General features: G+C 36.1%; 62 protein-coding genes and 1 tRNA gene (2 of these 63 cut by a window edge). 31 read left to right on the plus strand and 32 right to left on the minus strand.

Features of this window, described 5'->3' with window-relative positions:
• On the plus strand, positions 1 to 926 hold the 3' portion of the coding sequence (locus CES88_RS14670; protein ID WP_290736006.1) for a hypothetical protein. Its footprint begins 103 nt before the window's first position; 926 of the gene's 1029 nt are visible here — the last part of the coding sequence; its start codon lies off the left edge, out of view; it ends in the stop codon at positions 924 to 926.
• Positions 927 to 984: 58 nt separating this feature from the next.
• Positions 985 to 1665 (plus strand): hypothetical protein, encoded by a 681-nt coding sequence (locus tag CES88_RS14675; protein ID WP_290736009.1) that lies wholly within the window; start codon positions 985 to 987, stop codon positions 1663 to 1665.
• A 40-nt stretch (positions 1666 to 1705) separates the two neighbouring features.
• On the opposite strand, the gene CES88_RS14680 is transcribed toward CES88_RS14675, so the two are convergent.
• Positions 1706 to 3490, minus strand: coding sequence for a M28 family peptidase (locus CES88_RS14680; protein WP_290736012.1), 1785 nt, complete (start codon positions 3488 to 3490; stop codon positions 1706 to 1708).
• A gap of 80 nt (positions 3491 to 3570) precedes the next feature.
• Here CES88_RS14680 and CES88_RS14685 point away from each other — a divergent pair, with 80 nt between their 5' ends.
• Positions 3571 to 4041 (plus strand): hypothetical protein, encoded by a 471-nt coding sequence (locus tag CES88_RS14685; RefSeq protein WP_290736015.1) that lies wholly within the window; start codon positions 3571 to 3573, stop codon positions 4039 to 4041.
• Positions 4042 to 4045: 4 nt separating this feature from the next.
• Here CES88_RS14685 and CES88_RS14690 read toward each other — a convergent pair whose 3' ends face one another.
• Positions 4046 to 4870, minus strand: coding sequence for a hypothetical protein (locus CES88_RS14690; RefSeq protein ID WP_290736018.1), 825 nt, complete (start codon positions 4868 to 4870; stop codon positions 4046 to 4048).
• 111 nt (positions 4871 to 4981) lie between these two features.
• On the opposite strand from CES88_RS14690, the gene CES88_RS14695 reads away from it, so the two are divergent.
• Positions 4982 to 5809 (plus strand): ChaN family lipoprotein, encoded by an 828-nt coding sequence (locus CES88_RS14695; protein ID WP_290736020.1) that lies wholly within the window; start codon positions 4982 to 4984, stop codon positions 5807 to 5809.
• Between the two features lie 4 nt (positions 5810 to 5813).
• Here the strand turns inward: CES88_RS14695 and CES88_RS14700 are convergent, their stop codons facing one another.
• On the minus strand, positions 5814 to 6239 hold the full coding sequence (locus CES88_RS14700; protein ID WP_290736023.1) for a hotdog fold thioesterase: 426 nt from the start codon (positions 6237 to 6239) through the stop codon (positions 5814 to 5816).
• Positions 6240 to 6518: 279 nt separating this feature from the next.
• On the opposite strand from CES88_RS14700, the gene lpxC reads away from it, so the two are divergent.
• Together lpxC and CES88_RS14710 are read left to right on the plus strand one after the other, a co-directional pair.
• Entirely contained in the window at positions 6519 to 7439 is a 921-nt protein-coding gene (gene lpxC / locus CES88_RS14705) for a UDP-3-O-acyl-N-acetylglucosamine deacetylase (RefSeq protein WP_290736026.1), read from the plus strand.
• A gap of 208 nt (positions 7440 to 7647) precedes the next feature.
• Complete coding sequence (locus CES88_RS14710; RefSeq protein ID WP_290736029.1) at positions 7648 to 8274, plus strand: hypothetical protein; 627 nt, start codon at positions 7648 to 7650, stop codon at positions 8272 to 8274.
• Here CES88_RS14710 and ruvB read toward each other — a convergent pair.
• The 4 genes from ruvB to CES88_RS14730 are packed head-to-tail and all read right to left on the minus strand — an operon-like array spanning position 8263 to position 10665.
• Complete coding sequence (ruvB, locus tag CES88_RS14715; protein WP_290736031.1) at positions 8263 to 9252, minus strand: Holliday junction branch migration DNA helicase RuvB; 990 nt, start codon at positions 9250 to 9252, stop codon at positions 8263 to 8265. The two genes, CES88_RS14710 and ruvB, sit on opposite strands and share 12 nt — an antisense overlap.
• A gap of 2 nt (positions 9253 to 9254) precedes the next feature.
• Complete coding sequence (gene ruvA / locus CES88_RS14720) at positions 9255 to 9905, minus strand: Holliday junction branch migration protein RuvA (RefSeq protein WP_290736034.1); 651 nt, start codon at positions 9903 to 9905, stop codon at positions 9255 to 9257.
• A gap of 3 nt (positions 9906 to 9908) precedes the next feature.
• Positions 9909 to 10451 (minus strand): crossover junction endodeoxyribonuclease RuvC, encoded by a 543-nt coding sequence (ruvC, locus tag CES88_RS14725; RefSeq protein ID WP_290736038.1) that lies wholly within the window; start codon positions 10449 to 10451, stop codon positions 9909 to 9911.
• 40 nt (positions 10452 to 10491) lie between these two features.
• The gene (locus tag CES88_RS14730) at positions 10492 to 10665 is read right to left on the minus strand and encodes a hypothetical protein (protein ID WP_290736040.1); all 174 of its coding nucleotides are present in this window, start codon (positions 10663 to 10665) and stop codon (positions 10492 to 10494) included.
• Positions 10666 to 10778: 113 nt separating this feature from the next.
• Here CES88_RS14730 and CES88_RS14735 point away from each other — a divergent pair, with 113 nt between their 5' ends.
• The 4 genes from CES88_RS14735 (at position 10779) to CES88_RS14750 (ending at position 13739) form a co-directional block, all read left to right on the plus strand.
• The gene (locus tag CES88_RS14735) at positions 10779 to 11651 is read left to right on the plus strand and encodes a bifunctional 5,10-methylenetetrahydrofolate dehydrogenase/5,10-methenyltetrahydrofolate cyclohydrolase (protein WP_290736043.1); all 873 of its coding nucleotides are present in this window, start codon (positions 10779 to 10781) and stop codon (positions 11649 to 11651) included.
• Between the two features lie 44 nt (positions 11652 to 11695).
• Positions 11696 to 12775 carry a glycine cleavage system aminomethyltransferase GcvT gene (gene gcvT, locus CES88_RS14740; protein WP_290736046.1) on the plus strand — a complete coding sequence of 360 codons (1080 nt, stop codon included), beginning with the start codon at positions 11696 to 11698 and terminating at the stop codon, positions 12773 to 12775.
• Positions 12775 to 13161: a glycine cleavage system protein GcvH gene (gene gcvH, locus CES88_RS14745; protein ID WP_290736049.1), complete on the plus strand. Its 387-nt coding sequence runs from the start codon at positions 12775 to 12777 to the stop codon at positions 13159 to 13161. The genes gcvT and gcvH overlap by 1 nt, the downstream gene beginning before the upstream one ends.
• Positions 13162 to 13430: 269 nt before the next feature.
• Positions 13431 to 13739 carry a hypothetical protein gene (locus CES88_RS14750; RefSeq protein WP_290736051.1) on the plus strand — a complete coding sequence of 103 codons (309 nt, stop codon included), beginning with the start codon at positions 13431 to 13433 and terminating at the stop codon, positions 13737 to 13739.
• Here the strand turns inward: CES88_RS14750 and CES88_RS14755 are convergent, their stop codons facing one another.
• The 4 genes from CES88_RS14755 to xseB all read right to left on the minus strand — a co-directional run bounded on the left by CES88_RS14755 (position 13740) and on the right by xseB (position 18653).
• Positions 13740 to 14696: an energy transducer TonB gene (locus CES88_RS14755; protein WP_290736052.1), complete on the minus strand. Its 957-nt coding sequence runs from the start codon at positions 14694 to 14696 to the stop codon at positions 13740 to 13742.
• A 63-nt stretch (positions 14697 to 14759) separates the two neighbouring features.
• Positions 14760 to 17489 (minus strand): PBP1A family penicillin-binding protein, encoded by a 2730-nt coding sequence (locus CES88_RS14760; protein ID WP_290736055.1) that lies wholly within the window; start codon positions 17487 to 17489, stop codon positions 14760 to 14762.
• A gap of 7 nt (positions 17490 to 17496) precedes the next feature.
• Positions 17497 to 18441 (minus strand): hypothetical protein, encoded by a 945-nt coding sequence (locus CES88_RS14765; RefSeq protein ID WP_290736058.1) that lies wholly within the window; start codon positions 18439 to 18441, stop codon positions 17497 to 17499.
• Positions 18438 to 18653: an exodeoxyribonuclease VII small subunit gene (gene xseB / locus CES88_RS14770; RefSeq protein WP_290736061.1), complete on the minus strand. Its 216-nt coding sequence runs from the start codon at positions 18651 to 18653 to the stop codon at positions 18438 to 18440. The genes CES88_RS14765 and xseB overlap by 4 nt, the downstream gene beginning before the upstream one ends.
• A gap of 254 nt (positions 18654 to 18907) precedes the next feature.
• On the opposite strand from xseB, the gene flgF reads away from it, so the two are divergent.
• From flgF to CES88_RS14830, 12 genes are all read left to right on the plus strand, one after another.
• The gene (gene flgF / locus CES88_RS14775; protein WP_290736063.1) at positions 18908 to 19741 is read left to right on the plus strand and encodes a flagellar basal-body rod protein FlgF; all 834 of its coding nucleotides are present in this window, start codon (positions 18908 to 18910) and stop codon (positions 19739 to 19741) included.
• Positions 19742 to 19761: 20 nt separating this feature from the next.
• Positions 19762 to 20601 (plus strand): flagellar basal-body rod protein FlgG, encoded by an 840-nt coding sequence (gene flgG, locus CES88_RS14780; RefSeq protein WP_290736066.1) that lies wholly within the window; start codon positions 19762 to 19764, stop codon positions 20599 to 20601.
• 3 nt (positions 20602 to 20604) lie between these two features.
• Positions 20605 to 21498, plus strand: coding sequence for a flagella basal body P-ring formation protein FlgA (locus tag CES88_RS14785; protein WP_290736069.1), 894 nt, complete (start codon positions 20605 to 20607; stop codon positions 21496 to 21498).
• Complete coding sequence (locus CES88_RS14790) at positions 21495 to 22262, plus strand: flagellar basal body L-ring protein FlgH (RefSeq protein ID WP_290736071.1); 768 nt, start codon at positions 21495 to 21497, stop codon at positions 22260 to 22262. The genes CES88_RS14785 and CES88_RS14790 overlap by 4 nt, the downstream gene beginning before the upstream one ends.
• A 3-nt stretch (positions 22263 to 22265) precedes the next feature.
• Positions 22266 to 23267 carry a flagellar basal body P-ring protein FlgI gene (locus tag CES88_RS14795; RefSeq protein WP_290736074.1) on the plus strand — a complete coding sequence of 334 codons (1002 nt, stop codon included), beginning with the start codon at positions 22266 to 22268 and terminating at the stop codon, positions 23265 to 23267.
• 88 nt (positions 23268 to 23355) lie between these two features.
• The gene (locus tag CES88_RS14800) at positions 23356 to 23826 is read left to right on the plus strand and encodes a hypothetical protein (RefSeq protein WP_290736078.1); all 471 of its coding nucleotides are present in this window, start codon (positions 23356 to 23358) and stop codon (positions 23824 to 23826) included.
• Positions 23819 to 24145 (plus strand): flagellar biosynthesis anti-sigma factor FlgM, encoded by a 327-nt coding sequence (flgM, locus tag CES88_RS14805; RefSeq protein WP_290736081.1) that lies wholly within the window; start codon positions 23819 to 23821, stop codon positions 24143 to 24145. The genes CES88_RS14800 and flgM overlap by 8 nt, the downstream gene beginning before the upstream one ends.
• Before the next feature lie 3 nt (positions 24146 to 24148).
• The gene (flgN, locus tag CES88_RS14810; protein ID WP_290736084.1) at positions 24149 to 24646 is read left to right on the plus strand and encodes a flagellar export chaperone FlgN; all 498 of its coding nucleotides are present in this window, start codon (positions 24149 to 24151) and stop codon (positions 24644 to 24646) included.
• A gap of 8 nt (positions 24647 to 24654) precedes the next feature.
• The gene (gene flgK / locus CES88_RS14815; protein ID WP_290736087.1) at positions 24655 to 26124 is read left to right on the plus strand and encodes a flagellar hook-associated protein FlgK; all 1470 of its coding nucleotides are present in this window, start codon (positions 24655 to 24657) and stop codon (positions 26122 to 26124) included.
• A 4-nt stretch (positions 26125 to 26128) separates the two neighbouring features.
• Positions 26129 to 27127, plus strand: coding sequence for a flagellar hook-associated protein FlgL (flgL, locus tag CES88_RS14820; RefSeq protein ID WP_290736090.1), 999 nt, complete (start codon positions 26129 to 26131; stop codon positions 27125 to 27127).
• Between the two features lie 161 nt (positions 27128 to 27288).
• On the plus strand, positions 27289 to 27516 hold the full coding sequence (csrA, locus tag CES88_RS14825; protein ID WP_290736093.1) for a carbon storage regulator CsrA: 228 nt from the start codon (positions 27289 to 27291) through the stop codon (positions 27514 to 27516).
• 86 nt (positions 27517 to 27602) lie between these two features.
• Positions 27603 to 28166 (plus strand): flagellar assembly protein FliW, encoded by a 564-nt coding sequence (locus tag CES88_RS14830; RefSeq protein ID WP_290736096.1) that lies wholly within the window; start codon positions 27603 to 27605, stop codon positions 28164 to 28166.
• 51 nt (positions 28167 to 28217) lie between these two features.
• Here CES88_RS14830 and CES88_RS14835 read toward each other — a convergent pair whose 3' ends face one another.
• From CES88_RS14835 to CES88_RS14855, 5 genes are all read right to left on the minus strand, one after another.
• Positions 28218 to 28949, minus strand: a complete 732-nt coding sequence (locus tag CES88_RS14835) for a tetratricopeptide repeat protein (RefSeq protein WP_290736099.1) — start codon at positions 28947 to 28949, stop codon at positions 28218 to 28220.
• A gap of 10 nt (positions 28950 to 28959) precedes the next feature.
• Positions 28960 to 29697, minus strand: coding sequence for an outer membrane protein assembly factor BamD (bamD, locus tag CES88_RS14840; protein ID WP_290736104.1), 738 nt, complete (start codon positions 29695 to 29697; stop codon positions 28960 to 28962).
• Between the two features lie 65 nt (positions 29698 to 29762).
• On the minus strand, positions 29763 to 30809 hold the full coding sequence (locus CES88_RS14845) for an AI-2E family transporter (RefSeq protein WP_290736107.1): 1047 nt from the start codon (positions 30807 to 30809) through the stop codon (positions 29763 to 29765).
• The gene (locus tag CES88_RS14850; protein ID WP_290736111.1) at positions 30793 to 31425 is read right to left on the minus strand and encodes a cyclic nucleotide-binding domain-containing protein; all 633 of its coding nucleotides are present in this window, start codon (positions 31423 to 31425) and stop codon (positions 30793 to 30795) included. Before CES88_RS14850 ends, CES88_RS14845 begins: the two co-directional genes overlap by 17 nt.
• Before the next feature lie 9 nt (positions 31426 to 31434).
• The gene (locus tag CES88_RS14855) at positions 31435 to 32100 is read right to left on the minus strand and encodes an SH3 domain-containing protein (protein ID WP_290736113.1); all 666 of its coding nucleotides are present in this window, start codon (positions 32098 to 32100) and stop codon (positions 31435 to 31437) included.
• Between the two features lie 74 nt (positions 32101 to 32174).
• On the opposite strand from CES88_RS14855, the gene CES88_RS14860 reads away from it, so the two are divergent.
• From CES88_RS14860 to CES88_RS14870, 3 genes are read left to right on the plus strand one after another with little or no spacing between them, the layout of a single operon-like run.
• Complete coding sequence (locus CES88_RS14860; protein ID WP_290736116.1) at positions 32175 to 33539, plus strand: aminotransferase class III-fold pyridoxal phosphate-dependent enzyme; 1365 nt, start codon at positions 32175 to 32177, stop codon at positions 33537 to 33539.
• An 8-nt stretch (positions 33540 to 33547) separates the two neighbouring features.
• Entirely contained in the window at positions 33548 to 34567 is a 1020-nt protein-coding gene (locus tag CES88_RS14865; RefSeq protein WP_290736118.1) for an arginine N-succinyltransferase, read from the plus strand.
• A gap of 8 nt (positions 34568 to 34575) precedes the next feature.
• Positions 34576 to 36096 (plus strand): aldehyde dehydrogenase family protein, encoded by a 1521-nt coding sequence (locus CES88_RS14870; RefSeq protein WP_290736121.1) that lies wholly within the window; start codon positions 34576 to 34578, stop codon positions 36094 to 36096.
• A 47-nt stretch (positions 36097 to 36143) separates the two neighbouring features.
• On the opposite strand, the gene CES88_RS14875 is transcribed toward CES88_RS14870, so the two are convergent.
• On the minus strand, positions 36144 to 36656 hold the full coding sequence (locus CES88_RS14875) for a hypothetical protein (protein WP_290736123.1): 513 nt from the start codon (positions 36654 to 36656) through the stop codon (positions 36144 to 36146).
• 193 nt (positions 36657 to 36849) lie between these two features.
• Between CES88_RS14875 and CES88_RS14880 the strand changes: the two genes are divergently transcribed.
• Positions 36850 to 36924: transfer RNA gene (locus tag CES88_RS14880), tRNA-Asn, on the plus strand.
• Between the two features lie 74 nt (positions 36925 to 36998).
• Positions 36999 to 38426, plus strand: a complete 1428-nt coding sequence (locus CES88_RS14885) for an HEXXH motif-containing putative peptide modification protein (RefSeq protein WP_290736126.1) — start codon at positions 36999 to 37001, stop codon at positions 38424 to 38426.
• Here CES88_RS14885 and CES88_RS14890 read toward each other — a convergent pair.
• Together CES88_RS14890 and CES88_RS14895 are read right to left on the minus strand one after the other, a co-directional pair.
• Entirely contained in the window at positions 38421 to 39935 is a 1515-nt protein-coding gene (locus CES88_RS14890; RefSeq protein WP_290736129.1) for a tetratricopeptide repeat protein, read from the minus strand. The genes CES88_RS14885 and CES88_RS14890 overlap by 6 nt on opposite strands.
• 10 nt (positions 39936 to 39945) lie before the next feature.
• Positions 39946 to 40287 carry an iron-sulfur cluster assembly accessory protein gene (locus tag CES88_RS14895; protein ID WP_290736132.1) on the minus strand — a complete coding sequence of 114 codons (342 nt, stop codon included), beginning with the start codon at positions 40285 to 40287 and terminating at the stop codon, positions 39946 to 39948.
• A 138-nt stretch (positions 40288 to 40425) separates the two neighbouring features.
• On the opposite strand from CES88_RS14895, the gene CES88_RS14900 reads away from it, so the two are divergent.
• Positions 40426 to 41181 carry an FHA domain-containing protein gene (locus tag CES88_RS14900; protein WP_290736134.1) on the plus strand — a complete coding sequence of 252 codons (756 nt, stop codon included), beginning with the start codon at positions 40426 to 40428 and terminating at the stop codon, positions 41179 to 41181.
• On the opposite strand, the gene CES88_RS14905 is transcribed toward CES88_RS14900, so the two are convergent.
• Both CES88_RS14905 and icmF read right to left on the minus strand, forming a co-directional pair.
• Complete coding sequence (locus CES88_RS14905) at positions 41171 to 41767, minus strand: cob(I)yrinic acid a,c-diamide adenosyltransferase (protein WP_290736137.1); 597 nt, start codon at positions 41765 to 41767, stop codon at positions 41171 to 41173. The genes CES88_RS14900 and CES88_RS14905 overlap by 11 nt on opposite strands.
• Positions 41767 to 44922 carry a fused isobutyryl-CoA mutase/GTPase IcmF gene (gene icmF, locus CES88_RS14910; RefSeq protein ID WP_290736140.1) on the minus strand — a complete coding sequence of 1052 codons (3156 nt, stop codon included), beginning with the start codon at positions 44920 to 44922 and terminating at the stop codon, positions 41767 to 41769. The genes CES88_RS14905 and icmF overlap by 1 nt, the downstream gene beginning before the upstream one ends.
• Before the next feature lie 157 nt (positions 44923 to 45079).
• Here icmF and CES88_RS14915 point away from each other — a divergent pair, with 157 nt between their 5' ends.
• A complete protein-coding gene (locus CES88_RS14915) occupies positions 45080 to 45511 on the plus strand; it encodes a 4Fe-4S dicluster domain-containing protein (RefSeq protein WP_290736143.1) in 432 nt (143 codons plus the stop codon).
• 19 nt (positions 45512 to 45530) lie between these two features.
• Here CES88_RS14915 and lspA read toward each other — a convergent pair whose 3' ends face one another.
• The 4 genes from lspA to CES88_RS14935 are packed head-to-tail and all read right to left on the minus strand — an operon-like array spanning position 45531 to position 50238.
• On the minus strand, positions 45531 to 46028 hold the full coding sequence (gene lspA, locus CES88_RS14920) for a signal peptidase II (RefSeq protein ID WP_290736147.1): 498 nt from the start codon (positions 46026 to 46028) through the stop codon (positions 45531 to 45533).
• Positions 46029 to 46038: 10 nt separating this feature from the next.
• Positions 46039 to 47538, minus strand: a complete 1500-nt coding sequence (locus CES88_RS14925; protein ID WP_290736151.1) for a sigma-54 dependent transcriptional regulator — start codon at positions 47536 to 47538, stop codon at positions 46039 to 46041.
• 15 nt (positions 47539 to 47553) lie between these two features.
• Positions 47554 to 49446 (minus strand): CHASE2 and HATPase_c domain-containing protein, encoded by a 1893-nt coding sequence (locus CES88_RS14930; RefSeq protein WP_290736154.1) that lies wholly within the window; start codon positions 49444 to 49446, stop codon positions 47554 to 47556.
• Between the two features lie 24 nt (positions 49447 to 49470).
• Positions 49471 to 50238 carry a hypothetical protein gene (locus CES88_RS14935; protein ID WP_290736157.1) on the minus strand — a complete coding sequence of 256 codons (768 nt, stop codon included), beginning with the start codon at positions 50236 to 50238 and terminating at the stop codon, positions 49471 to 49473.
• 234 nt (positions 50239 to 50472) lie between these two features.
• Here CES88_RS14935 and CES88_RS14940 point away from each other — a divergent pair, with 234 nt between their 5' ends.
• Entirely contained in the window at positions 50473 to 51309 is an 837-nt protein-coding gene (locus CES88_RS14940; protein WP_290736160.1) for a TIM barrel protein, read from the plus strand.
• Between the two features lie 30 nt (positions 51310 to 51339).
• Here CES88_RS14940 and CES88_RS14945 read toward each other — a convergent pair whose 3' ends face one another.
• The 3 genes from CES88_RS14945 to CES88_RS14955 all read right to left on the minus strand — a co-directional run bounded on the left by CES88_RS14945 (position 51340) and on the right by CES88_RS14955 (position 53088).
• Positions 51340 to 51846 (minus strand): hypothetical protein, encoded by a 507-nt coding sequence (locus CES88_RS14945; protein WP_290736163.1) that lies wholly within the window; start codon positions 51844 to 51846, stop codon positions 51340 to 51342.
• A 73-nt stretch (positions 51847 to 51919) separates the two neighbouring features.
• Positions 51920 to 52363 (minus strand): hypothetical protein, encoded by a 444-nt coding sequence (locus tag CES88_RS14950; protein WP_290736166.1) that lies wholly within the window; start codon positions 52361 to 52363, stop codon positions 51920 to 51922.
• Positions 52364 to 52374: 11 nt separating this feature from the next.
• Positions 52375 to 53088, minus strand: a complete 714-nt coding sequence (locus CES88_RS14955; protein WP_290736168.1) for a hypothetical protein — start codon at positions 53086 to 53088, stop codon at positions 52375 to 52377.
• A gap of 62 nt (positions 53089 to 53150) precedes the next feature.
• On the opposite strand from CES88_RS14955, the gene CES88_RS16670 reads away from it, so the two are divergent.
• Positions 53151 to 53342: a 4Fe-4S dicluster-binding protein gene (locus CES88_RS16670; RefSeq protein ID WP_365993244.1), complete on the plus strand. Its 192-nt coding sequence runs from the start codon at positions 53151 to 53153 to the stop codon at positions 53340 to 53342.
• On the opposite strand, the gene CES88_RS14960 is transcribed toward CES88_RS16670, so the two are convergent.
• The 4 genes from CES88_RS14960 to CES88_RS14975 form a co-directional block, all read right to left on the minus strand.
• Positions 53339 to 54247 carry a sugar phosphate nucleotidyltransferase gene (locus CES88_RS14960; protein WP_290736171.1) on the minus strand — a complete coding sequence of 303 codons (909 nt, stop codon included), beginning with the start codon at positions 54245 to 54247 and terminating at the stop codon, positions 53339 to 53341. The genes CES88_RS16670 and CES88_RS14960 overlap by 4 nt on opposite strands.
• The gene (locus tag CES88_RS14965) at positions 54237 to 55253 is read right to left on the minus strand and encodes a phosphotransferase (protein ID WP_290736174.1); all 1017 of its coding nucleotides are present in this window, start codon (positions 55251 to 55253) and stop codon (positions 54237 to 54239) included. The genes CES88_RS14960 and CES88_RS14965 overlap by 11 nt, the downstream gene beginning before the upstream one ends.
• The gene (locus CES88_RS14970; protein ID WP_290736177.1) at positions 55250 to 56020 is read right to left on the minus strand and encodes a hypothetical protein; all 771 of its coding nucleotides are present in this window, start codon (positions 56018 to 56020) and stop codon (positions 55250 to 55252) included. Before CES88_RS14970 ends, CES88_RS14965 begins: the two co-directional genes overlap by 4 nt.
• Positions 56021 to 56117: 97 nt before the next feature.
• On the minus strand, positions 56118 to 56647 hold the 3' portion of the coding sequence (locus CES88_RS14975) for a LysM peptidoglycan-binding domain-containing protein (RefSeq protein WP_290736180.1). The gene runs 124 nt beyond the window's last position; the window shows 530 of its 654 coding nt (coding positions 125-654); the start codon falls outside the window, past its right edge — the gene reads right to left on this strand; its stop codon occupies positions 56118 to 56120.

Here is a 56647-nt window from a genome sequence, read left to right on the forward strand (position 1 = left end):
AAGAAGAGAACCCGAAAAAAAGAGGAGAAAAAAAGCGACCTTCTGCTATCAGAGAAAGTAATCTCGCAAAAAAAACGAAGACGAAAGAATCGCTTCTATCAAAGGAAGAGGAAGAACCAATCCCCCCAACAAATGAGGAAGTCCTAGAGCACTTACAGAATATCTTTAGTAATACATATGAGAACGTAACCAAGAAAGAGTCTCTCCTAAAAGCTGAAGTTGAGAGATCTACCCAAACAGGGAATAAGAAAATAACAACTTATAATAATAAGTATGAAAACTCTAAACAACCCGTAGATATTCTTTGGGTCATTGATGACTCGGGATCTATGAAAGATAAAATCAAAGAAGTATCAGAAAAAATTGACCTATTTCTGAATCAGTTTATAGAAAAGAACGTCTCTTTTAAAATTGCTGTCGTCAATACCTCAAGAGAGCTTCTGCATGATGGCTCTATTTTAAATTCAATTAACTATAGAGATGATAGAGGAAGCTTTAACCAAACCATTTCAGAAGCCTTTAATCTCTCTGTATCTGGAAATGGAGAGGAACAAGGGTTTTGGAGTATTTCAGACTTCCTTGATTCAAGCGGAGAAAAATTCTTTCGAGAAAATTCGAAATTCATTATTATTGTTATTTCAGATGAAGACGACGGGAGCTTTGTCTATGATGATGGAAGAGAAAGACTTATGAAAACTCAATCTTTACTTGATAAAATCCAGCAATATAAAACCCTAGAAAATACTGAACTCTACTCTATTGTCTCTTTTCCTCCACATGTCGCGAAGATTGCAGGAATTCGCTACGCAGAGATGTCTTATTTAACAAAGGGATTAACGGCTGATATTAAAAGTGATTTTCATCAAACACTCTTAAACATTGGAGGACGTATTACTACATCTAAAAAAGAAGAGACTTCACCTTAAATAATTATTTACACCAAAATTCTCACTTGCTAGCATCGGTGGCTCAAAGGGGAAATATATGAAAAACACATTACTTGCTTCAATACTTTTAATTCTCGCTTCATGCGGGTCCTCTGATGGAACTCCAGGAAGCTCAGGTATTGCTAATCCAGCACTTACAAAAGAAGGAAATTTAAAGTCTCACCTAATTAGTGGTTATAAGCTTGGCCTTGAGCAAACGACTTTTGAAACTGGTATAATTACAAATAGAAATACAAACCAACAGGTTTGTGACTACCAGATGAAGACAACAAGTACTCTTATTGCCATCTCTGGTGATAGGTACTCATTTCATGTCTTAGAGGAAGGTAATCCAAACTGCACAGCCAGTCTTACAGAGTCTATTGAAATCTATGCAAAAGACTTCTACGGATCTATTATAGATACACTTCTTAAGAATATTCTTGATCAAGGCGCAACTTATGACTGGAATCCTTCGTCAAAAGAATTCTCTATGAGTAAGGATGGACTAAGAGAAGCTTTCAACCTTCAAACTGTTACAACTCATGAAATGCTATATAATACTTTATCCGAAGAAGGATCATATGAAACTGATGAATATGAAGTTTCTTATACTGTTTCTGATTTTCAAACACGAGTAATAGCAGGGCCGTTTGATGTAGAAGGACTTAAAGATTCTCTTGGATACTGTTTATTTAAATCACAAGAAGATCTTGAGTGTTTTTCACCTAAGAATTAAAAATGAAGGAGGTACTCTTATGAGTTACCTCCATTTACTTTTAGTGAGAGCTTTTTGTAAGTGTTACAACCTTCTTCATCAGTTTTCCACTTCTCTTCCAACCAAGCTCAACCTTATCTCCTGCTCTATAATACTTAAGAGCAAAAGCAAGATCATAAATTGTCTTCACTTCTATATCACCAATTTGAACGAGAATATCTCCTGCAATAATTCCGGCCTTAAGAGCAGGGGAATTATCACTTGCTCGAACACATTTAACTCCTACTACATCATCGCTTTGTCCAAACTCAGGAACACAACCAAGGTGAGCTCCATAACCTCTCGGTCTTCCAGCATCTGATCCGTCTGAGTAATCTGGATTAAATACCGGAGCATTTACTCTTTCCATTCCTGCAATAAGTGAGAGAGCGTAAGTCTCAATCCCTCTCATGGCATCGTAATCTATTTTTTCAGCAGTATCGTGGCTTGTGTGATAATCCTCATGAGCACCTGTTGTAAAGAAGAGCGCTGGAATTTTCTTTACTGTAAAAGAAGCGTGGTCGCTACTCCCAACAGCTTCATTTTTTACGATGAACTTCAAATTACTTTCAAGAGGATTTAAAAGTGGTTTCCAATCCAGTGATGTCGCAGCTCCCATAACTGAAACTGATTCATTATATCTTCCAACCATATCAAAATTAAGCATGGCCTTTATTTCTCCGTATTGCTCACCATGACGGGCCCACATATCCACAAAGTGTGCAGAACCAAGTAGTCCCATTTCCTCTGCATTAAAGAGAACAAAGATATAAGTTCTAAGATGAGGCTTCTTACTTAGCTCTTTTGCTAATTTTAGAACCATCGCTGTACCAGAAGCATTATCATCTGCTCCATTATGAATTTCCCCGTGTCCATGTGGGTCCATGGAAGATTCCCCACCATGACCTAAGTGATCAAAGTGACCACCAACCACAACAACTTCTTTCTTTAAAATTGGGTCAGATCCCTCTAGAACTCCTACAACATTTGAAACTCGGCCTGTTTTCTTTTTAAGGTTAACTGCCATGGAGAAATTTCCACCAAGGTCAAAAGAATTTGGTCTTCCCGTATCTCTTATGACTTCTTGAAGTTTCTTCACATCAGTTTTCTTATGAATTAGAACTTTATTAAACCACTTATTAGTTGCATAACCCGCTAGTGCAGAGAATCTATTTCCACCACCTTCAGTTGGATTAAAGTATGGAGCTTTCTCTTCTGGATAATTTTCAAGAGAGAGAGGGTCATTTAAAACAATAACTCCTGCTGCTCCGTGGATAATCGCATTCTTTAATTTGTAGAATATAGATCTATAATTTATATAGTCTGGGTGTCTAAAGGGAGAATTCATATTTCCAATGGCAGGATCCCCTGTCATCACGACAACAATTTTTCCCTTAACATTTAATCCTTGATAGTCATCGTACTTTAACTTCGTATCGCTCTTAGGAATGGTAATTCCATAGCCAACAAAAACAATACCTGTATTTTCAACTTTTCCACTTAGTGAAGATGAAATAGGTTCAAAGAGTTCTTCCTTAAAAGTAGCGGAGCCAAATGAGTTCTCTCCGCTTTTTACCATTTCAGTGAATATCGTAAATTCTTGCTGGTAACTTTCAGCGAGGGGCTTAAGCCCAAGAGACTTAAGTTGATTAATTGAATAATTCGTTGCCGTGACATTCCCAGGAGTTCCAGGCTTTCTTCCTTCAAGCTTATCGCTTGCGAGAAAGTGAACAGCTTCTTCAAAGAAAGCTGCATTAGAATGTATACTGATAAAAATAGACACTAGTGCTATTAAAATTCTATTCATATTAAAATCCTCTATATTATGCTAATATTTACTTCTATAATTAACTCAACTAGAAATCAAATGTCCTGTAAAGTATTACTATGTTAAGAGAAGAACTCTATCACCCAATGTTTAGCCACTTTCCAATCGTTATGTTTGCACTGGCGCTTATTACAAAACTCTTAAGCCTTATCTTAATAAAGCTAGAAAAAGAGTCAGGTGAAAAATTTCTCTTTATTTCAAAGCTTTTAATTTATGTCACTCCATTTACTTTTCTCATTACTATGTACCTAGGAGACTTTGCGCTCGACCAAATAAAGAATGAATTTTGTGACTTACACACTGTCTATAAACACGAAGAAGTGGCCTATTACGCTCTCTATAGCTTCCTCATTGTCTTAGCTTTTGAGGCCATTAGTGAACTAAAGTCGAAATTCAAAACACTCTTTCAAATTGGTACACTTATCTTTTTGATTCTTGGAAATTTCTATTTATTTAAAACGGCCCACTCTGGAGCGAGCCTCGTTTATGACTTAGGAGCTGCCGTCAAAGTCGCTCCTAAGTGCAAATAATTTCTTAATCGATATCTGTCTCAACAACGCCTTTTTCATAATTAAATTCACTTCCCTGCATTGAATGTGGAATACAGTAAATTGCAATAAGAATTGATGCCGCAACAATTATTGGCCACCTTCTCTTACTTTTAAGAGTTAGAAGAACTGCCGTTAACCATGCAAGAACTCCAATTAGAAGTTTATTATCTGTTAAGTCCCAATCATATGGAAAACCTGCCCAATAAACTCCAAAGGCAAATTTTTGAACGATTGGTCCTAAACACATTCCGCCAATCATTAAAGAGCCAAGAGTAACCCTCGCAATTTTAACAGCACTCTCTGTTTTAAATATTGCTTCAAAGAAGGCCATTGCAGAGAGAAGCATTGAAAAGAACATAAAGAAAACATGAGGCGCTAAAATATAGGTAGGCACATCACCTTTATAACGAATATAAATTGGATCTTCTTTACTGTGGAACTCTTGGGACTTATCTCCAAAATTCAATTTTAAAAAATAAGTGAGTTTTCCAGCAGGGGGCTGATTTGGAAGGGTCATCGCAAAACGGTTCCCCTTTTCTTCTAAGTTCACAACAGTCCACTCATCATTTGTTGGATATCTCTTATACGTGAGCTCAACTCCTGTTAAGTCTTTGATTTTTGGGATTTCAACAGGCGCCCCTGTATTACCTCCATGACTTCTTGGAAGCTTTACTCTAACTGTTGCATCTTTATCTAGCCCTATATAAATTTTCTCTGGGTAAGTCGGCCCAGTTGCTCTTTGGTAAATAACGGCCGCCATCGTGATAATAATCGCCAATGGAATGGAAACTTTGTAATTATTCTTCATCTTAACTTCTCACCTGTACTTTCTCTTTGTATATTGATATCAGTTTGGCATATCAAACACTAAATGGAAACGAGTCTTACTTATTTAAAGACAATATATATTAGGAAATTTATGAAGAAAATCATTCTCTGCCTACTTTTCTCTTTAAGCTCACTGGCCAATATTGTTTCTATTTATAAGACTGAGACAAAGTCTTTTATTTCTTACGAAAATTTTATAAATGAATTGAATGATAGTGGATATATTGTTCTTGGAGAATTCCATAACTTTGAAAATATTCAAACGGCCCAAGCAAGAATTATCAAAGACAAAACACTTAGCTCAAACTCAACTGAAAGTGTTCAGATCATGTGGGAATTCATTAATCACACTGATCAAGAAAGCATCAACACTAAGTTCAATGCTTTCGTAAATGGAAGAACAAACTCAGTAAGTTTTGTTAGTGAAATTGCTGGAAAACAAAATATTAGTTACGCCCCAATTATGGAAGTTGCCAAAGAGTTTAATAGTGCCCCAATCGCTCTCAATCTTCCTAGAGAATTAAAAAAGAAAGTCATGGAAGGTGGAATTTTGGCCATTGATCCAAAATATATTCCCGCACATCACTATGTCGGCGGCGATCAATATAGAGAGAGATTTTCAAATGCTATGGGTGGGCACATGCCTCCACAATCATTTGAAAAGTATTTTCTTGCTCAATGCTTAACTGATTCTGTTATGTCAGATATTGCCAATAAGAATGAGTTAAATCTAAATTTCATCATTGCAGGATCCTTCCATACAGACTTCTTTGATGGAACAGTTTCTAGATTAAAAGAAATTAATTCAAGCAAGGTTACAACTTTAAAAATTACGAATAATGAACTTTTTGATTCTGAATTTATAACTGGCAGCGAAGATTTCGGAAGCTACGCTGATTACATCGTAATTACTGAATAAAAAATTATCTCTTATTAATGATCGCCATTGTTAGTCTTGATACACAAACAAGTCCACCATCTTCATTAAAGATTTTAATTTCCCATACGTGAGAGCTCTTTCCGATATGGACCGATTCGCAAAACCCCGTGACTAACCCCTGTCTTGCGCTCTTAATATGATTTGCATTTATACTCTGCCCAACTGCTGCGAACTTAGTGCTATCAATCACAAGGTTTGAAGCAATACTTCCTAGGCTTTCAGCTAGTACGCAAGACGCTCCACCATGTAGTAATCCAAAAGGTTGCTTAGTTCTCTCATCAACAGGCATTGTTCCTTCAAGGCCATTTGTATTTAACTTTGTAACTTGTATATCTAAGAGTCCTGTCATGCTCTTTTGACCCATCTCATTTATTGAATTTAGATCATAATCTTGAAACCAAATACTCATAATCACCCCATTTTATTGGCAACAATATTAGTTATTTACGAACATTGCCTTATGATTTGTCTTATAAATATACAATAACTGGAAACATTACAATTTGGCTAAATTACTATTCAAAAAAGGAGTACAATCTGTTAGTAATCCAATTGTTAGAAATTGGATCAAAAGGCAATTTTTTCTTCTCATAAGAAATCTTTAGAGTTGTCAGGTATCATAAGTATTTGAGTTGCCATAACTTACGCACACGGTTAAGATGATAACTCGATGAAATTTGGAAGGTAAATGATTTATCAACGCACTATTGCTAAAAAAGTTGAAGTTACTGGTATAGGAATCCACTCAGGTAAGAAGGTTACAATGAACCTTTATCCTGCAGAGGCTGATTACGGTATTCAATTCAAGAGAGTAGACTTAAACGACGCGCCTGTTCTTAAGGCCGAAGCGATGTCTGTGGGTGCGACTGAAAATAACACGACTATTGGTGGCGGTGTAAATGCTGTTCACACTGTAGAACACCTTCTCTCAGTTCTTTACGGACTGGGGATCAATAATGTCTTCATTGAAATTGATGGCCCAGAGGTTCCAATTATGGACGGCTCAGGGGCTTCATTTGTTTTCCTACTTAAAGAAACAGGAATTCAAACACTAAATAAATCTAAGAAATTTCTAGTTGTTCTAGAGCCAGTAACGGTTGAAGTTGACGATAAGTGGGCGCGCATTGAACCTGCATCAAAGCTCATTATTGACTCAACGATTGTATTCACTCACCCAATGATTAAAACTCAGCAAAAGAGTTTTGAGTTCTCTTGTGAGAATTATATTAAAGAAATTGGAAGAGCGAGAACATTTGGACTTCTTCGCGATGTTGATATGCTTAAAAGAAAGGGCCTTATTAAAGGTGGATCTCTCGACAATGCTATCGTTCTTGATGAGTTCAAAGTTGTTAATAACGAAGGTTTAAGATTTGTAGACGAATTTGTTCGTCACAAAATTCTTGATACAATTGGTGACATTAGTCTCCTTGGTTATGAAGTCGCTGGAAAAATTACAACTTTTAAATCCGGTCACAACTTACATAATCTACTATGTAGGAAACTTCTTGAAACTCCTTCTGCCTATGAAATAGTTTCTGCGAACTCACTTCAAAGAGAAGCTGTGGAGGCTTTTGATCTTCCTCAGAATATCTTTCCAACATTCGCATAATCAGTAAGTTAGCACAGTATAATATATGTAATAGATTCCAGACTGCTTGAATAAGTATTTATTTATGATAATAAACTTGAAGCAACACTCAATGGGTTTAAGGCCTGTGAAGATCTCTTCAAATCTAACTCTTACTTTTTTACATAATTAGCCATTTCTTTATTTAAAAATGATAGTATTCAATAAATCTATTTTATCAAGGATCACTATGAAAACTATTATTGCGAGTTTACTAATTCTATCGTCTCTCTCAGCTCTATCATCTGAAAAGATTACACCTGTTAAAGTTTTTGATGGGACAAATGCAACATGTAAGTCAAGCCAGGATCATTACACTTATAAATTACAAGCACACCTTGTTCAATCTGTTGAGACAACTATTTCAAATGAAACCCTAAATCTTGATATAAAAACAGTGATGCTTTCATGTGACAAAAATGATAATGGATATGCTTTTAGTGAAAAGAATATTTTTACAGACTTCACTTACAATGCCTTCAAAGGTGTTACTTCTGATAATCAACCAATTTTTGAAGCCATCAAAGTTTCTACAAACTTTGCAGATCTCGTTATTTTTAAAGATGGAAATTACACAAAGATTGCCTCTATCAAAGCTACTAATACTGATTCAGTGACAACAAATTTCTCAGAAACAGTTGCTCTAGAAGATGTCTTATCTACAGAAGAGTTATTAAAGTACAATGAAGGTGAGACTATTTCGAAGTCTCTAGACTTCTTCTTGCTTAGAAATATTAATGTTGAAGGTTCTCAAATATCAGAAAGATTTTCTCAATCTTATGGTGCTTTCAGATTAAAGCTAAAACTAGCGAAGTAAATGTTTCTTCGCTTTTTCTGAAATCTCACGCCCTCTTGGGGTTCTGATTAGGAACCCCTCTTTTAGAAGAAAAGGCTCATAGACATCTTCAATAGTCGTTCTGTCTTCAGATAACGTAGCACAAAGAGCTTCGATACCAACAGGACCTCCACCATAATAATCGTGAATAACCTCTAAAACTTTTCGATCCATTCGGTCTAGACCAAATTCATCGATTTCCATAAGATCTAGAGCTTTTGCAACAGCACTTTCGCAGATCGATTCCTTCTTTTCAATGATTGCGAAATCGCGAACCCTTCTTAGAATTCTATTAGCAATTCTTGGAGTACCTCTGGAGCATCTTGCGATGTGATTCTTTGCTTCCCCCTCCAGACCTATTGTTAATTTCTTTGAGTTATTTTCTACAATCGTTGCAAGTTCTTCGTGCTCATAGAAATCAAAGTGTAAGTGGGCCATAAAACGATCCCGAAGTGGACTTGAAAGCAATCCCGATCTTGTTGTCGCACCAATTAAAGTAAAGGGAGAGATGGCAATTTCCATGGTTCTGGCAGAAGCTCCCTCACCTATCAATATATCTAAGCGATAGTCTTCCATCGCAGAGTAGAGAATCTCCTCAACAGCTATATTCATTCGATGAATTTCATCAATAAAGAGAACATCCCCTTCTTCTAAATTTGTAAGTATCGCTGCAAGGTCACCTTTTTTTTCAATTGCTGGTCCAGAAATGACATGAAGATGTGAGCCAAGAGAGTTTGCAATAATCATTGCGAGAGATGTTTTACCAAGGCCAGGAGGTCCCGAAAGGAGAACATGATCCATTGCTTGTTTTCTTATTTTTGCAGACTCAACCATCACTTCAATATTTTGAACAACTTTGCGTTGACCAATATATTCAGAAAAGTTCTCAGGTCTTAGAAAGACCTCTCTTCTCTTTTCTTCAGTGTTAGAATTGGATTCAAAAACTCTCTCTTCAGTCATAATTACACTTCTTTTAAGACAAGATGAACTAATTGTTCAGGTTTTGTAATTTCATTGGTGGCCAAAATTTTCTGGGCCAAAGGGATTATTTTTTCTTCTTTAAAACCAAGTTCTTTACAGGCCATTATTGCATCTTTAATGATTAAGTCTTGGTTATTAACAGTAGTATTATCTTCGGCCTCTTCGATCAATCCTTCAACTGAAACCGGAACGACTCCAGGCATTTCCTGAATTCCCATAGACTTATTTGAATACATCTTAATTCTAGAAATCTTTCCTTGAAGATCGAGAACCATTTGAGCTGCGGCTTTACCGCCAATCCCTGGAGCCTTTGTTAAAGTCTTCTTATCATCAAAGAGAATGGAGTTTATAATTTGATCAACTCCAACTGCACCAACAAGGCTAAAAGCAGACTTTGGTCCAACACCTTTTACACTAGTAAGTAATTCAAACATTTTCTTTTCGCGAATTGTTTTAAAACCATAGAGTTCTTCACTCGCTTCTCGAATCACATGGGATATAAAAATAGATGTGTGCCTTCCCTCAGGAAGAACTTGCGTAATGTAAACTTGATAGCCTATTCCAGAATTTGTAAGAACGACAGCTTCAACACCATCACTAAAAATTACTTCACCTTGTAAGTGTCCTATCATGACTTATACCCTATCTTTAAAAACGCTTTTTAAGCTTCTAGATTTTGATTTAATACTCTTATTTTGAACTGAAACTTTTCCTGTATTAAGCGAATGGCATAGTGCAATTGCAAGAGCATCTGACTCATCACTTGAGCTAAACTCAATACTTCCAAAAATCATTCTTAGAGATTTCTCTATCGCGGCCTTATCCGAGTGCCCATAGCCACTAACTGCAGACTTAATTAAGTTGGGAGAATACTCAAAAACTTTTCCTTGATGAGTTTGTAAAACAGCAGCAAGCATCGCCCCCCTTGCCTGGGCAAGCTTAGCCAACGATGTAACACTCTTAACATAAATGAGAGATTCAACAGAAACTTCATCGGGAGCATATTCATTCATTAACTCTTCGAGAGAGTTGTAAATAACCGCTAAGCGGTCCATGAAGTTATCAATTTTGTCATACCTTAATGTTCCAGAGGCTAGATAAGTTATCTTTCTGCCATTCTTTTCAATTAAGGCCCATCCCGCTTTTCTTGAGCCTGGATCTATTCCCAGAATTTTCATTCTTTAATAGTACATGGGTCTTTAAAAGATCGTCTAGAAGCTATCCCTGTCCTTTGCTCTTTAACATACTTCCGAAATAGAATGCTGCCGAGCCACCAACTAATTGAATAAGCTCGATTTGTCCGTAGTCACCTTTATTTAATCCTGCAAAAAGACATAGACCCACCGAAGCAAAACCAATTAACTGCAGGCCTAAACCCAAATAAAATAGCACGAGGCACTCCTTAATAGGTTTAAAAGCCGTACTATAAAGGGTATAAATAGAAAGATCAAAAGAAACGTTAAAACAATGACTTAAATGTCTAAAAGTACGATAAAGGTTCAAAAGTGGTTTCTGAAAACACTCTCATTTTAAAGTCAAAACCCATTGTAAGAAAATCATTACAGATTCTTGCTGAGAAAAGTAATTCTCTTCGTGAACAGGGAATTACTCCATGTATGAAAGTCATTCTTGTAGGGGATAATCCCGCAAGTCTTATTTACACTAGAAACAAGAAGCGCTTCATGGAGAAATTTGGTGCTGAATGCGAGATAATCAAACTTCCAAGTGAGTTAACCGAAGTCGACTTTCTAGCGAGAGTTCAAAGTATTGTCTCTGATAAGAATAATCACGGTTGCTTCATCCAGCTACCGCTACCAAAACAACTTGCTCATATAGATGTTGGTGAACTCATTGAGCCCTCTAAAGACGTAGACGGCTTCAATAAGGCCAATATAATGAATCTCTACAAGGGCGAAAAAGGAGAAAGGGCCTTAATTCCTTGTACTCCTAAGGGAATCATCACTCTATGCGATTACTATAATATAGAACTCGCCTCTAAGAGAGTTGTTGTCATAGGCAGAAGCCTCATTGTTGGAAAACCTATGAGTATGCTTCTTACAAATCACAACGCAACCGTAACTCTTTGCCACTCAAAAACAGTGAACCTTGAAGAGCATACAAAGTCTGCAGATATTATAATTGTGGCAATCGGAAGTGCTAAATTTCTAAAGAAGGGCCATCTCTCAGATTCTAAGAAGCAATACATTATTGACGTTGGCATGAACCACGACGAGGACGGAAAACTCTGTGGCGATGTAGACTTTGAAAACGTAAGAGATTATGTTGCAGGCATTACTCCAGTACCAGGAGGAATTGGGCCTATGACAATTCTCTCTCTGGCCCAAAACCTTTTACAAGCTGCTGAAAACCGCTTATAAAGTTAGCAAAAATAGAATTTAAACATTTATGAGGAGAGGCATTTATGAGCCTTTTAAAAACATCTCTACATCAACAACATATCGACTTAGGCGCTAAAATGGCCGGGTTTGCAGGCTTTGATATGCCACTTCAATACTCTTCAGTTAAAGAAGAATCAATTGCAGTTAGATCAAGTCTAGGTGTTTTCGATGTTTCACATATGGGAGAATTCTTTGTTACTGGCCCAGATGCTATAAGCTTTGTTGACTTCATTATTACAAATGATTTCGCAGGTGCCGAGATGGAAAAAGCCGTCTACTCACCACTATGTCGTGAGGATGGAACAGTTATCGATGACCTTATTGCTTACAAGCTCGCCGATGAAAAAGTTTTAATATGTGTAAATGCCTCAAATATAGAAAAAGATTGGAGTTGGATTTCTTCAAAGACTGAAGGATTTAATATTCAATTAGAAGATCAATCTTCCAAGTATTCTCTGCTGGCCGTTCAAGGGCCTAAAGCAGAAGAAGTTCTCAAGTCTCTTGAAGTAATCAACGACTCAGATAATCTTGTTTACTATAGCGCTAAAGAACTCACAAGAATGAATGAGCAAATTATTGTTGCGAGAACTGGCTATACTGGGGAGGATGGTTTTGAAGTCTTCACATCTCATGAGATGGCGGCAACTCTCTGGTCCAAACTACTGGAAAGTGGAGCAATACCTTGTGGTCTAGCTTCTAGAGATGTCCTCAGACTAGAAGTCTGCTACCCACTCTATGGACACGAATTAAATGATGAGCTAACTCCTCTCGACGCATCTTTAAAGTGGACTGTTAAATCTTCTAAAGATAAATTCATAGGGAAGGCTGCCCTTGAAGCTTCGACTCCGACAAAGAGACTCGTTAAACTAAGTCTTGAAAAAGGGATTCCAAGAGAGGGTTACAATATACTCAATATGGATGACCAAGTAATAGGTGTTATTACTTCTGGAACAATGTCGGTAGAGCTCTCCAAAGGGATTGCGCTAGGTCTTGTAGACAGTGACAAGTTTCCAAAAGATAAGAAGTTTAAAATTAATATTAGAAAGAATAATATAGAAGCAAACTATCATACAAAAGCATTTGTTACAGGAGGACACAAGTAATGTCTCACAACATCCCTAAAGAATTAAAATACACAACTGATCACGAATGGGCCCAACTAGAAGGAGATATTGTCTCTGTGGGGATTACCGACTTTGCACAATCTGCACTTGGAGATATTGTCTTCGTTGAGCTACCAGAAGTTGGTGATGAGCTTTCAAAAGAAGATTCTTTTGGAGTTGTTGAATCTATAAAGTCTGTCAGTGATTTATATGCCCCATTAAACGGCGAAGTAGTAGAAGTTAATACTGAACTTGTTGATTCTCCTGAGTCTTGCAACGAATCTCCGTATGGATCTTGGATGATTAAACTTAAGGTCAGCTCTTCTGATGAGTTCAACTCTCTTATGAGTCCAGAAGCTTACCAAGAACACTGCGAAAGCCTTTAACCATCTATTTCTAGGGACTTCCCGTCCCTAGAAACATTGCAAGAAAAAAATTAAAAAAAATCATTTTTCCCTGTCAACGGCCTCCAACTAAAAATTACATAAAAATTAACAAAAACTTTCTAACATTTATTTAAATTCAAAAATAGAGAAATTTTTTTTAGAGATTGTAATTTTTTCCCTTTACGAAAGGCCCTGAAACTCGCATACTGGCTCACGTTCTCAAGAGAATACCACTCGTAATTTTTTAATTTCATAGGTTAAAAATATATATGATTTCTGAAACACAAGAATCTGTTCAACTTTTAAATACTGCTATAATCAAGAGTAAAGAAAAGAAAATAGATAATAACTTTGAAGATAGATTAGCGGATGCTTGCCATTCTCCAGAAATGGAAGCGCTCTCTGTTGCCATTACTTTTCTTGCAGAAAAACAGAAAATTTCTCGCGATCAGGCTGCCATTTCTTTAATAGAAAGAATGAGAGAACTTGATTCAATTTGGAATGATTATGTAATGATGGAAGGGATCAGTAACTTAAAAGATCTTTTAACAAAATCAAATCATCCTACTAAGCAGTAGTTACGACTTTACAACAAATCCCCATTCAATTTGTGCGCGACCATTTTTAATTAATCCAGCTGGTGGATTAGGAAATGGTCCTGCTCTATTAAATGACTCTATTGCAGCTGTGTCTAGCTCATTAACACCACTCGTGCTCTTAACTTTCACTTCTATGATATTGCCCTGCTGATCAATAGTTATTCTTAGAGAGGTTACTTTATTAATGTCACTAGCAAGTCTTCTTCCAGACTTCCACATCTTCTCAGCCTGCTTACGGAGAGAGTCTCCCCAGTGCTGCTCTAACTTTTGTCTTATTCTAAAATAGAAACCATAGTACTTATACTCGACAGTATTAAGTCTCGTCATATCCGCAAGAGGAATATCCTCCATAAAGTCATTATTGCTGGCCAGTCCTTTTAACTTCTTACTTCCACTCTTAGTTCCAAGGGCGGGAGAATTCGCAGTTGTTGGCTGTGTAAGAGCTAAGTTTCCAAGAGATAAATCTTCAAACTTAATCTTCTTAGGCTTCTTTGTCTTGGCCATCTTCTTCTTTGTTGGATTTTTCGTGACCTTTTTAATCTTCCCTTGACTCGACTTCTCAACAGACGTCTGTACTTCTTTAGCACCAGTTCTAACACCAAAGCCTGCTGACTTAAAGCTTCCATTGAGAGCTGCCTTTGTCTCTCGCTCGACTCTTTGATCTTGCTTACCAAGGAATTTGGCCTTCACAGGAGTTTCCTTACTTTTTTTAAGTTCGGTATTAACAATTTGCTTTGGTTGCTTAGACTTGGTTTTAAAAATAAGACGAACCTTTTTTGGCTTCTTATTTTCAACTGTCATTTTCTTCGTTGTTGACCAATCTACATGAGAGACAAGAAACCCCACATGGAGGAAAACTGAAAAAACAATTGAGAGAATAGCAAATTTCTTAAATTGCTTTTTCTCTTGTTCTAAATTTGAGTCTTCTCTTCTCATAAAATTCCCCAGAGTTATGACACTCTAAGGAACTTATCGGTTTATTAGAAAAAAAATTTATGATTATTGATTATTATAATAATCATCTTCTTCGAGAAATTGAGAAGAATCCTCGGACTTTAATTTTTCAACATCCTCTACCTTTTTAGAGCCTGGTTCAGACCCTTCTACAAAGGTTTCGAGAAAATTATTAGCACTAGATGGCTTCGCCAACTTCCCAGTCTCTTTATCAATTAAGACATTTACAACGCCTAGAGGAGCTTGAAAGTCATACTCCCCCTTCTTTTTAATTCCTGCACGCATAAACTCTTTCCAAATTGGAAGTGCAGACTTAGCCCCAGTCTCTCCCCATCCTAGAGTTTTATTATTATCAAAACCTGTCCAAACGCCAGTAACAATATTAGACGAAAAGCCTAAAAACCATGCGTCTACATAATTATTTGTTGTTCCAGTCTTTCCACCGAGAAATGCGCTTATATCTCTCACATTCCTCCCTGTTCCATGCTGAACAACTCCTCTTAAAAGATTATTCATTATATAGGCCAACCTCGGATCATAAACCTGATCCCCCCCGAGGGCCAAGAGGTATGGATTCTCCTCTACCTTCTCCTCCGCTGCTTCTTCCTCAGTTCCTAGCGTATTATTTGCCAGAACTTCTTCGGCCTTAAGTTCTGGAACCTCAGGTTCTACAGGGGCATCTGTTTCACTAATTTCATAATTCTTTCCAAACCTATCCGTTACAGAAAGTATTGACTTAGGTTTTACAATCTTTCCTCCATTTGGAAAAATCGCATAGGTCGCAACAATATCCATTAAGGTCACACCAAAAGACCCAAGAGCTAGACTTAAGTCTTCGTCGAGCTTTGCTTTAAAACCTATTCTCTTTGTAAATTCTAAAATTTTATCTACACCAATATCAGAAGCGAGCCTAATCGTTGGAATATTTCGAGAAGTTTCAAGAGAGTTTCTAAAAGTCATTGGCCCTTTAAATTTTCCATCATAATTTCTTGGTTTCCAATTTAAAGATGAATCTACTCCTCCAAGTGCTTCCGGTGAATCCATCAAAGTACTTGCTGGTGTAAAACCATTTTCAAGTCCCGCAGCAAATAAAATTGGCTTAAAAGATGAACCAGGTTGTCTGTGAGACTGAATGGCGCGATCGAATTGAGACTTTTCGAAATTAGCCCCCCCAACCAAGGCGATGATTTCTCCGGTCTTAGGATCAAGGGAAACAAGTGCTCCTTCGGCTTCAGGCTCTTGATCTAATGAGAAGTGGACATATCTCTCTTGTCTTACGAGATTATAATCCTTTGAAGATTTAAACGTACTTTGAAAAGCTTTCCAAAAATGTCTACTTATCTCTGTCGATTTACTTTGAATTGTAACATTAATAACATCTCCAACTTTTAAAATACTCGAAGGATTCGTCACGTAAGGATAGAAGTGTCTCTCTTCTGAAATATTTCTCTCATGGGCCCATCTAAAGCCTTCATACGAAATAAATCCATTCAAGCCTGCGTAAGAAACATAGATAATTCGTGATCTATTATCAATCCTTCGAACTACCGCTTCATACATTTTCTTAGTGTCTAATAAAGATATGATTGGGTCTTCTTTAATATTTCCAGGAAAATATCTCTTACTCTTCAATTTCCCAAAGAAGTTTAAACGATACTTCTCTCTAGCCTCTGTAATCTCTTCACTAACTTCTGATTCGTACTTTCTTGATAAGTCTTCATTTAAAGTGAAGTACATTGACTTCTCTTCATGCAGCTCTTTTCTCTGTTTTTGTAAAAGCTCCTTTACCAAGTCTTCTGTTTCTAGCGACCTTAATGGCCCCTTAAACCCTTGTCTCTTATCAATTTCTTTAACACCTTTATAGACTTCTCTCTCCGCAACAACTTGAAGATCGTAATCAATAGTTGTTTGCACTTTAAATCCATCTGTTAAAAATCTATCATTCCCCACGGCCTCAACAACTCTCTGCCTAACCCAGTCAGTTAAGTAACCTGCCTTAAATTCACTATTCTTTCTTATTCTAAATTTAATTTTTTCAGCTAGAGCACTCTTATACTCTTCTTCCGTAATTTTTCCCGTCGCATACATTCTCCCAAGAACATAGCCTTGTCTCTTTTTGGCATATTGTGGATTTATATAAGGTGAGTATTTTCCCGGAGCGACAAGAAGTCCCGCTACGATAGCACTTTCAGCAATAGAAGCCTCGGTAAGCTCTTTTCCAAAGTATCCTTGAAACGCCGCTTTTACTCCATAGTATCCACCACCAAGGTAAACTTGATTTAAGTAAAGAAAGAGAATTTCTTCTTTCGTAAACTTTTCTTCGATTCTCTGGGCCAAGAGAAAGTCTTTAATTTTCCTACTTATTGATCTCTCTCTGCTAAGAAGAAGAGATTTTGCAACTTGCTGAGTAATTGTTGATCCACCCTGAACAACTTTTCCAGCTTTTAGATTTGCAATGAAGGCCCTAAGAACACCTAGGTAATCAACACCTTTATGTTCATAGAAATTATCATCTTCTGCTGACAAGAAAGCATTTATAACTCTCTTTGGTATTTCGTCCATTTGAGCAATATATCTTGTCTCTTTTCCTATCTCTGTTAAAACTGTTCCATCCTTAGCAAGAATTTGACTTGGAATTGCTGGATTATAGTCAGCTAAAGAAGAAATTTTAGGTAGTCCAAAAGAAAAGTAAGCAACTACAAGAACGACAATGAGCCCCCCCAAAATAGCAGAGCCTAAAACAAATCCTGTTAATCTCAAAAGTATTTTTTTCATTAAAAATTTATTCCTTTTTAAAAAAGTCGCGTAACTCTTTAAGTATATTTTCGTTCTTATTCATTGTTGTTTGAAGCAAGTCTTGTAAATCTACAATTCTATCAAGTTCAACATTATTTCTTTTTAAGTTAAACCAACGAACATTTTCTCGATTTCTCTCTGACTCTATTTTTGCATATCCAATCATTTTACCATAGAGACCGATTAGATAATGATTCGTTTTAAAGAAGTTCAAGTCTTGCCCTAAAGTATTCAATACTGCAATCCTATCAACACCATTGCTCTTTAGACTTTCAATATCCAAATTTCCGCTAGTCACTGGTGATTGGTAGAAATCATTTGTTGTATTATCAAGCTCCAAATTAATTAAGAGAACATTATAGAGATTGCCTCTTGAGAGGTAGCGAACTTTTTGAAGTTTCTTATCATAGATAGGAAGAACTAAAGCTTTTTTCAATCCTTCAAGTTTATCTTCTTTAAACTCACTCTTAAGAAATTTATACATAATTTCTTTCCAGTCTGAAGAATAGTATTCAACTTCCTTTAAAGACTCCAAAAGGGAAAATATCTTCCATTCAATATGATCAGTTGTAAGCCCCTTAGCAAGGAAAGCTGCAATCACCGCACTAAAGCCCGCCCCTGAATAAACACTTGGTTCAAGTTTATATTTTTGGAGGTTATCCACAAACTTAAGATAAGTTATTGACGTCATAGCTCCTGGATAGAGAAATAAGGCCTTAATCTTTTCGGATTTCTGATTCACGTAATCTGAATCTTCTTTTAAAATTGGTCCATAACTTTGTGTCTGCCCTTTTGACTCAATAAGGGGAACATGCTTGCTCTCTGTTGTAGAAAGATCAACTCCCTCGTAAACTGATGAATAGCTATACTCTCTCTTCGTCGAGCAAGACGAAAGCAATACAATAAAGATTAAAAGAAAAAGAGATTTCATTCTTCTACACTAACTTCCTTTAAGGATTCGGATAATTTTGTTATCTTTTTCTCTGCCTTTCCCAGCTGGTCCTTACAAAACTTATAGAGCTTAGTTCCCTCTTCAAATTTTTGTAAACTCTCTTCTAAGGATAATTCCCCATCCTCTAAATTAGAAACTAATTTTTCTAGCTCTTCTAATGAAGACTCAAAACTTTGTTTTTCATTACTCATCTAAAACCGTCCGCTACTATTTTGACACCACCTCCCATAGGAAGGGGCAAATTTGTCACCACTATGAGTGAAAATATTTCCATTATTTATTAAAAATATACTATCAGAAAGCTCTCAAAACTTAAAATTTCAAAGACTTACTATTAAAGGATAAATTTGCCCATGTAGAGGTTTTGGCACTGTGGTTGCTATAGTTAGGGTAGAAAGAGTGAATACCATGAAGGTATCACTAAATAAAATCTAGGAGAGATGACTTGAAAGAACTTTGGGTCCCACTTTCAGGTGCAATTGCTCAACAAAGAAAAGTTGAAACGATCGCTAATAATGTGGCAAATGCCAACACTCCGGGATTCAAGAAAGATCAAGTTGTCTTTAAAGAGTATCTAACACAATTTGAAAAAGGGCATAATCAAGATTTAGACATGCCTAATAAAGAATGGAAGCCAGAAGACTTCTACAGAAGCTATGGTGCCGAGCACGCAAAAGTTAAAGTTGACGGATCCTTTACAGATTTTCAGCAAGGTCAAACCTCACCAACAGGAAATCCATTAGATGTAGCTCTTAAAGGAAAGGGATTTTTAGAAGTTCTTACTCCAAATGGTGTCCGCTACACAAGAAAGGGAAACCTATCGATTAATCCGGCAGGTCTACTCGTAACAAATGGTGGTGACCCAGTTCTTTCTAAACTTGACCCCGCCCTGCTCGCAGCAGGAGGAGAATTACCTTCACCACAAGAGCGCACGATTCAACTTCCCGCATCAGCAGGAAGGCTAGCAATAAATTTTCAAGGTGAGCTCTCAAGTAAAGAAGGAAAGATTTCTGATCTTTCAATTGTTGAATTCAACGACATTCACGCCCTAAAGAAAGAAGGAAATTCATTCTTTATAAATGAAAAATTTGAAAATATTAGCACGACAGAAAATAAAACCGCTGTCTATCAAGGCTTTATAGAACAGTCTAATGTTAATGCTATTCAAGAAATGTCGGAGCTAATTAAGGCAAATCGAAATTTTGAAAGTATTCAAAGAGTCATCAAAACCTACGACACAATAAGTGGAAAAGGTGTTAACGAAATAGCGAAGTTTTAAGGACTAAAATGTACAACGTAATGAAAACAATTATTATCTCTCTCTTCTTATTACAGGTTTCAAAGTCTTTTGGAATGCTTCGAGCACTTAACACTGCTGCAACAGGTATGGCCGCCCAAGAAATGAACGTTTCGACTATTTCCAATAATATCGCCAACGTTAATACAACTGGCTACAAGAAACAGAGGACAGAAATTCAAGACCTCTCCTATCAAACAATTCAAGAAGCTGGTTCTAGATCAAGTTCTGAAACAATGAATAACGTCGGTGTTCAAATTGGTTCTGGAGCAAAAGTTTCTGGAGTAAGAAAAGAGTTTACTCAGGGTTCACAGCAAATAACAAATAATCCATATGATCTAATGATCAGCGGAGAAGGCTTCTTTGGAATAATATCACCAAATAACGAAATTAAATTCACAAGAGACGGATCATTTAGTGTTGATGCATCTGGAACACTTGTAAACAAACAAGGATACAAGGTTTATCCTTCTTTCGTTTTTCCTCCAGGAACAAAGAGTGTTCACATAGGTCACGACGGAACCGTGGAAGCTTATCTTTCAAATCAAGTTGAACCTACCGTTCTTGGTCAAATTCCTGTTTTCACCTTTATTAATCCTGTTGGACTTAAATCAACAGGAATGAATCTCTACGCAGTTACTAGATCAAGTGGTCAAGCTATTCAAAATATTGCTGGTAATACCAATGCTGGAACTATTGCTCAAGGTGCACTTGAATCTTCAAACGTTAGTATTATGAATGAGATGACATCCTTAATTAAAGCTCAAAGAGCATATGAAATGAACTCAAAAGTAATGGGTGTAGCTGATCAAATGCTACAAACCGTAAATAATATTAGGTAATAAATGATAAAACTAATTACAGCACTTACATTTCTTATCTCAATATCGGCATGGTCTAAACCATGCCAAATTGATATTTATCCAAAGAGCTACCTCCTTACAGACAGCTCAATGAAGCTAGGAAAGGCCTTAATTAAAAAATCGACCTGTGATGGTTCTACCGATAATGAATTTATTCGCTTCTTAATTGATACAAAAGGGAACACCTCTGGAAAGCAAATCTCAAGAGTTTTTAGCTCTCTCGTTAACAAGCCTGTTGTCATAAAGCCAGATAGAATTAGTATCTATAAGCTTGAAGACTATTTAACAGAGAGGTTATCATTTTCTAAGAATTGGTTTATAAGAGAAATTCAAATTCCAACAAACCTTCCAGCAATCACCTTAGATGCAAAAGAAAATCTAAGTATTGATTGCCCTACTTGCAGCTACCCTGGAAATAAATCTATACGTATCGTTATCAACGATTCTCTTAAGGGAATTAATAAGTACCACATGTTAACGGCTAAACTGCAAATTAAGGCCAAGGCACTTGTTCCGAGAGGTATCCTAAAATTGGATAACCAGCCCCTAACAAAGCAAATGTTTAAAGAAGAAGAAGTTTATACAACGGACCCTTCAACTCTTTTTACAAATATAAAAACATTAGGCTTTTATAAAGTAAATAAATCTGTAAATTCTAGAGCCATTTTAATCAATGACCTTGTTTCAGTATCTTTAGTTAAAGCCGGTGTTCCAGCAAGTATCATTTTGGACAATGGAGTTATTAATTTAAAGAGTACTGCGACTCCACTTCGAAGTGCTAAATTTGGAGAAACTGTTCAACTAAGATCTTCACGAAATAATAAAATCATTGTCGGTAAAGTCATCGACTACAACAAGGTTTCAATAGAATTATGAAATACTATAAACTTTTACTTATCCTTTCTACTGCACTACTTTTTTCATGTAGTAACTATATTAATAAGATGTATTCAGACCTAGATAGGCAGGAGCAAATTAATAATCAAGCACCTACAAACAATTTCGATCGATACAGAAATCCACCGAGCACTTATAGAAAGGCATCTGACGTTGGAAGGGTTGCAACTGCTGCACAGGGGCAACCTTACTACAATCAGAATAATCCTCCTTCGGTTAGACGTAACTATAGACCTAAGCAAAACCTAAGAAAGAGATATAAAGCTGATGATCTTCTCGACAACTCATCTAATCGTGCCAGCCTATGGGCCGGAAAAGGAAAAGATAGACACCTCTTTACAGTTTTAAAAGAAAAGAGAAATGGAGATATTGTTTTAATAAATGTTCAAAAAGTTTTAAAGAACGATATAACTTTAGAGCTCAAAAGAGCTTTTCCTGATATTCCAAAGCCTGCCTCTGGAGACGATAAAAAAGATGGTGAAGAGAATAAGAAAAATGAAGAAGTTGCAGACAACACTGAAAAAGAGATGTCTGGCAATAAAATCTATGACCGTGTATCCAGCGTAATTGTAGAAGAAATTAACGAAGATCACCTTCTCCTACGCGGACAAAAAAGCGTTCTTTTTAAACAGAGGAAGAGACTCGTAGAAGTTCAAGCTCTCGTTTCAAGAAGAGATATTACTGATGAAGATACTGTTAACTCTGACAACATACTTGAATCAAGTGTGCATATACTAAGGTAGTTTATGAAGAAGATTATTTTTGCAATTTCTTTGGCCCTTACTCTTTCTAGTTTTGGAGCAAGTCGACTCAAAGATTTAATTACCTTAAAAGGTGTTAGAGACAATCCGATTATTGGCTACGGCCTTGTCATTGGTCTAAATGGAACTGGAGATGGTGGCGGAGAAGTCACAAATAAATCTTTAAAGAGAATGTTTCAAAAGCTAGGACTAAATCCTCAAAACGAAGTCTCTTCCAAGAATGTCGCCGCTGTAATTGTTACAGCGAAACTTCCTCCCTTCGCAAGACAGGGACAGAAAATTGATATTACGGTTTCTTCCATCGGAGATGCGTCCTCACTAGCAGGAGGAACTCTAATGGTTACGCCACTAAAAGGTGGCGACGGAATAGTTTACGCCGTAGCTTCCGGACCTCTCTCAATCGGAGGTCTTGAAAAAGGAAAGAAGTTTGCGACGACAGGAACGATTCCAAATGGAGCTCTTGTTGAAAATGAAATCAAGATTGACTTTGATAAGAAGAAGTCCCTAAGGTTTGCACTTAGAAATCCTGACTTCACGACGGCCGCAAGAGTTGAGAAAACAATTAATCAAGAACTTGGTGGAAAATATGCTATCGCCAAAGATGCGACTACAGTAGACCTTATCATTCCATTTCACTATCAAAGAGAAGTCGTTCACCTTGTGGCCATTGTTGAAAATTTTAAAATAAATGCAGATTCGGTGACGAAGATTGTTATTAATGAAAGAACAGGAACAATTGTTGCCGGAGGTAACGTTCAATTATCATCAGTAGCAATAAGTCATGGAGACTTAACAATTGAAGTAAAAGGTGATGAGGCTGCTCAATCAGATAAACCTAACTCCCTCTACTTTCTTGACAAAAAGACTACACTAAATGACCTAGTAAAAAGCTTAAATGCTTTTGGTGCCACTCCTGAAGACCTTATTTCGATATTTAAGGCCCTTAAGAGTAATGGTGCTCTTATAGGTGATGTAGAATTTATATAAACTGGATTATTATTCTAAAAAATGCTAGAATATAGCTAATAGAGCGGTGGTAAAGGAATTATCACCCGAGAACAAGGTCAGGATGACTATGTCAAAAATCAACAATTCAATTCCAGTAAATACTCCTGTATCCAGCAAAGCTGAGAACAAAAAATATATTCCTGAGCCATACTTAGATGCGGCTAAAGGAATGGAAAAACAATTTATTAAATTGATGATTGACCAAATGAAGAAGACTGCAGGAAGCGCAGAGCCCACTTCTACTGGAATGGATTACTACATGGATCTTCAAAACGAAGAACGTTCTAAGGCCATGGTCAATAGAAACCAAGTTGGTTTACAAGACTTAATCTTAGATAGAATTTATCCTGAAAGTAAGCGTAATCAATATGCTTACAATGCATATCTACAACAAACAAATCAAATGAATCAAATGGCGAAGCCAAGAGTTGAAATGCAAAATGCTCACGTTAGCACTCGCAACGAAGCGGAACTTTACCAAGTTAATAAGAAGAGTATAGGTTCGAATGAACTAGGCCAGGAGGCGCATCATGAATAATATTGAATCGACACGATCAAAGTTTTTTCCACACACTAAAACAGAAATTAATGGTGGAAATAATGCTGCGAAGATCAAAGCTCTTCAAAGAAATGATGCCAGTAGATTTAATGAACTTAAGGATATGGAAAGAAGAGATAGCAGTGTTTCTATTCCTGAGGCCGTTAAAGATTTTTCAAGAATCAGAAAAGCTGTCGACGCCGCTCCAGAAGTTGATAACTCTGACAAAATTGCAAAACTAAGAGATCAAATTCAAAACGGTACTTATAAAATGGACTTCGAGGCAATTGCCGACAAGATTTTATCGGAAGAAATGTAATTTATGGAACAACAAAAGAAAGAGCTATATTACTTTCAAGTAACAGATCTCTGGAAGAGATTTTGCGAAGAGCACTCAACTCTCTTTGATCAAACATGTGATGAGTATTCATTATTGTTAACAAGTGATTTAGATAATCTTGAAGAGAAGATTATTGAAAAACAAGAGACTATTAACAGAATTAATCTTCTTGAAGATTTAAGATCATCAATTATCTCGAGAGTGAATAGAGATCTGGGACAAAAAATCTCTCATGTTTCTGACCTTATTTCATATTTTCAATCATTTGAAGCTACTCTTGAACATAGACACTTATTTAATTTTAACGCTCTTTTAATTGATATTATTGAAAAAATACAAGCTCAAAATAAGACCAATCAATTATTTATTAATAAAGCACTTGGTTCTCTCAAAAGTATTCGAGAAGAAGCACTTGGAGAAAAGAGCTACTCTACTTACAATGCGAAAGGCTCTGCGAAATCAAGAAGTTTATCGGTATAGAGGTTTAATTGTCAGATTTATTAAATATTGGACGTACAGGTTTAAATGCTTCTAAGAAGTCTCTTGAGACGACGGGGCATAATATATCCAATGTTAATACTGAAGGCTATTCAAGACAAAGAGTAAATCAAACAACGAATTCTCCAATAACAAAAGGCGGAACAGTTCACGGGACTGGTGTACGCATAAAGTCTGTGACCAGAATCAATGATGATTTTGTTAACAAGAGACTGGAAAAAGCAATCTCCAATGGAGAATTTTTTGAACAAAGAATGGAGAGAATGACTCAGGTTGAGGACATCTTCAACGATCTAGATTCCGATGGTCTCAATCAAGTTATAAATAAGTTTTTTAATAGCTTTAGAGAGCTTGCTAACCAGCCCGAGAATGAAACGATTCGTTCAGTAGTTAGAGATCAGGCAAACCTTGTTGTGCAAGACTTTAGGCGTATTCAAGATAATTTAAATTCCATATCTTCTGGTATTGATGAAAACATGAAAGCAGAAGTTACGGACATCAATCAAACTCTTGAACATATCGCAAATCTAAATAAGAAGATTCAGTCTCTTGAAGCAATTCACGAAGAGGTTGGAGATTTACGAGATCAAAGAGACCTCGCAGTTAGAAATCTTGCAAAGTCTTTTAATGTACATACATACCAAGACAATAAGGGTCAATTTGTCGTTGCCGCTCGTGGTGTTGGAACACTTGTTACGGCAACACAAGTCCAAAGATTACAGATTGGAACAAGTAATAAAGAAAATTCAACCAACGGTCTTCCTGGATCTGCTGATATATTCTTTGAGGGAAAACCTGCTCACCTACTCACCAGAAAGTTTCAAGGTGGTAGCTTAGCTTCTCTAGCAAAAGTTAGAAACGAAGAGATCGTTGCGATAAAAAACAAAGTTGACACCATCGCTTATAATCTTACAAAAAGTGTAAACGCTATTCACAGACGTGGTTATGTAAATAGAAACCTTGATGTAAATGAGCAAGGAAGTGTATCCAGTATTGACTCCAAAGGCCCAACAACAGGAATTAACTTCTTCAAAGAACCTACAGGACCTGGAGACGCGGCTATAAATATGTCTCTCAGTACTGCAGTTCAAGAGGACCTAACTAATATTGTTACAGCTCTTGGTCCAAATAGCCCTGGTGACAACAGAGTTTCCCTAGCAATTTCTAAAATTCAACACGAGAGAATTGTTGGAGATGGCGAAGGACAAGCAACACTAGAAGAGTTTTACTTACAAGCCGTTGGTAAGATTGGACTAGAAGCCGGTAAGGCGAAGCTAGATGCTGAGCAAGCAGATGGCCTAACAGCTCAGGCCGTTAGTATACGAGAGCGTCTTGTTGGCGTGTCAATAGATGAAGAAGCTGCAAATATGGTCAAGTACCAACATGCTTATCAAGCCTCTGCTAAAATAATGCAAACCGCCGATGAAATGTTTAAAACTGTCATCGGAATTAAGAGATAAATAGATGTCGAGAGTATCTGAAAATAGTTCATCTGCTGCACTAAACTTTTCCCTAGGAAAGGCAAAGTCAAAGCTAGAAGACCTCCAAATGAAGGGTTCTACCCTTAAGGATATCTCTCGCCCCTCAGATAACCCTATTAGTAATGTTGAGGCACTCTCTATTACTTCAAATATGTCTGACAACAAACAGTATCAGCGTAATGCTGACTACGCTCTTCTACATTTAAACGTAACAGAGAACTCGCTTGAACAACTCACTGACCTTCTTGTTAAGGCCAAAGAAATTGCGATTTCTCAATCATCGGATTTTTACAATGCCGATGTTAGAAAAAATATTGCGAATGAGGTAAACCAACTTCGAAACTTGGCCCTTTCAATCGCTAATAAACGGGTGGGGCAAAAGTATATCTTTTCTGGATACTCAACACTCACCCAACCTTTTGATGTTAGCGGAAAGTATAATGGAGACACTGGGCACACGACCGTCGAAGTTGCTAAAGACTTCTTCTTGCCTCTAAATTTAAATGGTAAAGAAATTTTCTTCTCCGCTGATGACACCTCCGACAAGAACACTAATCCTCTAAAAGAAATTAAACAGCTAGAGAATGGTGAAACTATAGAAAATAAAAGAGATCTTGCCTCTACAGAAGGCGAGAAACTCCATAAGCGAGATAATATATTTGCTCAATTAGAAAGTCTGTCAGTGGCCCTTGAAACAAATGATGCGCCACTGATACAAAACCTTCTAGAAGAGTTCGACGATAGTATCTCTAGACTCATTACACTTAGAACGAGAGTTGGTTCTATAACAAGCTCTGTTACAAACTCAAAGTCACGCCTCGAATCAGAGAATATCGAAGGCGCCACGCGTAAAAGTAAATTAATAGATGCAGATATTGCTGAAGTATTTTCCGATATAACAAAACATCAGGCAGTCCTAAAGACGACCTATAAATCCTCTCAAGGTTTAATGAATCAAAACCTCATGGATTTCTTAAGGTAGACCGATAAAGTTATTGATAATTGCAATTTTGGTGTAATTCAACAAATATTATACAAGTATTTGATAGTTTTTGCCTGTTTTTACTTGCCTTTTGAAAAATGAGGTAATATATGAACCATTGCAGATCGAATCAGGAAGGTTCACAAAGTTGAGGTTTATTTATGCTCGTTTTGACAAGGAAGCTAGGAGAAAGCATCGCCATTGATGATCACATCAAAATTGTTGTGGTACAAATCAAGGGTAAGCAAGTACGTCTAGGCATCAAAGCCCCCAAAGAAACGAAAATTCACAGAGAAGAAGTTTACAAGTCTATTCAGGATCAAAATACTGAAGCGTCACAGGCAGACCTATCTTCAATTTCCGACTTAGCAGACGAATTAAAGAAATAAGCAAGAATTTCCCTCTTGCACTTCTGGTCCTACGACTGCTAGAATCATGAGGCGGGCTATTTAGGCTCGAATTATGGAGGCCATAAGTGAAAATCAACACAACTAGATTTGGTGAACTCGAAGTAGATAATAGTGATATTATTACGTTTAAAGATGGTTTATTAGGTTTTGAACAACTGACAAAGTTCTTCATTGTTGACCCAGGTGACCAGACTTTGATTCTTTGGATTCAGTCTATTGATGATGCTAGTACAGCATTCCCAATCATCGAACCAAAAATATATAAGCCAGATTATTCTGTGAAACTACTACCTGCTGAACTAACAAGCCTAAGCCTAGAAAACCTAAGCGAAGCTAGCGTTTATACTATTTTAACAATTCCACAAGTTGTTACTAATATGTCAGCTAATATGAAAGCTCCTATCGTTATCAACAATAAGACAAAAATCGCAAGACAGATCGTTCTTCAAGATTCAAAACTTGAAGTTAAATTTGAAATGTATACTGATCTTAAAAGATACATTGTAGCTTACACTTCAGATGACTCTGTTAGAACAAATGTTAAACTCTCTGAAAAGACAGAGGAAGCCGCTTCTAATCAAGAGACTCAAAATAAAACAACAAATTCCAACCTCAACGCTGAGGCTTAAATAAAAAAAGCCAGCAATAAGCTGGCTTTTTTTTCTAAATTTTCTTCTATTTTATATTCTTGTTTCAGTAGCTGTCTTGGATAAATTCAAATACATCGCTGCTTCCGAATTCATAGGCTCAAGGGAAATAACTTTTTCCCACTCTGACTGAGCTTCTAAAATATTTCCATTACCGTACTGAAGGACACCTAGGGCGACTCTAGCATTAGTATAATTTGGCTTTTCAGTTCTAAGCTTCTTAAGCTCATCAATAGCTTTTGAAACAAACCCCTTCTTAGCGTAAACCTTCGCTATTTTGATTTTAGTTTCGAGATTTTCTGTGTCTAAGGCCACCACTTTATTATACTCAAAGAGAGCTTCATCAAATCGGTTATAAGTCATGTAAAGGTCAGCAAGCTCGAGGTGCTTAAGAGCAAACTTCTTATTCACATGTTGATCATCAATTCCCTCATTACCTCTAGCACGTGTTTTAACACGCTCATTAGCCTGATTGAAGACCTTTTTAGCATCTTCATAGTGTCCAATGTCATTATAAAGAACAGACAGAGAAATAGCGGCATCAGTATGAGTTGGATCTAGAGTAATCACTTTGTTAAATGCTTTGATGGCCTTACCAATCTCACCATTAATGTGAAAGATATTTGCCAAGAAGAAGAGAGCATCAATTGATTTTGGATCTACTTCAATAATTTCATTAAAAATAGCGGCAGCCTTCTTATATTCACCACTATTGTAACAGTGCTTTGCTTTTTCAAGTAATTCTGTTGAATTAAAAGTTTCCATACTTCTCCTATTACCTAAGGCAATTATCGTAGACGCTCTGTAGTTTTGCGAGCTGAGCTTGCTCTATAACTTCTTTAAATTGATTAAAATACTTAGTGCAACCATCTTTATCTTTTAGCTTATTAGAGCTTTCAACAACTCTAATCATTGAATGAGCAAGTAGATCTGGTGAATTTTTAAAGTTATCAATGATTGAAAGATATCTATATCTAGCAGCATCAAAGACATCTGTTTTAAAATAGAAATCACCGATATACTTTTCTTTATCTAGAACCATATTTTGTGCCATCTTAATTTTTTCAAGGGCACCTTCAGTAAATTCAGACTTACCATGGAAGTTTAAAAGCTCTTGATAATACTTAATCGCTTCGTGAGCAGCAGATAAATCCCTATCAAATGTATCTGGAATTTGAGCATAGAAAGATTCTGCTATTTTCCAAATAACATAGGTCTTCTTCTGGTGTTTTGGGTGGAAATCCTTAAACAAAATATAAGCTGCAGCCGCTTCTACATAGCTCTCTTGCTTAAAGAGTATGTCTGCCTGCAAAAGCTCTGCGTGAGTTGCATAGAAGCTATATGGATACTGCGACCTAAGCGTATTAAGCTTCTCTGTGGCCAAGATATACCTTGATTCTTTAATGAGGTCTTCAGCTTCTTTAAAGAGAACTTCCGCCTCTGTCTTACCTGCAGGCCTTGGTGTTGAACATGAAATGAGGGCCAAACAAAATGTCACTATTAATAAGCGCACACTTACTTCCTTTGTAGCAATATAGAAGTAAGCATATCATTTGCAGCGTAGCACCGTCAAAGTAACTAACGGGATTTTACGCCGTATAACTCATTATAAATTTCAATGGAAATTAACTTAAACGCCGCAGCAAGAGGAATTGAAATAACCATTCCCATCACACCAAAGAAAGTAGATCCAAGGATAACGCTAATGACAACCATGAGTGGATGTAAATTAACAATCTTGGAGACTAAGATTGGAAAGACAAGGGCAATATCAATTGAGTTTGCGACAACGTAGAGCACTGTGATGGCACCAAAAGTTGGCCCCCAGCCATACTCAGCCAGGCCGAAAATAATTGCAGGCACTGTTCCAAGAATTGGACCTAAATAAGGAATGACATTTGTTAGGCCAGCAACAAGGCCTAGAAGTAAGGCAAACCTTACATCCATGATAAATAGACCTGTTGAAATAATAACACCAACGATGCTTGCCTCTACGAACTTAGCAAAAATATAGTCACCAAGTTGTCTATTAAATTGATGAGATAAGTAATAGAAGCGCTCAAAGATTGAGTTGGGAACAATTTTTAAAAAATTAGATTTAAAGCTCTTACCATCTTTCAAGATAAAGAAAACAAATAAGGGGACAAGAAAAATCCATTCAATGATTGACCCCAAGTATTTTGGAATTTGTAAAAGAATCTCTGTTGTGGCCTTTTGTCCGTAACTGAGAGAGTTGTCGAGAAGATCATTACCAACAACGTAACCTGTTCTCTTCTCAATTCTCTCTGTTATATTTCTATATTCTGTTTTTAAAAAACTCTCGACCTTAGGAAGATAGTATTGAACATTCTGAGCTTCACTTGTCACTGTTGGAGTTATTTTTATTAGTGGGTAAGTAAATAGAAATAAGATTGCAGTAAAGACCAAGTTAACAGAAGTAGATCTCTTAAGGCCAAATCTCATCACAACAGGAATGAGTGGATTAAAAATAAGGCTAATAACATAAGCAACACTAAGAGGAATTGTTACTCTCGGAAAGAGTGATAGTGAAAAGAGAAAGAGAACCAGGCCCAGAAAGAAAGCAAAGAGCCTTACTTTCTCTTGCTTACTAATTGCTGTTTGCATTCTGGCTTTCCAATTGTTTTATTTTAAACTTGAGTCTTCTCACCTCATTTGTCACTGAGAATAACCTATTTGCCGTAATGATAGAAACGGCCTGTAAAAGCTTAGTTGCAATGGTTGGATTCGTATTGATTAAATTTTCAAGGTCAGGTTTAAAAATACCTAAGAGCTGACAAGACTCTCTTGCGAGTGCCGTGGCGTTTCTAACACTCTGTTGTTGAAGCAGAGCAAGTTCTCCAAAGTAGTCCATTTTATCTAACGATACGACATGATTTAACTTTGATTCGTTAGAGCTATCACTTACTCTTTGATCATCTTCAACGATAATATCAACTCGCCCACTAAAAATAAAATAGAAGCCAACACCAATATCATTTTGATTAAAAATAGTTTCTCCATCACTGAATTGCCTCAGATGAAGAGCCTTTGAAAGAAGTCTTAGCTCATAATCAGAAAAATTCTCTAAGACTTTAATTTTTCTTAAAAATCTAGGTATTGAATTCTTATTAGAAGTAAATAATGGGTTTGATTGCCAGAAGTACTTTAGTATTGGAATATCTAATTTAGGAGGTAATTCCTTACTCGTTTCAATATCTTTTTCAAAACTATTCTTTGTCATAGTGACCTCTTAGAGAATACCAATATCTTCTTTTTTAACCCAGCCTGCGAGCTCGATAGGATGATCAATATAGAACCATTCGCCATCAGTTTTTCCAAGAACAAATTTTGAACCACCTGGAAGCGTAGCTCTAACATCATAAACCGATGACGGCCCTTCATAAATTTTCATGTCTTTTAAATTTACAGCAAAAGTTTTCCCATAAAGAACGCCTTGCTGAAGAGCGATTGGAAAGAATGAAAGAAGAAGCAATGAAACCAGAACAATCTTTGATTTTATATATTTAAACTTAAAGACAAGTAGAGAAGTAATTAAAAGTACCAAAGTAATACATATTGAATAAGAGGCTGGCACCATTGATAGAAAGTTAACCAACTGATCACCAATATCTCTTGATAAGGATAAATCCACACCCTGAAGTTTAGACTTAATTACCGCCAAATTATTTAAGAGATCAGAACCTATATAGCCCTTTTTCATGGCCAACTCGAAGTGGTAACGCCCCGGTCCAAGATCACCCATTTTAGTATAAACAGCCCCTAAATTATAGTGAAAGTCCACCGCAGAAAGCTGATTCTTACTTTCAAGAAGTAAGTCCACTGCTTTGTCGAACTTCCCATCTAAATAGAGTGTCTCTAATGACTTTGATATTTCATTTATGTTAGTATTCGCCATGAGCATATTATCAACTTAGCAAATAAATAATGCAAGTTGCGGTAATCTATACACTTAAATATTTTGGGGTTTTTATGACAATTGGTGTTTCAAACGAGGAAGTTCTCGACCTTTCTAATAAGTTATTTTCAAGTATTTTACTTGAGCAAAAAAAGTATATGGGACTAAAAGGTCCAGACCAAGATAAGAGCAGTATGAATGAAACAATTCTTGCTGAATATGAAAAAGATAAAGGGCGTGGATTCTTCTTTAACTACGTTTCATCAGGAAGAGGTCATGGCCCATTCACAGAACTAGTAGATGGTTCAATTAAATATGACCTTATTGGAGCTATTGGACCAAATCTTTTAGGACACTCTCACCCTCTCTACATAAAAGCTCATCTAGAAGCTGCCACAAGTGATGTTATGATGTGTGGGAACCTTCTAACTCATCAGGAGCCACAAAGACTTACTAAAGAAATTATAAACTCTGTTAAAGGAAGCCGCTTAAAACACTTTTGGTTTTCTGGTTCAGGAAGTTTTGCAAACGACACTGCATTAAAGATGTTATGGCAAAAGAAAGATCCTGCTCACAAACTCATTGCTTTTGAAAAAGCATTTGCAGGAAGAAGTATTGCAACTCAAGATATTACATATAATGAAGATTATAGAGTTGGTCAGCCCAAATCAATCGACGTCGACCATGTTCCACACTTTGATCAAAATGATCCAGAGGGATCTCTTGAAAAAACACTGACTGCACTTAACCAGCTTGTTAAAACAAATAAAAATCAATACTGCGCTATAATGCTTGAACTTATTCAAGGTGAAGCTGGTTTTGTATACGGAACGAAAGAATACTACGAAGGTGTATTCAAATGGGCCAAAGAAAATGATCTCTATATTTGGGTAGATGAAGTTCAATCATTCGGTAGAACTACAGAGCTCTTTGCTTTTCAAATGTTTGGACTAGATGAGTACGTTGATATCGTGACAATCGGTAAGGCCCTTCAAGCCTGTGGAACCTTATTCACAGAAGAATTAAACCCAAAGCCAGGACTTGTAGCAGGAACTTTTAATGGTTCAAATGCTGCTTTAAATGCGGGTCAAAAAGTCGTGCACTACTTACGTGAAGGAAACTTTTACGGAGAAGACGGGAGAATGAAATATCTTGAAACTCAATTTCTATCAAGACTTACAAAACTTTCAAAAACTACATGTAAAGGCAAAATTGGTTACTGTGGTGGTGTTGGTTCAATGATTTCATTTGAAGTTGGAGACTCGTCTAAAGACGTAACTATCGCATTCATCAAAAAACTATACGAGAATGGAATTATCTCTTTCATGGCAGGAAAAGATCCGACGCGAGTGAGATTTCTCCTTCCAACTTGTTTAACAGATGAGCATATCGACGAGATTTTTAAAGTGATTGTTAAAACAGCAGATGAAGTTCTATAGGAGAACCCATGTTTAATCTCAGGCCAGCGAAGCTTAGCGATATAGAAGACTTATTTGTACTTAGCCAGCACTACGTATTTATAAGTCTTCCATCTGATAAGGAACTTATCACCAAGAAAATTAAAAGCTCTGTGAAAGCTTTCAAAAAGCCATCCAAAGATATTAGTGAAGATACTTATATCTTTGTTCTAGAGGATCTCTCAAAATCAAAAGTTATTGGTTGCTCAATGATTCATGCACAACATGGAACTGAAGATGAGCCACACTTCTATCTCTCCGTTTCACAGGAGAATAAGTTTAGTGAATCAATTAACACTGGCTTTATTCATGGCACACTCAAGCTTGGCTACGACACCAATGGTCCAACAGAAATTGGAGGACTCATCCTTGATCCAAACTATAGAAATAATAATCACAAACTTGGAAAGCAATTATCCTTTGTTCGCTTTCTCTATATGGCCCTAAATAAGAAGAGATTTAAAAGTACAATACACTCTGAATTAATGCCTCCCTTTGATCAAGACGGGCGCTCTCCACTTTGGGAAGCGATTGGAAGACGCTTTCTCAATATGGAATATCACGATGCAGACCTACTCAGTAGAAGCAATAAAGAATTCATTCTAAGCCTTTATCCGTCTGATACAATCTATGAAACTCTACTTCCTCTAGAAGCTCGAAACGCCATTGGAAAAGTTGGAGCTGACACTCAACCAGTAAAGAGAATGTTAGAGAGCATTGGTTTTAAGTATACAAAAGAAGTAGACCCATTTGACGGTGGTCCCCACTATCGATCAGAACTTGCGGAAATAAAGCCGGTGAAAGAACTTCAAAGTCTTGAACTGAGCTTCGGTCAAGAAGTTGAGAAGAATGATTTAAAGAACTATCTAGTGTCACTGGAAGAAAGCGATCATTTTAATGCTATTAAAGTCAGTGGTATTATTAAATCTGGAAAACTCTTAACGAGTATGAAAGAAGTCGAATCTTTAAACTTTATTAATAAATCTAAAATAAATGTAATTCCACTTTAGGAGAATATATGTCATTTGAATTAAAAGGTAATTTCTTTAACAACGAATTTATTCAGCCTCCTCTAACAGGGTCTGACTCTGTTGAGAAATGGATTACGAGGACTAGCCCTGCAGACTCATCTCAAACTCTATGGAAACTTCCTATTCATTACGGACATGTTGACGGGGTTCTAGAGTCGGCCATAAATGGATTTAAGGAATGGAGAAAGTCATCAATTGAAGATCGTATTTCTTTACTGAAAAAATATCAGGAACAATTAGTTACAAAAAAAGAAGAAATAGCCAGAGCAATTTCACTTGAAATGGGAAAGCCATATTGGGAAGCTCTCACAGAGGCAGCTGCTCTAATTGCAAAAGTAGATGTCACAATTAGCGATTCACTCCCAAGAGTAACTTCTAAAATTTATAATGATATTATGCCGTCAACTAATGGTTATATTCACTATAAGCCGATTGGACCTTGTTTCATTATTGGGCCTTTCAACTTTCCATGCCATCTTGCCAATGGGCAAATAACAAGTGCTCTCATGGCCGGTAACACTATTATCTTCAAGCCATCAGAGAAGACCTGTTACTCTGCTCAATTAATGTTTGAATGTTTAGCAAACGCAGGCTTCCCAACAGGTGTCGTAAACCTTGTTCAAGGGGACGGTGAAATTGCGAGAAGAATCTTAAAGAGTAGAGATATAAAAGCTGTCTTCTTTACAGGATCAAAAGATATTGGAAAATCAATTCTTAAACAAACTCATGAAGACTTGGGAAAACTCGTTTCTCTTGAGTTAGGAGGAAAGAATCCTGCTATCGTTCATAGCGATGTTAATGTTGACTACGTTCTAGGTGAGCTTATTAAAGGCGCTTTTCTAACCACTGGACAGAGATGCACTTCCACAGCAATTGTTCCGATTCACAGAAGCATATGCGAAGAGGTTGTCTCTAAATTTCATGACCTATCAAAGAGAATAATTGTTGACCACCCAATAGAGCATGAAGAAGTTCCATTTATGGGTCCTCTTGTTGATCAACAATCTCTTGATACTTACCTACTCTATGTTGGAATGGCAAAGAGAGAGGGACTTACTGAAATTATGAGAGGAAAGAAGCTTGAAAAAGGTTTCGACGGACACTACGTCTCACCATCAATTCATTTAGCTGATAAGTGGGATGATAAAAGCCACTTTCTCTCTAGTGAAATATTTGGTCCAAACTGTACCTTTATTCCATATGATGAAATTGAAGAGGCCATTGAGATCGCTAATAAAACTGAATATGGATTAGCCGCTTCTATATTTACAAAAGATCACTCCCTCTATCAACTCGCTCTTAGAGATCTTGATCATGGTTATGTTAATCTAAATAGATCGACCGTTGGAGCATCGGCAAAGCTTCCGTTTGGAGGCGTTAAAAATTCTGGAAACTATCATCCAGCAGCCGTTACAACAATTGATGCTTGTGTTTACCAACAGGCAAGTTTAGAAATTTTAAAAGAAGAAGAAATAGATTTAGATAGTATTCTAGGTTTAAAGAAATAATTCTTAGCGGTGTTCTTTAATTGAGAACATCGCTTATTCCCCTCTCTTTAATAATGCTTCTTATTTATGAGAACACCCGATTGGGCCGACTGGGTAAAATCATCTTTCATGGCCCTCACTTGCTGAACATCTACAGCAGCATTCTTTCGATATAGACTTAAGACTTCAACCTGTTTTAATTTAGACTGAGAGTAAGCGAAGCGCTCTTTTTCTTTAAAAATAAAGCTAGAGGTTTCTACGGGTTCACCTTTTTCATTCAAAGCCGTGTCTTTTATTTTCTTTCTTTCAAAAAATCTTTCAATGAACTCTTGAGATTTCTTTCCGCAACTTGTTGCAGAATGAACAGCAACCTCTTCTTCACTCTTCTTAGCTTTAAAAGGAAGAATTTTTGCGAGTTTTTCAGCGTCAGAGAAATCATGACTTACACCATCTAATCTTTGATTTATGATGTCAGTTAATGAAGTTCTGCTATCACCATTTGAGGAACTAGTGAGTTCACTAATTTCTTCTGGCGTAAGTACTCGAAATACCGAGGTTAATAGAAAATTTTTAGCACTCATCTGGGCTTCCTTTGGCTAAAACCTACCATTCCTATCGGGTATTTCTCAAAAAACTTTAGCTCAAAAAGTCCTTCAATATCAGTGCGATAGAGCCCCTTACTATTCACAACGAACATTATTGATAAAATATTTTATAAAAATCTCTAGACAAAAATGGTGATGCCATTTATAAATGTATTTCACGTATATGTACTGGGGTGTGGCGCAGTGGTAGCGCAGCGGACTGTTAATCCGTTGGTCGTGGGTTCAAATCCCTCCACCCCAGCCATTTTCTTTTATTTCCAAATGTTTACAATTACTATTTTTATAAGCTAGAAGAGAGAAAACTCAAAAGGCTGAACTATGTTAACTAAGAAAAATATCTTTGAATCAAAGGCCCAGGCTCAATGTCATGAAGCTGTTGCCACATCTTACCAAGAACTTCTCTTTGATCTACGTGAAGACCTAACATCTGGCTACACAAACGATTTTTTTAGCGAAGGATTTCTCGATCGACTAAAGGAAATCATTACTGATAAAGAACTTAATTCTTACTCTGATTTAAACTTCTATTGGTCAACTCTTTTGGAAAATGTGATCTACCTCGTTCAATTGCATGAGGAATATGACGAAACCAAACTAACGAGTACTGAAGAGTTTTCAGAAATTGAAGAAGAAGTTTTTAACTTTTGGAATGATAGTGATCTTACAGAAAGCTTTTTAGAACTTCTTTCTTCTGATAAATCAGTTCTAAATGCATCAAAAGTTCTACAACCTATTTTAGAGAATCAAGTTGTTTCATTCTTTTATTTAAATATTTCCAAGAACCCTCTTCTCGGAGAAGAGAGTTATATCTATAAGGCCATCCCCGAAAAAGGAGATAATGACCAATGTCTATATCTCGGGGAAGCAAACCAGCTAGTTAGACTTGAACCCCCATGTGAAACATTTCCAACTCTTCCAATTGTTGGCGTTAATAAGCATCAAAATCTTATCTTTCTAGATGGAGATAAGAGGTACGTTATTACTGAAGGATTAAAGCCACTAGTTTTTAAAGAAAAAGAGATTCATATCCTTCCAAATTGCGAAAAAGGATTTGAAAAAATTGAAGAGATTAAGAGTAATGTAATAAATGCCTTAGAGATTATTGAGAAAAACTCACCTGCACTATTTTCTACTTTCTCTAACTTCACACATACAATTATTCCAATTGATGAGCCTTCAATCGTTAGTTATTCTCAACAACAGCTACCTGGTTTCTCTTGTATCAATGTTTTTGAAAGAGACTTTGTAGACTTAATTGATGATCTTCTTCATGAAAATGGTCATCACTACTTAAACTCTATTTTAAACTCACAAGAGTTAATTAATGAAGATGATGACAAAATCTATTTTTCTCCTTGGAGAAAGTCCTTAAGGCCAATTAGAGGTATCTACCATGGTGCTTTTACATTCTTTTGGGCACTTGAATTGTTTTCTACTCTATTTGAAAATGAAGTTTTAAATAAGAAATTTAATAGCTTTACTCAAGAGCAAGCAAATAAAGTAACACTAAGGTTTCTTGAAGAGTTTGAAATGCTTAAGTTCTGCTTTGAAGACCTAGATGCTGCCTTTGACGCAGAAAAGGTAACAAGTGAGGGTAGAGCTCTAATAAAAATCATTGAAGAGTTAACATTGGCAAAAGCAGAGCTTTCAGTGAAAGCCCTTGATTTTCTTTCCCCGGAAAATATAAAGAAAATTGATGAATTAAAGACCCTTCTTGAAAAAGAAGGGAAACATTATAGACTATAATTTTATAAGCCGTGCCTGCATTTCATTTGCGGGCATTAGCTCACCCTTCGCACTGGCGACCTCAATTCCCTTAGTATAAACTTCTTTGGCCCTTTCTTTTTCACCTAGAACCTCAAGTGTTTTTCCAAGTAAGGAATAAGCAGTTGAATACTTCTCATCTACTGAAATAACTTTTAGTAGGTGCCTCTTTGCTGATTCAAATTCCTTTCTATGAAAGTAAACATCAGCAATACCAAAGTTTGCAATTGTATCATCTTCATCAATCACTAGAACTTGTCTAAACATTGATTCTCTTTGAGAGATTTGCTCTTCCCTTTCTTTATCTTGCTGCTCTTTAAGTTTATTTTCTTTAGCTATTTTCCCATACTCTGCAAACGACTTAACTGTTGCAAGTCCCTTCTCTTCTTCTGCTTCTTCAATTTTCCCAAGCCTCATTAGGTAGAGGGACTTATTTGTATGGGCCATCACAGAGCTCTCATTAACAGAGAGTAATTGATCCATTAACTCGATTCCCTGCTCAAATTTCTCTTGTCTACCATAAATAACGCCTAAGGATTCATAGGCGTCTGAAAAGTCTGGTGTTAGTGCAATAACTCTACGAAGAGCGCTTATTGCAAGATCTTCATTTCCACTTTGAAAGCTACTTACTGCAAATAAGTAGAGTTCGTGAGAGAACTCTTTGATGGTTAAGTTTTCTAAGTAATTCTGAAAGCAAAATTTAAAGCTCTCATTATCTTGAATAACTTCAAAGTTTTTATTTTCAATTCTAAACTCTCTAAAGAGTTTAATCATGGCAACATTACCAACCTTAGAAATAATCTCTCCACCCTTTCTGCCATTTATCGTAAAAGGAGAACTATTTAGTTTTGAAATATCTTCAGACACAAGTAAAGAAGGATAAAAACTTGCACCTCTTCCATTATGTACTTTGGCCACTGTTTCTTGACCAAGAAAACATCCTTTCTGAAAGGAGACAGCGAGATCAACTAATCTTGTATTATTAATTAAATCTCCCGCATGAACGTCAACTCCCCACGTCGGCCAACCTGTTTCAATTTTTAGCTTCAGCTCTTCTTCAGAGGAAAGTTCTTTAAGAAAGTTACTAAATTCTTTAAATGAAAGTTTTGCCGGAAGGCCAAAGAGAAATCCAGAATAGAAATGAGAACTATCATCTTCAAAAGAAAAGAAAATATCTCTTGAGTCTTTTGATAACTCCACCTCATCCATAATAATGTATTTATTAAGCTCTTCAATGGCGCTATCACTAACCTCGGAAGGAATTAAAAGAAATAGCTCATTTTCAGTTTTTATATTAATAAAGAAAAATTGAATTTTCCCGGTTCTATCAACTCTTGAATTTAAATTGAATGTATTAGTGTCCATTGACTGAATGTCGTTGGTTGTTTGTCCCTGAAAGAAGACCTCTCTGTCTTTTCCAGTGGCAATATATAAGTCCCAATTCGAAAGTTTTCCCTTTCGCCCATCTAGATATAATTCAAATTTATTCATCGGTTTTCCATTAAACTGAGAAGGATTCTCCACAACCGCAAGTATTTTTGGCATTAGGATTAACGAAAACAAAGCCTTTTCCATTTAATCCATCTTTAAAATCTAAAATTACGCCTTTTAAATAAATTGAGGACTTAGGGTCAATGAAGACATTTACATCACCGAAGGCGCAAACATTATCGTTTTCTTTCTTATGATCAAAATCTATTTTGTAATTAAGCCCAGAACATCCACCACCAACGACACCAAGTCGTAGTCCATAATCTAAACCCTTGTTTTCACTTTCAAAAATTTGCTTTATATGCTCTAAAGCCTTATCAGTGATTCCTACTATTTGATTATTTTCACTCATATTTATTCCATTGATATATTGGACAAAATCTGTCGCTTTCTCTTACCTCTATCATACAACATTATATAGGCAAACGCCTTAATTTTCCCTATTTGTCCAAAACACAAAGGTGATTTATCATAAATACTGGAGATCATTATGCCAGTACTATTAATTGTTAAAGAGAACGGTGAGGAAAGGAGCTTTAAGCTTACTTCTCAACCACTCGTGCTGGGAAGATCAAGTAAATGCCACATTCAAATACAAGACCAGATGTGTTCTGGAAAACACTGCGCCTTTAAGCTAAATCAACAATTTAAAGTTCTAGTTAAAGATCTTGAATCAACTAATGGAACCTACTTAAATGATTGTCAAATTATGGATTCGCATCTGATGCTGGACGACATTATTAAGATTGGTAATTGTGAGATCTATATCGAGCGTTCAGAACTTTCTCCAAGAGAAAAAGCAATTCTCACTAGAGATGAGCCTACTGCACAGATCAAGTTCATGGACCTTCCTTCTAATAATAAGGCTCTTAAGCCTTCACAAGTTGTAAGAGCCAAGCAAGCCTCACAGGCTCCTCGAATATCGCAAGCACCAAAGAAGCTCTTTCCAGAAAAACCTAGAGAAGTTGCTCCTACTCCAAAAGAAAATATTGAAGCTCCTGACAAGAAAGTTCAAAAATCTGGAACTGCAAGTGTATCTCTAAAGGAGAGAATTGCGGCAAAAGGCAAGAAGTTCAAAGACGCCCAATCTGCGGCGCAGTTAGAGTCACCCAATGAAAGACAAATTGATCTTGAAGAATCGAGTGGTGACACTCAATTTATAAAGATTGATAAACCCTCTTCAGCAAAAGGTAAGAAAGAAAAAACATCTTTCGCTTCAAAACTAAGGAAAGTATTTAAGAAGTAGGCTTACCTGGTATCCACCAAACCTCGTTCGTTTTCATAACCTTATTTCCAAACCTAGAAATAATAAATAGAAAGTCTGATAAGCGATTTATATACTTCAGTGTTTCTGCAGGAAGCTCTCCACCATGTTGAGCTTCATAAGATGTTGCATACCTCTCCGCTCGTCTACATACAGTTCTAACAATATGAAACTGAGAAGAGATTTTATGTCCCCCAGGAAGAACAAAGTACTTCAAAGGCTCTAGAAGAGAATCAATACGATCTATTTCTTTCTCTAGCGTTTCAACGTCTTTAACACTTATAGAAGGAAGAGAGTAATTTTCTCTCTTCTCTTTTTCGCAAGCAAATATTGAACCTATAACAAAGAGATCATATTGAATTCGTTTTAAATAAGGAACAAGAGCGAGAAGCTCGCTTTCTGCAAACTCTTCAATTAAAGTAATGCCCATTCCAAGATGAGAGTTTAATTCATCAATTTCTCCGTAAATATGAATACGAGAATCTCCCTTAGAAACTCTTGTTCCACCGACAAGCCCAGTTGTTCCCTTATCTCCCGAGCGAGTATAAACCTTAGACTTGTCACTCATTACATATTCCTTCTATATCTTCCGCCAATTTCATAGAGAATATTTGTAATTTCTCCAAGCGTACAATAATTAACTGTTTTTAGGAGTTCTTCAAAAATATTCCCTCCAGAAAGAGCAACGGCCTGTAACTTTTCAAGAGCCTCTTTAGAGTCAGAAGCGTTTCTCTCTTTAAAAGAATTCAATCTGGAGATCTGCTCATTTTTCTCTGCATCTGAACATCTAGAGATTTCAATTTCTTGATTCAGTTGTTCTTCAAAGTTATCAGCAATATATGTATTCACACCAATAATTGGAAGTTGGCCATTATCTTTCAAAGTTTCATAATGAAGTGACTCTTCTTGAATCTTTCCTCTTTGATACATACTTTCCATAGCGCCAAGAACTCCACCTTTATCTGAAATTCTTTCAAACTCAGCGAGAACAGCTTCTTCTACAATATCGCAAAGCTCTTCGTAGATATAAGAACCCTGCATCGGATTATCTGTCTTATTGAGTCCAAACTCTCTATTGATAATCATCTGTATCGCCATCGCTCTTCTTACAGACTCTTCAGTAGGCGTTGTAATCGCTTCATCATACGCATTTGTATGAAGAGAGTTACAATTATCACTAAGAGCTAAGAAGGCCTGTAGTGTTGTTCTAATATCGTTGAAGTCAATCTCTTGAGCATGAAGAGATCTTCCCGATGTTTGAATATGATATTTAAACATTTGTGATTTTGTGCTCGCACCGTACTTATCTCTCATTGCAACTGCCCAGATTTTTCTAGCGACACGTCCAATAACTGTGTACTCAGGATCTAGTCCATTTGAAAAGAAGAACGATAAGTTTCCAGAGAAGTCATCAATCTTCATACCTCTTGATAAGTAGTACTCAACAAAAGTAAATCCATTTGAAAGAGTAAAAGCAAGTTGAGAAATTGGATTCGCCCCAGCTTCTGCGATATGGTATCCACTTATTGAGACAGTATAGTAATTCTTAATCGCCGCCTTACAGAAGTATTCTTGAACATCTCCCATTAATCTTAGCGCAAATTCTAACGAGAAAATACACGTATTCTGCGCCTGATCTTCTTTTAAAATATCTGCCTGAACGGTACCACGTACCTGTTGCATAACTTCAATTCTCTTTTGCTCATTCCAGAAGTCATCTCCTGAAAGAGCTTGCCTCATCGCTGTATTCATAAACATAGCGAGTATAATTGGTGCCGGCCCATTAATTGTCATTGATACAGAAGTCATTGGATCGATTAACGAGAAACCTTTAAATAAGTCGCCCATATCGTCTAGTGTTGCAATTGAAACTCCCGCCTCTCCAATCTTTCCAAAAATATCTGGTCTCTTATCTGGGTCTTCACCGTAAAGAGTCACAGAATCAAAAGCCGTGGATAGTCTCTTTGCAGGGTCATTTTCAGACAAGTAATGAAAACGCTTATTCGTTCTAAGAGGTCCTCCCTCTCCGGCAAACATTCTCTTTGGATCTTCATCCGCTCTTTTAAAAGGAAAGATTCCCGCCGCATATGGAAAGAAACCTGGAAGATTAGCACGTTTAATAAATCTATACTTTTCTGATATTGAATCTAATTTTGGAAATGCAACTTTAGAAATCATAGAACCTGAAAGAGATTCAAACTTTGTTGGAACTTTAATTTCTTTATTTCTAACGGTGTAGGAAAATTCCCCTGACCCATATTGAGAAATTGCACTCTCACAAACTTCTAGCTCTTTAAACACTTCAGGAGAAATACTCTCTCTAACTTCTGAAAGCTTCTCTTTGAGTTCTTGGTTCTCTGGCATTATTTCTGTAGCTTTTAATAGCGCTTCGTAGTCTTTAAGTTTTTCAAAGCTCTCTTTTGCATCATTATTATATGAGTTAACAGTTGAAGAAATATCCCTTAGATAAAGACTTCTCTCTGGTGCAATGATCTTTGTTTTATTCTTAGGCGCACGCTCAGTATGAATATCCTTGATCTTAGAAGTATCAAAACCAAATTGCGTAGCAATCTCACTAAAGAGAGCATTTACACCAGAATCATTAAATTGTGATGCCATCGTTCCAAAAATTGGTAGCTGATCATCCTCTGGGGCGCCCGGGTGCCCAGCAAATAATTGATGATTTCTTCTATACTGTTTTCTAATATCTCTAAGAGCGTCTTCCGATCTAGGCTTTTCAAACTTATTTAAGACAATCATATCTGCTTGTTCAAGCATTTCAATTTTTTCAAGCTGTGTTGCCGCCCCATACTCAGGCGTCATCACGTAGATACACTTATCTGCAACTCTTGTAATCGCATCTGAAGCCTGCCCTATCCCTGAAGTTTCAACAATTATCAAGTCATACTTTTGAGACTTTAAGAAGTTTACAACTTTTTCAATCTGTGGAGAAAGTTCTGTCTTAGAATCTCTAGTGGCTAAAGATCTAATATAGAAATTATCGTAGCTTGAAGACCCAAGTCTAATTCTATCTCCTAAAAGAGCGCCCTGTGTTTTCTTCTTAGTTGGATCAACTGAAATAAGAGCTATATTACAATCACTATAATATCTATAAAACCTAAGAAGAGTTTCATCAATTAAAGACGATTTCCCTGCCCCACCAGTTCCTGTAATACCAAGGACAGGTGTTTCCTTTGCTTTAATTTCAAATGGTAAATCAACGCCATCTTCTATTGAAGTAATTGCTTTAGAGATTTCTAAATTGCTTAGACTCTTATTCTCAAAGCTCTTAAAATCGACTCCATCGAGTGTAGAATAATCGGCCTTGGCAATCATATCTTTTATGATTCCTTCAAGACCTAACTTCATTCCATCTTCTGGAGAATAGATTTTTGTAATCCCTTTTGCGTGAAGCGCTTTAATTTCAGATGGAGTTATCACACCGCCACCTCCACCAAAGATTTTTACGTCCTTAGCTCCTGCTTCATCTAATAACTCTCTTATGTAAGCGAAGTATTCATTATGACCGCCCTGATAAGAACTAAGCGCAACTGCATTCGCATCTTCGTGCAAGCAAGCATCCACAACGTCCTTAGCAGATCTATTGTGACCTAAGTGAATAACTTCAACTCCATTTGCCTGTAGCAAACGTCTCATGATGTTGATTGATACATCGTGACCATCAAAAAGACTGGCCGCCGTTACGAATCTTAAACGCTTCATTAACGATTTCTCCATAAAATATATTTAACACTAGTGAATTTACACCAGAGGGAATATATCGTATAAACCAGAGGTTGCAAAATCTCTTTATACATATGCAAATTTAAGCTATTATGAAGCTTAAACTGATTAATATACGCGCAGAAAGGTTATTCATATGAGTGATGACAGAACAATAATTCTTGAAAATCCATTTCACAATGCCAGGTTTAAACCTGTCCGAAAAGGGAAGAAGCCACCGAAATTACTAGCAATTGTTCACCAAAGTGGTTGTACTGGTTGTGAGGTTTGTATCGCTGGGTGTCCAGTTGACTCTATCGAGCTCGTTGCTGGCCCAAACCCGGATAATCCAGGATTTAACCAGACTGTTGAGATTGATCTCGCTCGTTGTATAGGTTGTCAAAATTGTTCACAGGACTGTCCTTGGGAAACCATCACAATGTATAACACTGATGATGCCTTCACAGCATGGGGTAATGAAACTCTTAAGTCAGAACTTTATGTAACAGAAGATGTCTTTGAAGAACTTAATGAAAAGCATGGTGTGAAGCCAGAAGAAGATTCAGCTGAGGTTGAAGAAACTGCTTAAGTATTATCGAAGGCCGCTCTTAAGAAGCGGCTTTTTCATTTCTCTTTTTTTCTAAGAAAATAAAATCAATAATTAACATGCCTGCCGCAATACTAATTGCACTATCTGCAATATTAAAGGCAGCAAAGTGGCTTGTTCCGATATAGAAATCGAACATGTCCACAACATACTTTAAACTATAACGATCAATAAGATTTCCAACCGCTCCCGCGAAGATCAGGCTATACGTTGTACAAAGCCAAGCACTAGTGTGCCTAGTTCTCCAAATCAGCCATAATAACCAAAGACAAGCTATAGTTGGTAAAACCAAAAAGAAAGTTATTCTTATAAAGTCACCAGAACCCGCTCCCATACCAAAGGCCGCACCAGAGTTTTGAACATACACTAAATTAAATAGCCCAGGTATTACTGGTAAGGACTCACCGAGAGTGAAGTTCTGCTGTATCGCACCTTTAGTGAATTGATCCAAGAGAATCACTCCTACAATAAGGAGTGACATTTTCCAAATTCTATCCATTTATTTATTCCTAATAATATGACTTCGGATTAATTTCATACTTCTCTATTTTCCTAAGAAGTGTCTTCTTAGGAATATTTGCTTTTAGAGCAGTTTGATTAATCTTACCCTTATTCATCTTAAGAGCATGGATGATAAATTCCTTTTCAAAGAGATCTTTTGCTACTTGAAAGTCTAATTTAATCTCATTATCTTCCGTAACTGTTGCAAAAGTAAATTGATATCTCCCAACTTCTGAGTCTTCGACAACATTATCAACAACAGAATCTTGGATACCTTTAAAGTCAATTTGAACACTAGACTCATCAGAGTTATCTTCTGGTCTATCTACAATATTTGCACTCTTCTTAACCGGTTCAGGTAGAGATGAAATATTTATTTGCTCAGATGATTCAATTATAAAAGCATGTTCAATAACATTTCTAAGTTCCCTAATATTTCCCGGCCATGAGTAGTTTTTTAAAACTTCCTGTGCCTCTGGAACACATCCTTTCATTTCAAGATTGTGAATACCATTAAAATATTTAACGTAGTAATCAATTAGAAATGGAATATCTGACTTTCTTTCTCTAAGCGGTGGTAGATATACAGGAAGAACATTTAATCTATAGAATAAATCTTCTCTAAACGTTCCTTCCTTAATCATTTCTTCAAAAGGCTTATGTGAAGCTGCAATCACTCTTACATCACACTTAATATCTCTATTTGAACCTACAGGAGTAAATGACTTCTCCTGAAGAACTCTCAATAATTTCACCTGCATCGTAGAAGAGATATCTCCAATCTCATCTAAAAAAATTGTTCCACCATCTGCGTATTGGAACTTACCTATCTTTCTCTCACTCGCCCCAGTAAAAGCACCCTTCTCATGACCGAAGAGCTCTGACTCAATTAAGTTGTCTGGAATAGCTGCGAGGTTAATCGTTACAAAGCGGTCATCTTTAAGTGGACCGTTAAAGTGAATAGCTTTTGCTACAAGCTCTTTACCTGTACCTGACTCACCTCTAATTAAAACTGGAGTATTAACTTGCGCTAACTTTGAAATAACTCCAAAGACTTTTTGCATAACATCTGATTCACCAACAAATTTATCATCTCCTCTTCCAAGAGATAATGACGGTGCAGAAAATATAGATGTTTCAACTAAGCTTCTTGCTTTTAGTGCTCGTTTAATTAAAGCAACTAAGTTTTCAGAGGAGATTGGCTTTTCAAGATAATTATAAGCGCCTTCTTTAACCGCCTTAACGGCATCGCCAACATTTGAATAAGCAGTAAGAATTAAAACAATAATGGAAGGATCATACTTCTTAATTTCTGTTAGTGCTTCAATACCACTCATCTCTGGCATATTGACGTCCATAACAACGAGATCATACTTTTCTTTATAGACACAACTTAAAGCCTGCTTACCATTGTCGGCAGTATCAACTTTAAAGTGATGAAACTCTAGAGCTTGTTTAACAGAGTCCTGTAAAACCTTATCATCATCTACAACAAGTACCTTGTGCATATCTCTTCCTTTTGTTTACTTATTCTTTAATTTAATTTTAAACGTTGTCCCATTACCAACAACTGAGTTTGCTTCAATCGTTCCGCCATGTAACTCTACAAAGTATTTTACCAGATATAGTCCAAGACCGGTTCCTTTAATTGAGTGACTTGCATCATTTTTAACCCGATAAAACTTCTCAAATATATATTCCAGATCTTCTAGAGGAATTCCTACTCCATTATCTGAAATTGTGATGTAAACCCATTGCTCATCATCCCACGTTTTTACGACAACCTCAGAACCCTCTCCGGAATACTTTATTGCATTTTCAACCAAATTTGCAAAAACTCTCTTCATAAGGTTTATATCAAATTCAATTGGATAAAGTGGAGCTAATTCTTGAACAACTGTTACATCTTTAAGGGATGCTTCATATTGCAAACTCTCAACAGTATTCTCTACAATAGAGTTTATATCTTTCGATTGCATATTCAACGATATATTTCTTGATTCAACCTTTGTTAAATCTAAAATTGAAGAGATGAATTTATTTAACTCTTTTGTTGCATCAATTATTGACTGAAGCCCACTTGAAAGTTCAACATTTCCTGTATTCTTATGCTTCATCACATCGGCCATGCCAGCAATTTTAGCAACTGGCGTTTTCAAGTCATGACTCATTAAAGAAATGAAGTTTTGCTTTAAGTTTTCAACCTTCTTTAAGAGTTTTGTCTCTTCTTGTATAGCATATCTTCTTTGGTATTCTCCAATTGCTCGAAAAGGAACCCAAATGTAGTAGACAACAAATACTGTTAGAACAATATGTGTTATATAGAGCCAAAGCCCCAGCATTGAGAAGAGCAAGTACGCCAAGAGAATAACTCCGAACATAAGAGCAAGAGTCATGGCGAGACCTGTCGTCGGCCTCATTCTTGAAATGATTATTGAAAGAAATAGTGCAATTAAAATGGCCAAAACATTTGAAACATCTCTAGGTATTTGAAGAATTGTTTTATTTTGAACAAACGCCTGAATGATTTCTGCATGAATAGCGAGTTTTGAAGAAATATATTCTTCTCTATTAAAAGGTGTCAAAATCGTATCATTCGTATTTGAGATGTAGCTAGGACCAACGAGAACAGTTTTATTTTCAAAGAAACCTTTCGGAAAGTTTCCAACGAGAACTCTATGAAAAGGTATTTTCTTTATTTTTCCTTTTGTAGAAACTGGATTCGTGAAGTATCTAAAAAGCGCAAAAGTAGCATCTGCTTCTTGGAGATAGTAAGCTCCTTGAATCGAAGTTGCATCAAGCCTTTCCATTCCCAGCTTCTCTCTACTTGTATTTGCCATCCATAAATGAAAAGACTCTTCCCCTGATATATTTATGAGCGCTCTACGAGAAATATCATCTTTTGCAAATGTTGCATTATCCTTATTTAGAACGGCCAGAGAGTAACCTAGCTCTCGAAGATCTCTTGGAGGTAAGTGCTCATCCCAATTATCCATATTAGTTCCAAAGCGAAAGACACCTCCTGCTTTGGTATAGTTCTTAGTAAGAAGTTTGAATTTATCTAAAGCCTGCTTTTCTCTTGAGGAATCAGGCTCTAGTAATCCCACTAAGTAGCCTACCGCTCCAGGATTATCACTTAGTAGTCTTTCAATTAAAATTTCATGTGAAGCATAAGTATAGGGAAAGCTCTCTCCAAGAAATTGATCACTCTCTTCATCCATAGTAATAAGAACCACTTCATCTTTGAATGAGATACCCGCATCATACTTAATTCTTAAGTCATAGAAAATTGATTCAAGTGAAGCAAATGAGTACTGGAAGAGTACCACTATAAAGATAACAGTGAAGACTAACGGATAGAGTCTTGATGTATCTATTTTCTTTAAATAGCTTAAAATTATCTTTAATTGTTTCAAATAATGACCAAAGTTACCAATTTATTAAACTGAATGTTTTTCTCTTAGATAATATGATAACTTCTCTTTTCCTTCTTGGTGAGTGAGGGAAATTGTTTCAGTACAAATTTGAAATAGGTACGACCTTTTTTCTACAGTATTACCGTTAATCTTAAATAAGCTCGCTTCAAGCTCATGTTTAAAATCAAATCTCAAGAGAAAGTCTGCTATAAGCTTTTCTTCTATCTCTTTCGAATTCAGAACATAATTCTTAAGTAGAATAAATGGCATCAGTAAATACTTAATAAGTGCAGAGAGTGCCTCTAATCTATACTTCTCTAAAATATTTGAGAAAATTAGTGGACTTAAAATTATTGTAAACAAGACTAAGTAGATGGATATCTTTCTTGCGACCTTTCTCTTTATTTTAAAACACGCCAAACTCAGTAGGGCCTCTAACTCTTTGTCACTTAAACTAGTCAACGTTTCTGGATTAACAATTATGACAGGATTTGAAAAAGCATTATCTATAATATGCCAACCACGAACTCTTCTTGATGTATAAAGGTTCACCCTTGATATAGAAAATTTAAGTCGAATATTAGAAAGCATATAAGAAATTCTATTTTGATTTACAACTAACTTCGCTCTCATATAGCCCAATAAAAGACGATCACCAAAAATAAAGGCCAGAAGAATCCATAGACTTAATATGGAGGACGCATAGATTTCACCAAAACTTGGAAGTAAGATGAATCCTATCGCACTTGTAACGGAATAGAAGAATAATAGAAAACCAAATAAAAACAACATATTACATATCAAACAAAGAAGGTTGATCCTTACTTTATTACACCTTTTATATGAAATTATAGACAAGAATTTGTAATAGGGATATAACTCAACTCGTCATAACCAAAAGGAAACCCCGACCGATGATAACACACTGTTATTAAAGAGGTTTTCTCGGCGCGTCTACTACCCGACGCAATATTGTGATATGACACTTTTTAGTAAAAATATTTAATAAACGTACACGGGAGATATATGCAAGCAAATAAGCTATTGTTCGGTACTGCGGGTGTTCCAAATAGTACACAGAAGAAGAATAACCCAATCGAAGGCGTAAAACAAATCCATGCTCTTGGTTTAGACTGCATGCAATTAGAGTTTGCTCACGGTGTAAGAATGAAGGAAGAAGTTTCTTCAGCTCTTAGAAAAGTTTCTTATGAACTAGGTGTTCCTCTAACTTCTCACGGACCTTACTACATCAACCTCAACGCTAGAGAACAAGATAAAATTGACTCTTCTGTTGAAAGAATTATTCAGACAGCGAAAATCTCTGATCTTTGTGGTGCGGAGTCTATGACTTTTCACGCCGCCTTCTACATGAAGGATTCTCCGTTTGATGTATTCGACCTTGTTGAAAAAAGTATGAACGTTATTGAAGAAAGACTAAGTAGACTTGATATTGAAATTGAACTTCGTCCAGAATTAACAGGAAAGACGAGTCAATTTGGATCGCTTGATGAGCTTATTACTTTAACTAAGAATGTTTCTTCATGTGCTCCATGTATGGACTTTTCTCACCTTTATGCAAGAACTGGAAAGTATAATACTGAAGAAGAATTCAAAGAAGTTCTAACAAGAATTAAAGACGAGATTGGTGAATCCTCTCTTTCAAATATGCATATTCATATTTCAGGAATCAGCTCTAACTCAAAGGGTGACTTAAAGCACCTTAACCTTGCAAAGTCTAAATTCAACTGGCAAGCGTTACTTAAGAGTTTAAAAGATTTTAATTGTGGTGGTTATGTTATCTGTAACAGCCCTAATCTTGAAGATGATGCTCTACTGATGAAAGAATTTTATAATACATTATAAGAAATAAGGCCCTCGCAAGAGGGCTTTTTTTTAAGCTGCTTGCTCTCTCGATTCACAATATTTTCTAAGCCAGTTCAATATCTCTTCACTTTCTTTTGGTAGAAAAATTAAATAGCTTTCTCCGTGTCCACAAAAGCAGATTGCCTGATAGTCATAATCAATATCAGATTTGAAAATTTCATCCATTAGAAATTCTTCATTGAAGCTCTCAAATATTTTATACTGAGGATTATTCATCTCTGAGAAGAGACTTGAAAATTGCCCCCAATTTCTAGGACATGTATAACTCTCTCCCTTTAACTCAAAGTGAAAGGAAGAAGTGCCTTCAAAGTAATCCATACAGCCAAAGCTAACATTAGAGCGAAGTAGCTTATCCTCTAAAAAGTGATCACTTGAATTGCTCTCAATATTTGAAATAAATTTTGATTCAAAATAAGCTGAAAGGTTTGTGCTATTTTCTTCTGTCTCATCAACTCCCAAATATGTCTCAGACACAAGTGTAGATAGCAGAGAATCTTCTTTTAAGTTCGATTTCATAGCTATCTTGTCGGGTATTTTGGAGAAGAACTTTAGTGATTTGCTCAGGATTCAATGATCCCGAGCACTTATGCTATTTTGACTCTATATCTAATGCATTTTCTGCGTCTATATAAGTTTTAACATTAGTTACATTTTCTATTTTCCAAGCATTTTCAATTTTGATCATTTCAGCAATTTTCTTATTATCTACTCTATAGTCTTTAGTACTTTCACCATATTGATCATAGCTTATTAGATAAGTAATAAAGCACTTTGCTTCTGAACAATTGGCGTGGACAATTTTAAATATTTTCTTCTTATATTTAGATAAATCAGAGAATTTTTCAAATTCCTCTTCCTCCATCGACAGTATAGAATCCTTCATTTGACCACTCAAATAATCACCCATCTCATTGCGATCAAGGGAACCACTGAATCTCTCTTTGACAAAGTTGCTCAACGTTTCTTCAGCACCTTTTTCTTTAAAACAACCTGAAAGCAATAGAGCTGCGACAATAAATAAAAGCTTACGCATTTTTTAACCTCTTAAACATTAATTGGATATATTCCTCTGTCGCTAATTATATCATAGAAATCAATCCAATTAAGACTAGTAGAATTTTGCTCATTTAATACATAAAGACCAAAGCCATCTTTAGACTGAGTCCCCACCTTCGCTTTAAACTCAAAAGAAATGGCCTGATAAGACATGGTCACTAAAAGTAGATCATTTACATTTAATTCAAAATCGTTGGTTGAAAGAAAGAAGCTTTCTCTTGACCAATTCTGAATAATTCCCCTAACTTCTTTTCCACTTCCATCTGTCAGAATCGTACAGACCTTTTGAAGACCGGAATTTCTTAAATTTCGACTATCAAAATTAGGATTATAAACAGACTCTTCAAGCTCTAACTTCCAGATCATAATAAAGAAGAAAGATGCAAAGGTATAAAAGAGGAAATAGAAGAGTATTGTTTTATCAAACGACTCAAAAAATTGATAAAAACAGATAAGACTTATCAACATTGAGGTGAAAATAATTTGAAAATACGATATTTTTTTAACAAAGAATATTGAAACACAATTTATAAATAATAAAGAAACAAGAAGTATATAGTCTAATCCCAAGTCATATAGCCTATCAACATTTAGAGCTGAGTGACCAGTCTTTAGCGAGAAAACAACGTGAAGGAAAATGAAAGAAAAGACCTGAAAAAGGATTAAGTTAAAAACATTTGATGTTCGCTTTAAGATTCTCATTCGCTACCCGGTAATATTTGCTAATTACTTAAATCCTTAGTTTCAAGGCTATAATAAATCTCATGAAACCTGAACTTGAAATAAATAATAGGTGCATTTCCTGTGATAATTGTAGGCTGATATGTCCGGAAAAGGCCATTATAAAGTTTAAGGATACATATGCTATCGATACATGGTCCTGTACTCTCTGCTCCATTTGCATTGAGGTTTGTCCTGTAGATTGCATTAAAATTGTTGATAAAGTTAATGACTAAACTTTTGAGACTTCTCCGTCATAGATTACTGCTATAGAATTACCAGTATCCTTATTCACTCCCCTTATAATAATATTGCCTGTTCCATTGTCCATACTCTCATTATTTAAGTTTATGCTGAACTCACTCCCCTTAGAGTTATAGCAATTTAAATCTTGAATTTTTTCTTGCTCAAAAGATTTATTTTTTATGATAAAGCTTTTAAAAAGAGTTTCTTTATTCAATAAAGCCTTTCTCATCGAGTTAATATAACGCTCAGTTGTTCCAAAGTCCCAGTACTCAAATTCATTGGGTTTGAAAACAGCAACCTCTTTCTTTCTAAAGTCTGCCACGCTTTCGAAGAATTTACTTTTTCCCTCACATGGAGCTAACTTTGATAGATTGATTATACTTACTCCACTATACGTGTAATAAGAATCTGTAGGCGAGGGTCGCTCTATTGATTTTAACAACCCTTCTTCTACTACTAACTCATTATATTCGGATCCTGCTTTAACTTTTAATCCCATTAAGGTTGCTACAAAGCTTAGGCTCTTTTCTTTAAACTCTGCAAAGGCGTCTTTATTAACGAGAAGAAACTGATCTCCATTTAAAATAAGAACTCTTCCTTTATAATTTAAAACTTTCGCAAGATTATGAATAGCACCGCCTATGTCCAGCAAGGATTCTTCATAGAGAACTTCAATATTTAATTTCTTTTTAAGAATATAATTTTGAATTTTTTCTGCTTGAAAATGAGTATTTAGATAAATCTTTTTAACTCCACACTCTATCGCATAGTCAACTTGAAGCTCTAATAGAGTCTTTTCAAAAACTGGCCAAAGAAGCTTTGGAAGAGCTTCTCCCACCGCCCCCATTCTTGTCCCAAGACCTGCTCCTAAAATATAGGCAATCTCAAGACTCATAGTACTTGCCCATAATCAAATTAAAGAGACCTCTGTACTCTGGATACTTCTTTAGTTTATTGCGAAGCTTTTCCATCGCAAATCCAATATACTTTAAATATCGACTATCACCTCTATCCTCATTAATGTAGGCAAAGCTTCCAATTGCCTTGAAGATTCGCTGAATAGTCATTAAGTCGTACAATCTTTCAAATTCTTCTCTACTTTGATTTAAATTACCTATATTTTCAATATAGTAGCTTTTTAATTTTTTAATATTCTTTGGGGAAAGCTGAAAGTAACAATCTTCTAACATTGAAACAAGATCGTATTGTGCAATTCCCTGTCTTGCATCTTGAAAGTCAATAACTACGGGCTCACCATTTTTCATCATGATATTTCTAGAATGAAAATCTCGGTGACAAAGAACCATGTCTTCTTTAGACAACTCCTCAATAATTTGTCCAAATTGTTTTTCATAAAGCTCTTCTTCTTCGTTTGTTAACTCCACTTTCAAGAAAGATTTTAAGAAATGTTCTCTTGTGAAGTTCATCTCAAACATTAGCTTTTCATGATCAAATTTTAATTTTCCCCATGAATAATCTTTATCTGCAGGAATACTATGGATTTTAATTAAAATATTTATAATTTTTTTGTATGTTTCATATATTTCATTTTCATCTTGAATCAAAGAGACATGTGAAAGCAATGTAATATTTCCGAGATCTTCCTGAAGAAAATAGCCTTTCTTTATATTATGATCGTGGATTTTAGGAACTCTTACCCCTTGCATTTCAAATACATTGTAGACATTTAAGAAATCACTATCATTATCTTCCTTTCTTGGCTCACTTAAACATGAAACATAGCTATTACTATCTGTTACGACTCTGTAGTAACGCCTTGTCGAAGCATCTCCCGTAAGGGCAACAATTTCTCTTGCTTCAACATCAAAATTTTCAATCCTTGTTCTTGTGTTCTCAAATAATTCTTCGATCAAAATTCTCTCACTATCCTCAGGTCTCATCTTACTTTCCTCTTAACGTCTCTTACGAAGTAATAATAGTCAGGAGAAGAGTTCGCCTGTCTTCCAGAAAACGTTTCCTTAACTTTTAATTCGGATATAAAGCTTTTAAAAAGAAACTCTTCTCTTGAGATTATTTGCGTATTTCCATACAGCAACGTAAAATCCAATGTATTCTTATTCATTGTTTGCAACCATATAAGTAATGCATATGGGTCATGACCAGATCTCTTAAGTACATAATAGGTCCACTTATTAACTTCAGTTTTAATTTCAACTGGAAGCCTTGTGTAGTTTAAAACTTCCTTTGTATTGATATACCCTTTAGGAATAAGGGTCTTTGCTGGAAAAAGATTTCTCTGACTAACCACAATGCTCTTTGTAAAAGCCGCAATGAAAATTTCTTCATTCTTCATATAATTAATAATTAATGCACTTGAAAAAAAGAAGTTTGCTTTGGGTAGTGAAAACAGGAAAGGTACTTCACTTTCTATTATATTAAAACTTGGAGTCAGTGGCTCTCTTAAGAAAAGCTTATTATTTGAAACTACTTTAAAGTAGAGAAGTTCAAGATACTTCCTACTTTTTGTACTTAACTTTACTCTTTTAACTCCGTCCGTATTTAGATAAGCACTTCCAATTGAGGCCAATTGATCAACATAATCTCTTTCAGGAGTTATAAATAATTTCTTATCAAATTCATATTCGTCTCTCTGAAAAAGAGAGCAAGAAGTTAAGAGAATAGATAATAGGAAAATAACTTTAGTCATTCTATAAATTATACCAACGACTCTCTACAATACAAGTCACAGAATTTAAAAGGCCCACTTATGTGGGCCCATTAAACTTATTTAATTTTAACTTTGATTAGATATCTTCTGAGGCAATGTCTCTATCCGGAAGATAGTGAAGAGTAAAACCTGCAAAAATAACATTTGGATCAATAATCATAACTTTATTGTTTTCCCAAATTTCTTTCCATCTCTTATCTGTTCCGTATTTTTCACCAGAAATAGAACCTAGACTCTCACCAACTTTAATTAGATGTGGAAGTCCTTGTGGATTATAACTAAAACCTGCAGAGTCATGATTAATAGTCATTCCTGTTGCAAGGTTACCTGCTGAAAGGTTTCCATTTAATGATGAGAGGTGGTGCCACTTTCTATAATCACCGTAAAGCTTAAAAGCGATCCACATAAGAGTATCACCTTTTTCAACTGTGTACTGACCACCAACAATACTGATATCTGAAGTTTCAGCAGCAAGCATTGGCGATTCTTCGGCAAGTAATAAGGATGGCTCTGTCGATTCTGACATTGCAACCTCTTCAACGGCTCCAACGCTTCCATCGTCTAATAATAGATCTTCGTCTTCAGAATCAACTATAAAGTCAGCAT

This window comes from Halobacteriovorax sp. JY17, assembly GCF_002753895.1.
In the GTDB taxonomy this organism is placed as follows: Bacteria; Bdellovibrionota; Bacteriovoracia; order Bacteriovoracales; family Bacteriovoracaceae; genus Halobacteriovorax.

Bases quoted from the DNA above. Each gene is read 5' to 3' on its own strand.
- ruvC (WP_290736038.1), bottom strand. From the start codon at position 10,451: ATGAAAATTCTGGGAATAGATCCAGGCTCAAGAAAAGCGGGATGGGCC.
- CES88_RS14855 (WP_290736113.1), bottom strand. From the start codon at position 32,100: ATGGCGAATACTAACATAAATGAAATATCAAAGTCATTAGAGACACTC.
- CES88_RS14680 (WP_290736012.1), bottom strand. From the start codon at position 3,490: ATGAATAGAATTTTAATAGCACTAGTGTCTATTTTTATCAGTATACAT.
- CES88_RS14690 (WP_290736018.1), bottom strand. From the start codon at position 4,870: ATGAAGAATAATTACAAAGTTTCCATTCCATTGGCGATTATTATCACG.
- CES88_RS14765 (WP_290736058.1), bottom strand. From the start codon at position 18,441: ATGAAATCTCTTTTTCTTTTAATCTTTATTGTATTGCTTTCGTCTTGC.
- CES88_RS14935 (WP_290736157.1), bottom strand. From the start codon at position 50,238: ATGTTGTTTTTATTTGGTTTTCTATTATTCTTCTATTCCGTTACAAGT.
- CES88_RS14960 (WP_290736171.1), bottom strand. From the start codon at position 54,247: ATGAGTCTTGAGATTGCCTATATTTTAGGAGCAGGTCTTGGGACAAGA.
- CES88_RS14835 (WP_290736099.1), bottom strand. From the start codon at position 28,949: ATGGAAACTTTTAATTCAACAGAATTACTTGAAAAAGCAAAGCACTGT.
- CES88_RS14755 (WP_290736052.1), bottom strand. From the start codon at position 14,696: ATGAGAAGAGAAGACTCAAATTTAGAACAAGAGAAAAAGCAATTTAAG.
- CES88_RS14870 (WP_290736121.1), top strand. From the start codon at position 34,576: ATGTCATTTGAATTAAAAGGTAATTTCTTTAACAACGAATTTATTCAG.
- lpxC (WP_290736026.1), top strand. From the start codon at position 6,519: ATGATTTATCAACGCACTATTGCTAAAAAAGTTGAAGTTACTGGTATA.
- flgG (WP_290736066.1), top strand. From the start codon at position 19,762: ATGAAAACAATTATTATCTCTCTCTTCTTATTACAGGTTTCAAAGTCT.
- CES88_RS14750 (WP_290736051.1), top strand. From the start codon at position 13,431: ATGATTTCTGAAACACAAGAATCTGTTCAACTTTTAAATACTGCTATA.
- CES88_RS14970 (WP_290736177.1), bottom strand. From the start codon at position 56,020: ATGACTAAAGTTATTTTCCTATTATCTATTCTCTTAACTTCTTGCTCT.
- CES88_RS14940 (WP_290736160.1), top strand. From the start codon at position 50,473: ATGCAAGCAAATAAGCTATTGTTCGGTACTGCGGGTGTTCCAAATAGT.
- flgL (WP_290736090.1), top strand. From the start codon at position 26,129: ATGTCGAGAGTATCTGAAAATAGTTCATCTGCTGCACTAAACTTTTCC.
- CES88_RS14955 (WP_290736168.1), bottom strand. From the start codon at position 53,088: ATGAGAATCTTAAAGCGAACATCAAATGTTTTTAACTTAATCCTTTTT.
- gcvT (WP_290736046.1), top strand. From the start codon at position 11,696: ATGAGCCTTTTAAAAACATCTCTACATCAACAACATATCGACTTAGGC.
- CES88_RS14900 (WP_290736134.1), top strand. From the start codon at position 40,426: ATGCCAGTACTATTAATTGTTAAAGAGAACGGTGAGGAAAGGAGCTTT.
- CES88_RS14860 (WP_290736116.1), top strand. From the start codon at position 32,175: ATGACAATTGGTGTTTCAAACGAGGAAGTTCTCGACCTTTCTAATAAG.
- CES88_RS14700 (WP_290736023.1), bottom strand. From the start codon at position 6,239: ATGAGTATTTGGTTTCAAGATTATGATCTAAATTCAATAAATGAGATG.
- CES88_RS14875 (WP_290736123.1), bottom strand. From the start codon at position 36,656: ATGAGTGCTAAAAATTTTCTATTAACCTCGGTATTTCGAGTACTTACG.
- CES88_RS14760 (WP_290736055.1), bottom strand. From the start codon at position 17,489: ATGAAAAAAATACTTTTGAGATTAACAGGATTTGTTTTAGGCTCTGCT.
- CES88_RS14895 (WP_290736132.1), bottom strand. From the start codon at position 40,287: ATGAGTGAAAATAATCAAATAGTAGGAATCACTGATAAGGCTTTAGAG.
- CES88_RS14845 (WP_290736107.1), bottom strand. From the start codon at position 30,809: ATGCAAACAGCAATTAGTAAGCAAGAGAAAGTAAGGCTCTTTGCTTTC.
- CES88_RS14885 (WP_290736126.1), top strand. From the start codon at position 36,999: ATGTTAACTAAGAAAAATATCTTTGAATCAAAGGCCCAGGCTCAATGT.
- CES88_RS14795 (WP_290736074.1), top strand. From the start codon at position 22,266: ATGAAGAAGATTATTTTTGCAATTTCTTTGGCCCTTACTCTTTCTAGT.
- CES88_RS14915 (WP_290736143.1), top strand. From the start codon at position 45,080: ATGAGTGATGACAGAACAATAATTCTTGAAAATCCATTTCACAATGCC.
- xseB (WP_290736061.1), bottom strand. From the start codon at position 18,653: ATGAGTAATGAAAAACAAAGTTTTGAGTCTTCATTAGAAGAGCTAGAA.
- CES88_RS14865 (WP_290736118.1), top strand. From the start codon at position 33,548: ATGTTTAATCTCAGGCCAGCGAAGCTTAGCGATATAGAAGACTTATTT.
- csrA (WP_290736093.1), top strand. From the start codon at position 27,289: ATGCTCGTTTTGACAAGGAAGCTAGGAGAAAGCATCGCCATTGATGAT.
- CES88_RS14850 (WP_290736111.1), bottom strand. From the start codon at position 31,425: ATGACAAAGAATAGTTTTGAAAAAGATATTGAAACGAGTAAGGAATTA.
- CES88_RS14710 (WP_290736029.1), top strand. From the start codon at position 7,648: ATGAAAACTATTATTGCGAGTTTACTAATTCTATCGTCTCTCTCAGCT.
- CES88_RS16670 (WP_365993244.1), top strand. From the start codon at position 53,151: ATGAAACCTGAACTTGAAATAAATAATAGGTGCATTTCCTGTGATAAT.
- CES88_RS14695 (WP_290736020.1), top strand. From the start codon at position 4,982: ATGAAGAAAATCATTCTCTGCCTACTTTTCTCTTTAAGCTCACTGGCC.
- CES88_RS14800 (WP_290736078.1), top strand. From the start codon at position 23,356: ATGTCAAAAATCAACAATTCAATTCCAGTAAATACTCCTGTATCCAGC.
- CES88_RS14905 (WP_290736137.1), bottom strand. From the start codon at position 41,767: ATGAGTGACAAGTCTAAGGTTTATACTCGCTCGGGAGATAAGGGAACA.
- CES88_RS14785 (WP_290736069.1), top strand. From the start codon at position 20,605: ATGATAAAACTAATTACAGCACTTACATTTCTTATCTCAATATCGGCA.
- CES88_RS14790 (WP_290736071.1), top strand. From the start codon at position 21,495: ATGAAATACTATAAACTTTTACTTATCCTTTCTACTGCACTACTTTTT.
- CES88_RS14890 (WP_290736129.1), bottom strand. From the start codon at position 39,935: ATGAATAAATTTGAATTATATCTAGATGGGCGAAAGGGAAAACTTTCG.
- CES88_RS14675 (WP_290736009.1), top strand. From the start codon at position 985: ATGAAAAACACATTACTTGCTTCAATACTTTTAATTCTCGCTTCATGC.
- flgM (WP_290736081.1), top strand. From the start codon at position 23,819: ATGAATAATATTGAATCGACACGATCAAAGTTTTTTCCACACACTAAA.
- gcvH (WP_290736049.1), top strand. From the start codon at position 12,775: ATGTCTCACAACATCCCTAAAGAATTAAAATACACAACTGATCACGAA.
- CES88_RS14945 (WP_290736163.1), bottom strand. From the start codon at position 51,846: ATGAAATCGAACTTAAAAGAAGATTCTCTGCTATCTACACTTGTGTCT.
- lspA (WP_290736147.1), bottom strand. From the start codon at position 46,028: ATGGATAGAATTTGGAAAATGTCACTCCTTATTGTAGGAGTGATTCTC.
- CES88_RS14685 (WP_290736015.1), top strand. From the start codon at position 3,571: ATGTTAAGAGAAGAACTCTATCACCCAATGTTTAGCCACTTTCCAATC.
- icmF (WP_290736140.1), bottom strand. From the start codon at position 44,922: ATGAAGCGTTTAAGATTCGTAACGGCGGCCAGTCTTTTTGATGGTCAC.
- ruvB (WP_290736031.1), bottom strand. From the start codon at position 9,252: ATGACTGAAGAGAGAGTTTTTGAATCCAATTCTAACACTGAAGAAAAG.
- CES88_RS14925 (WP_290736151.1), bottom strand. From the start codon at position 47,538: ATGCACAAGGTACTTGTTGTAGATGATGATAAGGTTTTACAGGACTCT.
- CES88_RS14950 (WP_290736166.1), bottom strand. From the start codon at position 52,363: ATGCGTAAGCTTTTATTTATTGTCGCAGCTCTATTGCTTTCAGGTTGT.
- ruvA (WP_290736034.1), bottom strand. From the start codon at position 9,905: ATGATAGGACACTTACAAGGTGAAGTAATTTTTAGTGATGGTGTTGAA.
- CES88_RS14965 (WP_290736174.1), bottom strand. From the start codon at position 55,253: ATGAGACCTGAGGATAGTGAGAGAATTTTGATCGAAGAATTATTTGAG.
- flgN (WP_290736084.1), top strand. From the start codon at position 24,149: ATGGAACAACAAAAGAAAGAGCTATATTACTTTCAAGTAACAGATCTC.